This is a genomic window from Thalassotalea atypica (assembly GCF_030295975.1).
GTDB lineage: Bacteria > Pseudomonadota > Gammaproteobacteria > Enterobacterales > Alteromonadaceae > Thalassotalea_F > Thalassotalea_F atypica.
In genome coordinates this window covers 3,690,973-3,748,643 of record NZ_AP027364.1, presented here as the reverse complement: position 1 = coordinate 3,748,643, position 57,671 = coordinate 3,690,973, and the positions used below count along the sequence as shown (strand labels likewise).

The 57,671-nt window shown below is 40.3% G+C and carries 41 protein-coding genes and 1 other RNA gene (2 of these 42 only partly in view); 30 read left to right on the top strand and 12 right to left on the bottom strand.

The window, feature by feature from the left end; genetic code table 11:
• A protein-coding gene (pxpB, locus tag QUE03_RS17020; protein ID WP_286263154.1) for a 5-oxoprolinase subunit PxpB crosses the window boundary here: on the top strand, positions 1 to 697 show its 3' portion. Its footprint begins 89 nt before the window's first position; 697 of the gene's 786 nt are visible here — the last part of the coding sequence; its start codon lies off the left edge, out of view; the stop codon is at positions 695 to 697.
• The gene (locus tag QUE03_RS17015) at positions 697 to 1,680 is read left to right on the top strand and encodes a 5-oxoprolinase subunit C family protein (protein WP_286263153.1); all 984 of its coding nucleotides are present in this window, start codon (positions 697 to 699) and stop codon (positions 1,678 to 1,680) included. The genes pxpB and QUE03_RS17015 overlap by 1 nt, the downstream gene beginning before the upstream one ends.
• 12 nt (positions 1,681 to 1,692) lie before the next feature.
• Here the strand turns inward: QUE03_RS17015 and QUE03_RS17010 are convergent, their stop codons facing one another.
• Entirely contained in the window at positions 1,693 to 2,394 is a 702-nt protein-coding gene (locus QUE03_RS17010; protein ID WP_286263152.1) for a M15 family metallopeptidase, read from the bottom strand.
• Between the two features lie 97 nt (positions 2,395 to 2,491).
• Between QUE03_RS17010 and QUE03_RS17005 the strand changes: the two genes are divergently transcribed.
• Positions 2,492 to 3,919, top strand: coding sequence for a C40 family peptidase (locus QUE03_RS17005; RefSeq protein ID WP_286263151.1), 1,428 nt, complete (start codon positions 2,492 to 2,494; stop codon positions 3,917 to 3,919).
• A complete protein-coding gene (locus QUE03_RS17000) occupies positions 3,916 to 4,689 on the top strand; it encodes a L,D-transpeptidase family protein (protein WP_286263150.1) in 774 nt (257 codons plus the stop codon). Before QUE03_RS17005 ends, QUE03_RS17000 begins: the two co-directional genes overlap by 4 nt.
• A 16-nt stretch (positions 4,690 to 4,705) precedes the next feature.
• Here the strand turns inward: QUE03_RS17000 and QUE03_RS16995 are convergent, their stop codons facing one another.
• Positions 4,706 to 5,140, bottom strand: coding sequence for a hypothetical protein (locus QUE03_RS16995; protein WP_286263149.1), 435 nt, complete (start codon positions 5,138 to 5,140; stop codon positions 4,706 to 4,708).
• A 2-nt stretch (positions 5,141 to 5,142) separates the two neighbouring features.
• Entirely contained in the window at positions 5,143 to 7,707 is a 2,565-nt protein-coding gene (gene mutS / locus QUE03_RS16990) for a DNA mismatch repair protein MutS (protein ID WP_286263148.1), read from the bottom strand.
• A 337-nt stretch (positions 7,708 to 8,044) separates the two neighbouring features.
• Between mutS and recA the strand changes: the two genes are divergently transcribed.
• Entirely contained in the window at positions 8,045 to 9,067 is a 1,023-nt protein-coding gene (gene recA / locus QUE03_RS16985; RefSeq protein ID WP_286263147.1) for a recombinase RecA, read from the top strand.
• 123 nt (positions 9,068 to 9,190) lie between these two features.
• On the opposite strand, the gene QUE03_RS16980 is transcribed toward recA, so the two are convergent.
• Entirely contained in the window at positions 9,191 to 10,729 is a 1,539-nt protein-coding gene (locus tag QUE03_RS16980) for a methyl-accepting chemotaxis protein (RefSeq protein WP_286263146.1), read from the bottom strand.
• Positions 10,730 to 11,304: 575 nt separating this feature from the next.
• Between QUE03_RS16980 and QUE03_RS16975 the strand changes: the two genes are divergently transcribed.
• Complete coding sequence (locus QUE03_RS16975) at positions 11,305 to 12,384, top strand: hypothetical protein (protein WP_286263145.1); 1,080 nt, start codon at positions 11,305 to 11,307, stop codon at positions 12,382 to 12,384.
• A 75-nt stretch (positions 12,385 to 12,459) separates the two neighbouring features.
• Here the strand turns inward: QUE03_RS16975 and dolP are convergent, their stop codons facing one another.
• Genes dolP through QUE03_RS16955 form a run of 4 tightly spaced genes read right to left on the bottom strand, consistent with a single transcriptional unit; the run spans position 12,460 to position 15,803 of the window.
• The gene (gene dolP, locus QUE03_RS16970; RefSeq protein ID WP_286263144.1) at positions 12,460 to 13,032 is read right to left on the bottom strand and encodes a division/outer membrane stress-associated lipid-binding lipoprotein; all 573 of its coding nucleotides are present in this window, start codon (positions 13,030 to 13,032) and stop codon (positions 12,460 to 12,462) included.
• 2 nt (positions 13,033 to 13,034) lie between these two features.
• Positions 13,035 to 13,625 (bottom strand): phosphoheptose isomerase, encoded by a 591-nt coding sequence (locus tag QUE03_RS16965; RefSeq protein ID WP_286263143.1) that lies wholly within the window; start codon positions 13,623 to 13,625, stop codon positions 13,035 to 13,037.
• 17 nt (positions 13,626 to 13,642) lie between these two features.
• Complete coding sequence (locus QUE03_RS16960) at positions 13,643 to 14,017, bottom strand: YraN family protein (RefSeq protein WP_286263142.1); 375 nt, start codon at positions 14,015 to 14,017, stop codon at positions 13,643 to 13,645.
• Positions 14,001 to 15,803, bottom strand: coding sequence for a penicillin-binding protein activator (locus QUE03_RS16955; protein WP_286263141.1), 1,803 nt, complete (start codon positions 15,801 to 15,803; stop codon positions 14,001 to 14,003). Before QUE03_RS16955 ends, QUE03_RS16960 begins: the two co-directional genes overlap by 17 nt.
• Before the next feature lie 143 nt (positions 15,804 to 15,946).
• On the opposite strand from QUE03_RS16955, the gene rsmI reads away from it, so the two are divergent.
• The 5 genes from rsmI to rnpB all read left to right on the top strand — a co-directional run bounded on the left by rsmI (position 15,947) and on the right by rnpB (position 21,161).
• Positions 15,947 to 16,783 carry a 16S rRNA (cytidine(1402)-2'-O)-methyltransferase gene (rsmI, locus tag QUE03_RS16950; RefSeq protein WP_286267897.1) on the top strand — a complete coding sequence of 279 codons (837 nt, stop codon included), beginning with the start codon at positions 15,947 to 15,949 and terminating at the stop codon, positions 16,781 to 16,783.
• A gap of 18 nt (positions 16,784 to 16,801) precedes the next feature.
• Entirely contained in the window at positions 16,802 to 17,185 is a 384-nt protein-coding gene (locus QUE03_RS16945) for a hypothetical protein (RefSeq protein ID WP_286263140.1), read from the top strand.
• Between the two features lie 142 nt (positions 17,186 to 17,327).
• Positions 17,328 to 19,346 (top strand): amidohydrolase family protein, encoded by a 2,019-nt coding sequence (locus tag QUE03_RS16940; RefSeq protein WP_286263139.1) that lies wholly within the window; start codon positions 17,328 to 17,330, stop codon positions 19,344 to 19,346.
• Positions 19,347 to 19,544: 198 nt separating this feature from the next.
• Complete coding sequence (locus tag QUE03_RS16935; protein WP_286263137.1) at positions 19,545 to 20,747, top strand: serine hydrolase domain-containing protein; 1,203 nt, start codon at positions 19,545 to 19,547, stop codon at positions 20,745 to 20,747.
• 51 nt (positions 20,748 to 20,798) lie between these two features.
• An RNA gene (gene rnpB, locus QUE03_RS16930) (RNase P RNA component class A) lies at positions 20,799 to 21,161 on the top strand.
• A gap of 315 nt (positions 21,162 to 21,476) precedes the next feature.
• Here rnpB and QUE03_RS16925 read toward each other — a convergent pair.
• The 4 genes from QUE03_RS16925 to QUE03_RS16910 all read right to left on the bottom strand — a co-directional run bounded on the left by QUE03_RS16925 (position 21,477) and on the right by QUE03_RS16910 (position 29,042).
• Positions 21,477 to 22,982, bottom strand: a complete 1,506-nt coding sequence (locus QUE03_RS16925) for a tryptophan halogenase family protein (RefSeq protein ID WP_286263136.1) — start codon at positions 22,980 to 22,982, stop codon at positions 21,477 to 21,479.
• Positions 22,983 to 23,035: 53 nt separating this feature from the next.
• A complete protein-coding gene (locus QUE03_RS16920; RefSeq protein ID WP_286263135.1) occupies positions 23,036 to 24,052 on the bottom strand; it encodes a cupin-like domain-containing protein in 1,017 nt (338 codons plus the stop codon).
• Between the two features lie 59 nt (positions 24,053 to 24,111).
• Positions 24,112 to 25,629 (bottom strand): tryptophan halogenase family protein, encoded by a 1,518-nt coding sequence (locus tag QUE03_RS16915; protein WP_286263134.1) that lies wholly within the window; start codon positions 25,627 to 25,629, stop codon positions 24,112 to 24,114.
• A gap of 128 nt (positions 25,630 to 25,757) precedes the next feature.
• Entirely contained in the window at positions 25,758 to 29,042 is a 3,285-nt protein-coding gene (locus QUE03_RS16910; protein WP_286263133.1) for a TonB-dependent receptor, read from the bottom strand.
• Positions 29,043 to 29,653: 611 nt separating this feature from the next.
• On the opposite strand from QUE03_RS16910, the gene QUE03_RS16905 reads away from it, so the two are divergent.
• The 19 genes from QUE03_RS16905 to QUE03_RS16815 all read left to right on the top strand — a co-directional run.
• Entirely contained in the window at positions 29,654 to 30,856 is a 1,203-nt protein-coding gene (locus QUE03_RS16905; protein ID WP_286263132.1) for an amino acid deaminase, read from the top strand.
• Between the two features lie 55 nt (positions 30,857 to 30,911).
• A complete protein-coding gene (locus QUE03_RS16900) occupies positions 30,912 to 31,793 on the top strand; it encodes a MurR/RpiR family transcriptional regulator (RefSeq protein WP_286263131.1) in 882 nt (293 codons plus the stop codon).
• A gap of 4 nt (positions 31,794 to 31,797) precedes the next feature.
• The gene (locus tag QUE03_RS16895) at positions 31,798 to 33,303 is read left to right on the top strand and encodes an N-acyl-D-amino-acid deacylase family protein (protein ID WP_286263130.1); all 1,506 of its coding nucleotides are present in this window, start codon (positions 31,798 to 31,800) and stop codon (positions 33,301 to 33,303) included.
• A gap of 29 nt (positions 33,304 to 33,332) precedes the next feature.
• A complete protein-coding gene (locus tag QUE03_RS16890) occupies positions 33,333 to 33,719 on the top strand; it encodes a RidA family protein (protein ID WP_286263129.1) in 387 nt (128 codons plus the stop codon).
• Positions 33,720 to 34,075: 356 nt separating this feature from the next.
• Positions 34,076 to 35,521: a sodium:solute symporter family protein gene (locus QUE03_RS16885; protein WP_286263128.1), complete on the top strand. Its 1,446-nt coding sequence runs from the start codon at positions 34,076 to 34,078 to the stop codon at positions 35,519 to 35,521.
• A complete protein-coding gene (locus QUE03_RS16880) occupies positions 35,518 to 36,486 on the top strand; it encodes a sugar kinase (RefSeq protein ID WP_286263127.1) in 969 nt (322 codons plus the stop codon). Before QUE03_RS16885 ends, QUE03_RS16880 begins: the two co-directional genes overlap by 4 nt.
• Positions 36,487 to 36,565: 79 nt before the next feature.
• Positions 36,566 to 39,073 carry a family 20 glycosylhydrolase gene (locus tag QUE03_RS16875; RefSeq protein ID WP_286263126.1) on the top strand — a complete coding sequence of 836 codons (2,508 nt, stop codon included), beginning with the start codon at positions 36,566 to 36,568 and terminating at the stop codon, positions 39,071 to 39,073.
• A gap of 69 nt (positions 39,074 to 39,142) precedes the next feature.
• On the top strand, positions 39,143 to 40,042 hold the full coding sequence (locus QUE03_RS16870; RefSeq protein ID WP_286267895.1) for an SMP-30/gluconolactonase/LRE family protein: 900 nt from the start codon (positions 39,143 to 39,145) through the stop codon (positions 40,040 to 40,042).
• 134 nt (positions 40,043 to 40,176) lie between these two features.
• Positions 40,177 to 41,268, top strand: a complete 1,092-nt coding sequence (locus tag QUE03_RS16865; protein WP_286263125.1) for a family 20 glycosylhydrolase — start codon at positions 40,177 to 40,179, stop codon at positions 41,266 to 41,268.
• A gap of 323 nt (positions 41,269 to 41,591) precedes the next feature.
• Positions 41,592 to 42,866 (top strand): hypothetical protein, encoded by a 1,275-nt coding sequence (locus QUE03_RS16860; RefSeq protein ID WP_286263124.1) that lies wholly within the window; start codon positions 41,592 to 41,594, stop codon positions 42,864 to 42,866.
• Positions 42,863 to 43,294 (top strand): hypothetical protein, encoded by a 432-nt coding sequence (locus tag QUE03_RS16855; protein WP_286263123.1) that lies wholly within the window; start codon positions 42,863 to 42,865, stop codon positions 43,292 to 43,294. Before QUE03_RS16860 ends, QUE03_RS16855 begins: the two co-directional genes overlap by 4 nt.
• Positions 43,287 to 44,858 (top strand): GGDEF domain-containing protein, encoded by a 1,572-nt coding sequence (locus QUE03_RS16850; protein WP_286263122.1) that lies wholly within the window; start codon positions 43,287 to 43,289, stop codon positions 44,856 to 44,858. Before QUE03_RS16855 ends, QUE03_RS16850 begins: the two co-directional genes overlap by 8 nt.
• Positions 44,855 to 46,717: a putative bifunctional diguanylate cyclase/phosphodiesterase gene (locus tag QUE03_RS16845; RefSeq protein WP_286263121.1), complete on the top strand. Its 1,863-nt coding sequence runs from the start codon at positions 44,855 to 44,857 to the stop codon at positions 46,715 to 46,717. Before QUE03_RS16850 ends, QUE03_RS16845 begins: the two co-directional genes overlap by 4 nt.
• A 543-nt stretch (positions 46,718 to 47,260) precedes the next feature.
• Entirely contained in the window at positions 47,261 to 48,382 is a 1,122-nt protein-coding gene (locus tag QUE03_RS16840) for a sensor histidine kinase (protein WP_286263120.1), read from the top strand.
• Positions 48,369 to 49,202, top strand: a complete 834-nt coding sequence (locus QUE03_RS16835) for a LytR/AlgR family response regulator transcription factor (RefSeq protein WP_286263119.1) — start codon at positions 48,369 to 48,371, stop codon at positions 49,200 to 49,202. Before QUE03_RS16840 ends, QUE03_RS16835 begins: the two co-directional genes overlap by 14 nt.
• Positions 49,203 to 49,511: 309 nt before the next feature.
• The gene (locus tag QUE03_RS16830) at positions 49,512 to 52,688 is read left to right on the top strand and encodes a family 16 glycosylhydrolase (RefSeq protein ID WP_434019791.1); all 3,177 of its coding nucleotides are present in this window, start codon (positions 49,512 to 49,514) and stop codon (positions 52,686 to 52,688) included.
• Positions 52,689 to 52,770: 82 nt separating this feature from the next.
• A complete protein-coding gene (locus QUE03_RS16825) occupies positions 52,771 to 55,740 on the top strand; it encodes a TonB-dependent receptor (RefSeq protein WP_286263118.1) in 2,970 nt (989 codons plus the stop codon).
• 117 nt (positions 55,741 to 55,857) lie between these two features.
• Positions 55,858 to 57,123, top strand: coding sequence for a sugar MFS transporter (locus QUE03_RS16820; RefSeq protein ID WP_286263117.1), 1,266 nt, complete (start codon positions 55,858 to 55,860; stop codon positions 57,121 to 57,123).
• Positions 57,120 to 57,671, top strand: the beginning of a protein-coding gene (locus QUE03_RS16815; protein WP_286263116.1) for a glycoside hydrolase family 3 protein. 2,001 nt of this gene lie beyond the right edge of the window; 552 of the gene's 2,553 nt are visible here — the first part of the coding sequence; its start codon is at positions 57,120 to 57,122; the stop codon falls past the right edge of the window. Before QUE03_RS16820 ends, QUE03_RS16815 begins: the two co-directional genes overlap by 4 nt.

Here is a 57,671-nt window from a genome sequence, read left to right as displayed (position 1 = left end):
AATTGCTGGAGAAAGTGCGCTTATCCTCTATTTGACCATGGCAGAATATGAAGGTGGAAATACTAGTGAACTTATTGCAGCACTCGCTAAAAAACTCGCTGCACACCTTTCATCAGTGATAACAGAAGTTGTACCGTCCTATCAGTCAATGTTGATCAGCTTTGATTTGTTTAAAGTTGATCATTTGTCATTGTCGCGGCGAATTCATGCTCTTGCAGCAGAGGTGACATTATTTGATGTTGATAGTGCTAAGGAAGTGACGCTACCTGTTTACTATCATTCAAGTGTTGGGGCAGATTTATCGCGCATTGCACAACAGGCAAAGATATCGATCGAGGATGTCATTAAAATACACCAAAGACCAACTTACACCGTACAAGCAATTGGTTTTGCGCCAGGGTTTTCATATTTAGGTGATGTTGACCCAAAAATCATCACGCCAAGACTTAACACCCCGCGCACAAAAGTGCCAAAAGGCGCTGTCGCTATCGCAAATAATCAGACCGCAATTTATCCACAAGTCTCTCCAGGCGGGTGGAACATTATCGGCTTATGTCCAACAACGCTTTTTGATCCCAATACTGAGCAGCCCTCATTACTTTCTGTGGGGGATAAAGTGAAATTTTTAGCCATTGATAAACAGCAGTTTATAGAGTTGGGTGGTAAGCTTGATGAATACATGGTGGAAGACAATTAATGCAGTCGAAATTCAAGGTTGTCCATCCGGGAGTACATAGCCTTATTCAAGATAATGGCCGAGTGGGGTTCGCGCATTTAGGTGTCACTACCGGGGGCGTTGCGGATAAGCAAGCCTACTATTGGTTAAACCGAATGCTGCAAAATGAACAAAATGCTGCGTGTATTGAAATTACCTTTGGCGGACTAAAATTGCACAGTCTATGTGAGCAGGTAATTTGTCTTACTGGGGCAGATATGCCGTTAACTATCAATGGCCAATTACAGCGGAATTGGTGTTCTCATCAGGTGAAATCTGGCGACGTTATAGCAGTGGGCTATGCTAAATCGGGTCTTAGATCCTATTTTGGTGTTCACAGAGGGTTTAAGTTTGAGCCTCAATTTGGTAGTTGTTCAACCGTGGTAAGAGAGCAATTGGGGGGACTAAACGGGCAAGCATTGAAAGTAGGCGACGAACTCGGTTGTGATCTTTTATCAACAATAACAAATGGTGAAAAGAAAACTACTCATGTTAAATGCTTTGCATTAGGCGTGATGGATATCCCTCGTTATCACCAAACGGTGACTATTCGGGTTGTTTTAGGTTATCAATATCAAGCGTTTGAAAAAAATGAACGTGACGTGTTTTTCAACAATGAATACCTAGTGTCAAAGCAATTTGATCGTATGGGTTATCGATTACACGGAGTTCAAATTCACTCAAACGTACAGGCGTTGAAATCTGAAGGCATTTGCTATGGTGCTATTCAAATTCCGCCAGATGGCCAACCGATTATTTTACTCAATGATCGCCAAACGTTAGGGGGCTACCCTAAACTTGGTAGCATTTTCTCATTGGATGGAGACAAATTGGCGCAATGTGGTCAGGGAGCGAAAATTAATTTTGTAGAAATAACCGCTGAGCATGCAAAGCAACTGCTGATAGAGGCTCAAAGTCAACGCCAATCAATACAGTTAAAACGTTTTCAACCTTCTAGTGGCTAACGCCTTTCCTGTTTATTTCACCACAAAGTCATAAGCTTCGCTTGCTTGTGATTTTGGCACTTTATTATAGGTATAGTGCCACCATTCCAACGAATAGTTCTTAAAACCGTGCTGTGCTAAATGATCTCTTAAAAAGAGTCGGCTTTGCTGTTGTTGCTTGCTAATTAAGGGGGATAGGGTGTGAGATTTTTCATCAAATAGATCAAAAGCGCTGCCCATATCGACCTCTGTCCACTTACCGTTTTGTAATTTTTCAATGGTTAAGTCGACGGTAAAGCCTTTAGAATGGCCTGACCTTTCCGCAATGTAAGGGCCAACTAACGTGTCTTTATCAATGTTGGGATAGTATTGCGTCTTGGTTTTTTGGTCCGTGAGATCTTTGGCCCAATGCATAAAATGTGCAACGGCGCGTTCAGGACGATAACAGTCGAAAAACTTAAAACGAAAACCCTGCTGATTCAAAGCGTCGGATGCTTTTTTTAAATCGGCGATAGCACGCTTATCAATAAAACATTTTTCCGCTTGATACCCGTTAATGCGTGTACCAACAAAATTGTCATTACTGTAGTATTTAATGTCGTATTTCAGTGTGGAAAGTACTGTTTGTATGTCGATAAATTGATCTTTATCTTCATGCTGCGCTAATGCTATTTTGGGGAGCATTAGCATTGTCGCTGCCGCAAATAAAATTAACGGTATTGAATTATTCGTCATATCATCCTAAATATTTAAGTTATCCATTGATTTTACATTACGCTAATTTTTATGGATGATGAAGCTAATATCGTTCTCCCCATAATTATTAAAAACAATGCACTCATTTACTGTTAAGTTTATTAGCCTATTTGCAAGCGCACTACTGTTGTCCAATACAGCTCTTGCCAACACAGCGCCTTCTTTGTTCACCAACGTGCCACAGGTTACGCAGCAAAAACTAACACCGGAATATTGGCTGACTCAAAAGAATCAGGCATCTTCGACTAAAAATACCTCTGTTGATGACTTAATGTTATCGCGTGAACAAATCAACAGATATAATCAAAAACAGTATGACTCACAGCGCTATTTAAAGAATCCACTGACGTATTCTGAGCAAATACAAGGAAGCAAAATTAAAGCGATGATTAATCGCATCAGTAAGCCAGCAAGCGCGCCTCGTTATTATCAAAATAAACAACAGCTCAGCGCCAAAGATTATCAGCATTATATCGACAAAATGGCATTAACCGATATTGGCAAACAACAAACCATAGCGTTTGGTTTAGTCACTAAAAGGGCCAGCCTACGTACATTTCCAACGACAGACAGAGTATTTAAAAAAGACATCAATACGGATCTGGACCGTTTTCAAGAAACAGCGGTATTTCCAGGAGAAGCAGTAGCAGTGCTGCATTACAGCAAAGACAAAAAATGGGCATTTGTACAAAACTACCATTACCGTGCGTGGCTGGAAACCTCTGCGATAGCGATAGGTAGCAAAGCACAAGTCGATGAATATATATCGCAAAAATCTAGGCTCATTGTTACGGGAGCTAAAGTATTCACCAACTACAACCCTAGTCATCAACAAGTTTCTGAACTTCAATTAGACATGGGGGTTAGTTTGCCACTGCTTTCCCATGAGGAATTTGCGCAATACCAACTATCGGGTCAGAACCCTTATGCTAGTCATGTTGTTATACTGCCATCTCGTTTGCCAACCGGCAAGCTAGCCATAGTACCTGCACTCATTGCAAAATCGGCTGACGTGAACTTAGGTTATTTACCTTTTAGTCATTCTAATGTGATCAAACAAAGTTTCAAATTCTTAGGTGAACGCTATGGTTGGGGGCATGATTTTAATGGCCGTGACTGTAGCGGCTTTATCGGTGAAATTTTTAAAACCTTTGGTTTGCACATGCCGAGAAATACTAGCCAGCAAGGCTATGGCGAGATTGGCATCAATACGCGATTTACAAAACAAGATTCGATAGAAGTTAAGCAAAATGCATTAGCTCAATTAGAAGTGGGGGACTTAATTTATTTGTCAGGCCATGTCGCTATGGTCATAGGTTATGATGAGGCGAAACAGCCTTTTATTATTCATGATGTGTACGGCTTACAGTATCAAACGGATAACGTAGCTAAAGAAAGCGCTACTCAAGTTAAAGGTGTGCTCAATGGTGTATCTGTTACGCCAATCTTACCGTTTACACATTATATTTCTACTATGTATAACATTCAGAGGTTGGGTAAATGAGCAATTGCAAAGGAGTGTTGTTGGGGGTGGCTTTTTTATTATTGTTTGCTCATATTGGGCTGAATGCTAAAGAAAATCGTTATTCCATTTTGAATGAAAAAACTCAACAACTGGTGGTCGTTATTACTGAAAATGAACAAGCTACACAAGGAAAGCTATCCACCTTTACACTAGCGGCTAACAATCAGTGGCAAGCACAGGGCATCAAAACGGGTATTGTTGTTGGCCGCACGGGTATTGCGTGGGGACAAGGATTGCATCCTGAACAATCGGGTAATCAGAAAGTTGAAGGTGATGGCAAAGCGCCGGCAGGGGTTTTTCGTTTAGGCGATGCTTTTGGCTATCTTAGTGGCTTAAATACACAACTTAAATACACTCCAATGACAGCAAATGACTATTGTATGGATGTTGTTGCTTCTCCTTTATACAACCAAATAGTCTCTACTGATGACGTAGGTAAGTCAGCGGTAAAAGGCAGCTCTGAGCCTATGCGCCGTGATATCCATAGCAATGATCATTTGTATAAAAAGGGCATTGTTGTGCACCACAACCCCAATAATATTGCACCGAACGGCAGTTGTATTTTTATGCATATTTGGCGGGCTTCACACAAACCAACAGCAGGTTGTACAGCCATGCCTGAAAAGCAAATGGATCGTTTACTCGCATGGTTAGATGCCAGCAAACAGCCAGTATTGGTGACCTTAACTAAAAGGCAGTACCAGAAATTTCAGTCGATATGGGATTTGCCCAAACTTGAATTGTTCTAGGTCTGTTGGTCGTTGTCTAGTCAATGACAGGATCAAGGCCGAGAGATTGTGCAAGTTCATTCAAAAACAATTGCAGTTGATGCTGTAGTTGTCCTTGGATGTTTGACTCAACCCATTTAGCACTATTAGCCGTGGCACTGATGTCTAACAGCGCCATAAATACGCTATGTTTTTTTTGACTGGCTGAGCTAGATAAAGCGGTATTACTTTGAGTATTAAGTTGCCACTTATCATTTGTTTTCAATTGGAAATGTTGCTCAAAAAACGCTTGGCTGACCAACGTAACTTTAATTGAGATAGTTTTGCTGTCATCGCCATACCAATTGGCTTTTAACGTTGAAAAGTTTGCCCATGCTTCAAGTTTTTCAAGCAATCCACCTGATAATCCTAACGACTGAATCAATGCTTGATCAGCATTGATGGTTATAGGTAAATCACTTGAAATAGGCATTGTTATAACTCTTTTTTAAGTTTGTACAGTAAATCAAGTGCTTGGCGTGGCGATAAGTCATCAACATCGATATGTTTAAGCTGTTCAACCACTGGATGCTCAACATCCATTAAGGCCAGTTGTTCAAAAGCTTTTGGCTCGCTAGCAATCGTTGGCGGCGCTTGTGTTTCTAGTTCGGCTAAGCGTTGTTTTGCTCGCGTGATTACAGGTTTTGGAATGCCGGCTAATTGCGCCACTTGCAACCCGAAACTCTTGCTAGCTGCACCTTCTTGCACTGTATGCATAAAGATAATGTTGTCGTCATGTTCTATCGCATCTAAATGCACATTCGCTAAGGTGTCAATTTGCTCTGCAAGTAAGGTCAATTCAAAATAATGGCTGGCAAATAGGGTGAATGCTTTGGTGTTTAACGCCAGCATTTCAGCACAAGACCACGCTAAAGAAAGACCATCGTATGTACTGGTACCACGGCCAATCTCATCGAGCAACACTAGGCTGCGCTCAGTGGCATTATGGAGAATGTTGGCTGTTTCGGTCATCTCTACCATAAAGGTTGAGCGGCCACTAGCTAAATCATCAGAAGCACCAATTCTTGTGAATATGCGATCAACTAAACCGATTTTCGCTGCATTTGCCGGCACGTAGGCACCAATGTGTGCCATTAATACGATCAAGGCGTTTTGGCGCATGTAGGTCGATTTACCACCCATGTTTGGCCCAGTGATAATGAGCATTTCTCTGTTCTTATCAAGTACAACAGGGTTGGCGATAAACGCTTCATCGGTCATGTGCTCAACCACTGGATGGCGACCACTTTCAATGTTAATGCCTTTTTCATCAACAATTATCGGCTTAACATAACTCAGTGTTTCTGCGCGCTCAGCCAAGTTGTTTAGTACATCCAGTTCAGCAATGGCGTCTGCAAGTTGCTGAAGATCTACTAAGTGCGGTAATACTTGATCAAATAGCTGTTCATATAAACGCTTTTCAAGGGCTAAGAACTTGCTTTGTGCGCTTAATACAGTTTCTTCGTGTGCTTTTAGCTCTTCGGTGATAAAGCGCTCGTTGTTCTTTAGTGTTTGACGACGTATATACTCGTTAGGTACTTGTCCTGCTTGTGCCTTGCTCACTTCAATAAAGAACCCGTGTACTTTGTTATAGCCCACTTTTAAGGTAGGAATGCCGGTACGCTCTTTTTCTTTTTGTTCAATTTGCTCTAAAAAGTTAGTGGCGCCTTGGCTTAAATCTCTTAGAACATCTAATTCTTCATGGTAGCCCGGTGCGATTACCCCGCCATCACGGATCAATACAGGTGGATTATCAATAATCGCTGATTCTAGCAACTGTTGAACATCTGTCATTGGCAAGGTGTGCTGAGCAATTTCCGTCAAGTGCTCGCCTTGAGCTTGTGTCAATAATTCTTGCAGGTGCGGTAGTTGCTGTAAGGCGTTACGTAATCGGGCGAAATCTCTAGGACGAGCAGAGCGCAAGGCAATACGTGCCACGATGCGTTCAATATCACCAATGCCTTTAAGGCAACTGTGTAATTCAAACGATAGCTCATCTTGAATGACAGACGAAATCGCATTTTGGCGTTGGTGCAGCACATTGATATCGCGCAGAGGAAAATGCAGCCAGCGTTTTAACAAACGAGAACCCATGGCTGTCGCTGTTTTATCTAACACGGAGGCTAGTGTGTTTTCGAAGCCACCTTGCAGGTTTTGAGTAAGCTCTAGGTTACGACGTGTTGCAGCATCTAAAATCACGCCACGCTGAGAAGATTCGCAAATTATTGAGCGAATATGCGGTAAGGCGCTTCGTTGACTGTCTTGCACATATTGAAATAAGCAACCAGCAGCAGAAATACCACGTACTTTATCAGCGACACCAAACCCAGCTAATTCTTTTGTGCCAAATTGCTTGTTGAGTAATTTTGTCGCGGTATCGAACTCAAATTCCCACTCAGGACGACGACGTAAACCTTTGTAGTTATCCAATAGTTGTGGACAGGACAAATTTTCAGGGTATAGAAGTTCCGCTGGCGACAGTCGTTGCAATTCTGCTTGTAGTTGTTCTTGTGATTGTGGCTCTGTAATCACAAAGCGGCCACTGGTCATGTCTAAATACGATAAGCCAAATCCCTGCTTGGTTTCGCAAATAGCTACAATTAAGTTGTCTTGCCTATCGTTTAGCAACGCTTCATCGCTGACAGTCCCCGGCGTTACTATACGTACAACTTTACGTTCTACCGGCCCTTTACTTGTCGCTGGATCGCCGACTTGTTCACATATGGCAACCGACTCGCCAAGTTGAACTAACTTAGCCAAGTAAGTTTCCACCGCGTGATAGGGTACGCCGGCCATAGGAATGGCATTGCCACCACTTTTTCCTCTAGCAGTAAGGGAAATATCCATTAAATCTGATGCTTTTTTTGCATCATCAAAAAACAACTCGTAAAAATCACCCATGCGATAGAACACCAAGATATTGGGAAATTCTGCCTTTATGGTGAGGTATTGACGCATCATTGGGGTGTGAGCTGATAAATCTGGAGTTGCTTTAGTCATCGATTATTTTAGCGCTGTGAATGAGGGATAAATTAATGCGTTGATTATGCCATAAGGGAATGACAGGTACTCAATTATTTTTATCAAAATACGCTAGAAAAAAACTACTGTACAAATTGTGCTATTGACGTCTTCTTTCCAAAGTATAACTTTTTGATGTGATTTTTGAAAAAGTTATCGAGTCCAATTTTTCCCTTTTATATCAATGGCTAAAAAGTATCGTCAATTGAAAAAACTCTGTGGAATAAAAAAAATTATAAAAAAACTTGATACTGTACGGTCATACAGTATACTTGCAATCATTGAAACGAAGTTAACAAATTATCCGGAGCGATAAATGGACGATAATAAAGAAAAAGCACTCTCTGCTGCCCTTAGTCAAATTGAACGTCAATTTGGTAAAGGCTCAATCATGAAATTAGGTGAAAACCGCAGCATGGATGTTGAAACGATTTCGACAGGTTCATTAGGACTAGACATTGCACTAGGTGCTGGCGGTTTACCAATGGGGCGTGTTGTTGAAATTTACGGTCCAGAATCCAGTGGTAAAACAACGCTAACGTTAGAAGTTATCGCTGAAGCGCAACGTAACGGTAAAGTCTGTGCATTCGTTGATGCTGAGCATGCCTTAGACCCAATCTATGCCGAAAAACTTGGTGTAAACATCAATGAGCTTTTGGTTTCTCAACCGGATACTGGTGAGCAAGCGCTAGAGATTTGTGACATGTTAACTCGCTCAGGCGCGGTTGATGTGATTGTTGTTGACTCGGTTGCGGCATTAACACCAAAAGCAGAAATCGAAGGTGATATGGGTGATTCACATATGGGTCTTCAAGCACGTATGTTGTCACAAGCAATGCGTAAGCTAACGGGTAACTTGAAACAATCGAATACTATGATGATTTTCATCAACCAAATACGTATGAAAATTGGTGTGATGTTTGGTAACCCAGAAACAACTACTGGTGGTAATGCATTAAAATTCTATGCTTCTGTTCGTCTAGATATCCGACGTATTGGCGCGGTTAAACAGGGCGATGAAATTGTCGGCAATGAAACTCGTGTTAAAGTGGTTAAAAATAAAATTGCTCCTCCTTTTAAACAGGTTGAGTTCCAAATCTTGTATGGTGAAGGCATTAACAGCTTAGGTGAATTAATTGACCTAGGCGTACAAAACAAAATGGTTGAGAAGGCCGGCGCTTGGTATAGCTACAATGGCGACAGAATTGGCCAAGGCAAAGCCAATGCTACTAAGTACTTGAAAGAACACCCGGAAATGGCGAAAGAAATTGATGACCGCTTACGTGAAATATTTTTAAATAAAGCATCAAGTAATCAAGCTGAAGCGGTTACTGAATAAGCGCTCTTAAAAGAAGAATTCTAATATTAAAACACCGACGAAATGTCGGTGTTTTTGTTTAGCCATTCAACAAGATTCAGGGATAGATCATGTGGCGACAATCTTCCTTCAGTCATTTCAATCTTAAAACTGTGATACTAACCCTTTTTGCTCATGAAGGCGTTTAAGTAAATTGTCACTTAGACTAACTGCTTCACGGCCATGCTCTTCACTTTTTGCTGACATGTCACTCACAGTAACGATATTTTGATTGACCTGTTCAGCAACAACCGACTGTTCCTCAACAGCGGTCGCTATTTGTATGTTAATGTTTGCAATTTCATTCACTTCGTTATTGATTTTTGACAGTGAATTCCCTGTTTCTTCAGCAAGCCCTACACACACTTTTGACAGCTCATTACCGCGAGTCATTGCGCTCGTGGCAAGCTCTGACTCATTTCTTAATTGAGTGAGTAATTTGCTGATTTCCTCTGTCGATTGTTGAGTACGCATTGCAAGCGCTCTTACTTCTTCAGCAACAACCGCAAATCCTCGTCCTTGTTCGCCGGCTCGCGCTGCTTCAATCGCTGCATTTAGTGCTAATAAGTTGGTTTGATCAGCAATACTGCTGATTTCACTTAAAACAGTTTCGATTGCTTGGCTACCGTTAGTTAAGTGATTTATTGCCGCGTCTACTTCTGTTAGTTGACTGGAAAGCTCATTAATTGAATCTACAGTTTTTGCAACAACAGACTGCCCGCTTTGGCTAATGTCTAGCCCTTGCTGAGACGATTGAGAGGCCAGTGTGACCACTTGAGCTATTTCTTGTATGGTTGAAGACATTTGGCTAATAGCTGTGGCAATTTGCTCGGTTTGTGCGCGTTGTTCGCCTAAAATATTTGCGACATCGCTACCGCGGTTTGCAGACTGGCTTGCGGTATCAACTATGGACTCAGAATCATCACTGACTCTGCCTACGATAGCTTTAATTTCTGCATTTTTCTTTTGAAGTGCGAGATTTATAGCGCCGATGTCGTCATTGTTGTCTGAATATAGGTAACTCATTAATGGGTTATCAAAGATCTTTTTTGCATTACTGACGACGACTTTATACTTCATGCGCCATTGATAAAAAAACAGACTACTCACTAATGACACGGAACATAAAGGGATACTTGCTAAAAGGTTACTCCCCATAAAAATAAGCATGCCTGATAACACTACCATTAGTAGTAACGCTATTTGGAGCCATGCAGTAATATCCGTTTGAAATTTCAGTTGTAGAGGTGGCTTATTTTGATTCAGTTGCGCATAGAGTTTTTCGGCACGTGATATTAACTCTCGGTCCGGTAGCGTACGAACGGACTGATATTCGTGTATTTGACCAGACTCGTCTTTTATCGGGGTAACAAACGCATTAACCCAATAATAATTCCCGTTTTTACATCGGTTTTTGACGGGACCCATCCAAGATTCGCCTGCTCTAATTGTTTCCCACATATTTTTAAAGGCAGCCTTAGGCATTTCGGGATGGCGTACCATATTGTGTGGGTTGCCCTTCATTTCTTCTAAAGAAAACCCTGCAATATTGCAAAAACTTTTGTTTGCGTACTTTATATTACTGTCTAAATCTGTCGTTGATAGTAATATTTCATGATCTGAAAATAGTTCTTCTTTGCTCATCTAAAACCTCTCAATATACCTCCATGTAATACCCCTTAACTTACATCTATTGATCGAGCAATAATCCTTTCAAATTAATCAATAGCACTAATAATATATTGTTTTAAATCATTAATATGAGAGTCGTTTTATAGCTGTCAGTACATAGTATAGGACACCATATTCAATCTCGTTAGGTTGATACAGACTTGTTACTCTTAAATGGTATAAACCAATCCATTAAACGCGTATTTCTGAACATTGGTATTTTACATAGCGATTGTCAGTCCATATACCGCGTAAATGTATGCGTTGACATTTTTAATAGCTATTAGTTACTAACTTCAAAGTGTAGCGAACTTAATTCTTTGATTTATAAAAGTAAGGTTAAATTTAAGAACCGTACGCAACAAATCTTTCATTAGTTGGGGAGAGAACAAAGGGATTGAAACAGAGATAGCTTTTTAGAGTGTCAATAACAATGGACAAGGGCTATATGTAAGGTAAAAACAAAAATAATAAAAAACTACTTATTTGTTATTATTTTACTTATGATTGCGCAGCTTTTTGTGACATACCTAACTAAAAAGAGTCCAATGAAGAACGTTCTAATTCTATTTTTATCGATTATTGCTTTATCCGGTTGCGATGCAATTCAAACACCAATAGCAGAGAGTAATTACCAATCGGCGCTGTCTTCAGGAAATTTAACTGAACAACTGCGTTTTATTGATGAGCTTTCAAGTTTAGATATCGAGACCTATGGTGACCTTGCTGCACAAAAAGAAAAATTATTACCTTTTCTTTTACAGATAATGGATAAACCGAAAAACCTTACGGGTATAAGTGATGATACTCTAAAGGAGATTATCAAATTCTCACCGAATAATTCATCCTTTAGTTTTATTCGTAAATATATATCAGATAAAGAAAAGCTGGCTAGTGTGATAAAGGAAAATTTAGCTGCCCTTGCGCAAGAAAAGCAATTTTTAGTCGATAAAATGAAAACGACACCCAGCCACGTTAACACTTACGAAACTAATATGAAGCTTGAACATATTAAGCCTTATTTATTGCTCTCTCAGTACATCCGATCCTTCAATAGTGTCCATGGTGATAAAAGTTTAAATGGTTTTCAAATCGAAGCCATAGCGAAAAACTTTGCTACGCAATTTCAGCTAAATGAACAAGTTATTACGTCAATCGTCGCATTAAATGCCATTACGACAAATGACAATGTTATCGATAAAAAAGCATATTCTGAGGAAAATAAGGATATTGCTCAAGTACTGCTATGGCTTTACAAAAAGCAACTCATTGCCGCGTTTCAGCATATGAGTGAACAAAATAAGTACTTATTGTCATTGTTAAGTAATCAATTAGGACGACAAAGTTTAGATGAGGTCTGGTCAAAGAAAGTTGAGCCGGTAGCAAAAAAAATAGTGATGCAAAGTAAAGAAAGTCATTTAAATGTTATGAACATGATGTCTGCTCACCTAGCGAAGATGTCAAAGGAATATCCTCGCTTTAGTCATATATATCTGGAAAATGACCGGCTTGAAAAATTGATGTTGTCGCTAGTATGGCCTTCCGATGGCTTAGCAAACTTTGAACAGACATCAAAAGCCAATATCAAAGCTTTATGGCTAGCGATAGATAAAAAACAACAGTTATAAATTTGTCGCTTTATGCTCATTTGTAGATATAAAAAAGGCCTCTTTTGAGGCCTTTTTTATATCTACAAATGAGCATTATTTTACATACTCAAAAGCTTTAATGACACGGTTTACACCACTGATATTGCGAGCAACATTAACTGCTTCTGTTGCTTCCTGTTCGGTGACTAATCCCATTAAGAATACTTCTGCATTTTCAGTGACAACTTTAATGTTAGTAGCATCAAGGTTGTCGTTGCCAAACAAGGCCGTTTTTACTTTTGAGGTGAGCCATAAGTCATTACTTTTAGTGGTGACTGAGATTTCATTACCAATTCGTACTTGGTTATGAATCTGCTCCACACCGTTGACAGCTTTAAGGATCTTGATTGCTTCATCACGTAAGTAGGTATTCGGGGTTTGGCCGACGAGTAAAATTGAGCCATTAACTGCCGTGATCTGCAAGTTCGCGTTTTCTTTTAACCCTTGGTGCTCCGCTAAACGGGCATAACCTACGATTTCAATTTGTTGATCATCAATTTGAGTGCCTACGGTACGATTATCTGAGGCAACAGATGCGCCGCCAACAACCCCGACAACAGCGGCAGCAACACAACCTTGAAGTAGTGAGATAATAGCTAGCGAAGCGGCAAGCTTAGTGAACTTCATTGTTAGCAGTCTCCTTCAGGGAATAATGTTGTATCAATGATTTCACACAAACAATGAATAGCAAGTAAGTGCACTTCCTGAATACGAGCCGTTCTTGCATGTGGGACTCTAATTTCAACGTCGTTCTCACCTAATAAGCCAGCAATATCACCACCATCTCGACCTGTCAGGGCAATGATCGGCATATCACGTGCCACGGCTGCTTCAATAGCTTTGATGACATTTTTTGAATTACCACTAGTAGAAATGGCAAGTAACACATCGCCAGCGTTACCTAAGGCACGAATTTGCTTCGAAAACACTTCATCATAGCTGTAGTCATTAGCGATAGATGTAATTGTTGAGCTGTCTGTAGTCAGTGCAATTGCTGGTAAGCTTGGGCGTTCTGTTTCATATCGGTTGAGCAATTCTGCTGAAAAGTGCTGCGCGTCACCGGCAGAGCCACCATTACCACAGGATAGTATTTTTTTCTCACCTAATAAGGCTTGCACCATAACCATGCCTGCTTGTTCGATAGGGACAGCTAAAGCTTCACTCGCGGCGATTTTTGTTTGAATGCTTTCGGTAAAATTGCTTTTGATCCGATCTAACATAAACGATAAGACTCCATTTAGAAGGCGTTTTTCAGCCAGGTTATTTGAGGTTGTGTTAAATCACCTTGTAAGGCGACTACATCAAAACGACATGCGGTATTATATTCATTTAATTGTGACTGTTGGAAATAAAAACCAGCACAAAGTTTCAATTTTTGCTGTTTTTTTGCGGACACTGCAGAAATAGCCCCGCCATAGCCAGCAGATTTACGATATTTAACTTCAACAAACACTATGATGTCATTTTCTTGCATGATGAGATCAATCTCCCCATGACGAGAATGAAAGTTTTTGGAGAGTATGCTGAGTCCTTGTTGTTGGAGATAGGTTGCCGCCATGTGCTCGGTCATATCTCCTTTCGCTTTAGTGGTAAATTTATCTATCCATGACAATTTCTTGTACTCGCGACTTTTGGTAACGTCCCCACAATATACTGCGAGTAAGAACATTATTCGACTCTAGTTTCAAAATTCCCGTTTGGCCGTAGTGCCGAACGTATTTGCGTTGTTGCATATGCGGTATGATGTCAATCAAAGCAACGCTGTCATAACCCATGGCAAATATACCCTGAAGGCTATCACTGCGATTCGGAAACAGTGAGTTGGTTAAGTTAAACAAGGCACGGTTTTGTTGTTTACTGGGTAACATCCAAGGCATTTCGGTGAATGTGAGACCTGTTAAATCTCGTGTTTCACTTTCATCTGTTCTCGCACTATGACTGCGAGAGCTAGCATAGATAGGAATCGCATCGGCGAATGGACTGATACTGACATCAATGTATGGTTTTAGTAGACGAGTTTGCACAGGAGAACCGATGATGTATATCATATCGACGTCTCGTCTATTTCTTGCCTCTGCTTTAATCGTTTGTTTAATGCGTGAGTCAATGCCATTGATCCTGTCTTGGCTCTTATCGACATCTAAACTCGATTTCAAATTTTCTTGCATCTTTTTGCCTTGAGCAAAAGAGATGTTTTCAATGTTCTTGCCCGATAACCGATACCATTCTTTAGAAAAAGCCTGAGCGATACGTTGGCTGACTTTATCTTCATGTACCATTAACAACGGGTGTAGATAATTCTTTTTGGCCAAACTCGCTGCGGCTTGTATTGCTTCATCTTCTGGTCGCATCGATATCGCGCTTTGATGAGCTTTCAGTTCAATGTTAGTTGGTAGGTTTAACAGCAATGAGGGTATTTCAATAGTCTCAATAGATAAAAAACGGTTAACATGCTGACGAAGCAATGGCCCAATAATGAACTCAATGTCTTTTTCATTTAGCGTTTGTTCAAGCGTCTCCCAATCGAGCGAATTAGCGTCGATAAAATGGAACTGTTTGCTTTTGTCTTGTTGATAGGCCGCCAATATGCCTTGCTGTGCCGCTTCGCCCGCGCTCATCTGTTTACCGGATAGCGGCAATATTACAGCAATACGCAATGCACTAGTTATATCAAGATGACCTTCGTTTAAAATCTGCTGAACAACAGTCTGTGCAGGATGTACCGGGAATTGTTTTTGCCATTGCGCTAAATAGCGCTCAAACTGCGCCTCTTTAGCGCCAAAGCGCCTAGCGTATGATGAAAGTCTTGCCCAGCCATTCATTAGTGGTGGATTAGTTCGTATCAATTGTTGGAGCTGCCAATGTGCCAGTTGATTGATTTGCAACCAAATAACTTGGCTGTCTTGTTCACTCGCATCAGGGTTCATTGCAAAAGCATGTAATTTGGCAGACAAAGCTTCTACGGGATGAGCCAGTGCAGATTGAACTGACTCTAACAATTGATAATAACGGAGCTGATGTGTAAGTTCATTCGCTTGTACAAGCTCTGCTGCGCTAGTCAGTTGATTAAGGGACATACTAAGCTGTGTCATTTCAAACAAAGCTTGTGCTTTAACGAGCCTTGCTCGATAACTTAATTCTGGATTTTCAAGCAAGGGTTGAATTTGATTGGCTAACCACAAGGCTTTTTGATTGTCACCTTCAACGATAAATTGCTCACTACCTTGCAATAATAGGGGCAAGGCTTGCTCGCTGGATAACAGCTTTGCTTGTTCAACATAAGATTGTGCGGAAGGGGCATCATCTTGCGTTGGAATATCAGGAGAACCTTTGACTATCTCTGCAGGTATAGTGGTCACCGGTTTTTGGCCTGCACAATTTATTAGCAAAAAGGACATGATTGTCACAAAAAAGGCTTTTTTTAGTGATTTTAGGTTAAATTGTTGCTTCACCAGCGATAAATCCGTGCGTTGATTAGGTTGTTTATAATAAACTTCATCTACTCGAGTCTCAACATACAGAACGCATAATGTCATCACAAGTGATTGAAGCAGGTACTTTATATATTGTCGCCACACCAATTGGAAATTTGGGCGATATTACGCAACGAGCCTTAGACATACTGGCGGGCGTGGATGTAATAGCCTGTGAAGATACCCGTCATACGCAAAAACTACTGTCTCACTTCACGATCAAAAATAACACCATGTCACTGCACGATCACAACGAGCGACAACGACAAGATCAAATAGCCTCTATGTTGACTGAAGGAAAAAGCATTGCACTCGTGTCTGATGCAGGTACGCCACTGATCAGCGATCCTGGATTTCATATTGTGAAGCATTTACGTCAACAAGAATTAAATGTTGTACCTATTCCAGGGGCGTGTGCTGCAATCGCCGCTTTGTCAGTGTCAGGACTACCGACTGATCGTTTTACCTTTGAAGGTTTTTTACCTTCGAAGTCAGGTGCTAGGAAAACCGTATTGAGCGCGCTGGAAAATGAAACACGAACCATGGTGTTTTATGATGCGCCAAGGCGCGCTTTAGATACCGTTGAAGATATTGTTTCGGTGTTAGGTGGAGACAGACATGTAGCCATCGCGCGAGAACTCACTAAAACATTTGAGACAGTACATTCTGATAGCGCTGAAAATTTAAAAACTTGGCTAGCTCAAGATCCAAATCAGTTAAAAGGTGAAATGGTTTTAATGATTGAAGGGGCAAAAAAAGACACTGAGTCGATTTCACCTGAAGCACAAGCAACATTGAAATTGCTTGTTGCTGAACTACCTCCTAAAAAAGCTTGCGCAATCACTGCAGAAATATATAGTTTAAAGAAGAAAGCCTTATATGACTTAGCGTTATCTTTAAAGTAGCTGTAATAAGGATACAAGATGTTAGAGCATGGTGAATCTTTCGTTGCCTTAGCCGACGATGTCATAATCAGTCGGTTAAAGGGCAGTTTCAATGAAGTAGGCTGCAAAGCCTACACTCGAAAGGTTAGAGAAATAGTCATAGAGTTAGATCAAGCGCCGTTCGCCATGCTTATTGATGATCTAGAGCTAGAAGGAGGGACTCCTGAAGCCTATGCTGCACTGGATGAACACAATGTTTGGATTAATACTCAACATATAGTTGCAAAAGCACTTTTGGTTCACTCTAATCTTCAAAAAGAACTGACATTAAAACATTCTCCCGCCTTATTGACTCAAAATATTGAGTTTTTCATGGACAGGCAACAGGCTTTGGATTGGCTAAAGCAAGAGTTAGCGAAATAGCCTCATTTGCTATAGTGAACAGCGCTTGTAAGTAACGTGCAGCTGCATGGTTCTTATAAGATTTCTCACATTCGCGTTTCGCTTATTGTTGGCTACACTGTAACCCTAATGAATTAATAATAATTACATTAGGTTAACTCGCATGAAATTCGGACATACTTTACTTCTTGTCATTCCATTATTACTTATCGCGCCACTCGTTATCGCTGCAGAGCAGTCAGTTACGAATATTATCTACACCGAAAAAGGCTTGGCTGGTAAGCAAGTCATGAAAAAATTGTCGAATACTGAATACGAAGCCAATATCGATGTACGATGGAATAATCGTATTTATCAGGTCGATGAGAAAGTAACACTCAATCAACAGGGCGAATTGATCAAATACAAATCAACAGGACTTTCCCCATTTGGTGCGCCTATCAATGAGAAATATCATTGGGAAGATGGCTATGGCACATGGTCGAGTAACAAAGAAGATGGCCGGCTAAAAACTGATAGTTCACTGTTTTACCTCCCTGCGAATAGTGCGGGAACTGTAGATAATTTAACGGTACAAGCAATGCTTAAGTCAATGTCTAATTCTGTTGATTTAATTCCATCGGGGACGGCAAGGTTAACCAAACTCAAAACCTTTGTTATCGACAATGGCGAGCACAAAGAATCTGTTTCACTTTACGCCATTGGCGGGCTTGGCTTTACGCCTGATTTTAGTTGGTACGATAGTGAAGGCAATTTTTTTGCAAAAGACATCTCCGGTTTCCTGCGCATCATCAGAGACGGCTATTCAATTGAAAAATTTAATGAACTTCGCGATATTCAAAACGATGCTGAGCAGGAATATTTAGAAAATATTGCGGATAAACTTAGCCACTCATACTCCAGTTTGTTAATTCAAAATGCACAGGTGATTGACGTTATCAACGCCAAAAAGCTACCGAAAACGGATGTACTGTTAAGAAATGGCAAGATCGCTAAAGTTGGCGTTAACTTGTCGGTAAGTAAGGACACGCCTGTTATTGATGGTAAGGGGAAAACCTTGTTGCCTGGTTTGTGGGATATGCATGGTCATTTAAGTAAAAATGATGGACTGCTCAATATTGCTGCTGGCGTGACAAATGTTCGTGATATTGGCAATAGTCACGACAACATCATGGAAGTAGAGCAATTGTTTAACAGCAACACCGTAATAGGTAATCGCGTGTTTCGCGCCGGATTTTTCGACCAAATGAGTGAATTCTCGGCGGGGTTATCGGTAAAGTCTCTTGAAGAAGCGCATGAGAAAATAGACTGGTTTGCCGATAATGGTTATTTACAGATTAAACTGTATAGCTCTATTGATCCTAAATGGGTTGAATCTATCGCCGAACATGCTCATCGAAGGGGGATGAGGCTAAGTGGTCATATTCCTGCCTTTATGACAGCAGAGCAGGCGGTTAAAGCCGGTTATGATGAAATCCAACATATCAATATGCTGTTTTTAAATTTTCTCGCAGGAACGACTGTTGATACTCGTCAACAATTACGTTTCTCACTCATTGGCGAAAAAGCCGGAGAATTGGATTTAGACAGCAAGGAGTTTAATGATTTCATTAAACTCCTTGCCGATAAGCAAATTGTGATTGACCCAACTGTTTCGACATTCAGAAGTTTATTACTAAAAGAGAACAAGAAAGTTGATCCAGAATTTAGTGCCATCGCTAAGCACTTACCGCCAAATGTGTTAAGGCAGTTGAAAGGCGCTGAAATGAATGTTGCCCCAGAGTTATTAGACAACTACCAAGCGGGCGCCGAAGCAATGAATAAACTGCTGAAAAAGCTCTACGATAGCGGTGTACCTATTGTGCCCGGCACAGATAATATTGCAGGCTTCACTCTACATCGTGAGTTAGAGCTCTATGCAGAGGCGGGTATTCCGACCATGGAAGTATTCAAAATTGCCAGTATCAATTCGGCGAAACTAGTTGGCGCAGCGCATTACTTAGGTTCGATTACTGAAGGAAAACACGCCGATGTGGTATTAATTGATGGCGACCCAACACAAGACATGTCTACCATTAGAAATGTTTCTTTGGTGGTTAAAGGAGGCTATTTTTATAAGCCCGATGAGCTGTACCAAGTCTTAGGGGTAAAACCTTTTACCACGTCTAGTCAACTGCGTTAATACAGCTCTGCTAAAACCGATTAGACTCTGCTTTGTAACCCGAGTCTAATCAGTGTTGCTTTCTCTCCTAACATTCAATTATTTCATATTAGTTTTTCATATTTTCTTACAACTATTAACAGGTATTTTTCGTGGCAGACTGTCGCAATGCAGCATGGCAGATTAAGCTAAAAATATTGTAAATTTGCGGAGCATTACATGAACATCGCATATTCAAATCGGCAACTTAGAAAATTATTCATCTGTGCCTGTTTTGCGTTGCAGTTACTTGGTTTATCAGCGTGTGGCTCAGACAGTGGTAACAGCAAGCCCTCGGTCAAAGAAACTTTACAAACATACAGTTATCAAGTGCCCAAAGCTAAGAACGATGGCTGGCAAGTAGCTCACGCCAATGAATTCTCGATGGACATTACCAAACTCGAAGCATTGGTGAGAAAAATAGCGAGTGAACAAAACGGTTATCGTCATATAGACTCGATCACCATCATCAAAAACAAAAAGATAGTGCTTGATGAAATGTTTCGAGATGAACTCGATTTAGCTGATGGTTGGGCTAACAATAAAGACATCAACCGACACATTCTCAATTCAGTGACCAAAAGTTTTACTTCTTCATTAATTGGTATTGCGCTAGATAAAGGCTATATCGACAGTGTCGAGGTTAAAGTTCATGACTATTTTGCACATAAGTCACCTGTGTCAAATTGGAGCGAAACCAAAGCGAATATTACACTGAAAAATTGGCTGACCATGCGCCACGGCTACAGTTGGGATGAATGGAATGTCTCTTATCTTGATAGTCGAAACCTTAATAGCCAAATGAACAACAGCAAAGACCCAATTAATTTCTTGCTTTCTCGACCACTAACCACAACGCCGGGAACTACCTTTGCCTATTCAACTGGCGTGTCGTTTGGTTTAGGTCGTTTGTTAGAGCATGCCACGGGACAAAGTGTGACTAGCTTTATGGAACAACAATTATTCTTGCCACTCGGGATTACTAATTACACCTATTGGGCGCTAGATAACCAAATACATACAGGGAGTGCGCTTTATTTAACACAGCGTGATATGGCCAAATTTGGACAGTTATACTTAAACAACGGATTGTGGAACGGTGAGAGAGTGATCAGTGAGTCTTGGATAGAAGAGTCAACTAAGCGATATCATGACGAAGGCTCATGGGGATACGGTTACCAGTGGTGGAGTACAGATTTCAATGCGGCAGGGGAAAGTATTGCAAGCTTTTATGCAGACGGATTTGGTGGGCAATATATTTTTGTATTACCTACTCTGGATGCTGTTGTCGTGTTCACGGGTAACGGCTACCAAGAAGGTGATATGGAAGAATATCGTGTGCGTACGATCATGGAAACCGACATTTTATCAGAGCTTTTATAGTCATCAGTAAATTCGTTAGCGAATGTTTATAGAATGGGGTAGAATGCGCACCGAGTTGACCAGACAATCGCTGGCTAGTTTGCGTAAGTATTTCTAGCGGGAGGAAAGTCCGGGCTCCAATGAGCAGGGTGCCAGGTAATGCCTGGGCGGCGTAAGCCGACGACAAGTGCAGCAGAGAGAAGACCGCCGATGGCTAGCAATAGCACAGGTAAGGCTGAAAGGGTGCGGTAAGAGCGCACCGGATTGCTGGTAACAGTAATTGCAGGGTAAACTCCACCCGGAGCAAGACCAAATAGGGTTTCATATGGCGTGGCTCGCGTTGAAACCGGGTAGGTTGCTTGAGCCTTAGAGCGATTTAAGGCCTAGACGAATGATTGTCCACGACAAAACCCGGCTTATCGGTTGACTCGCTAAATTTATACAGAAAGCCTCAGCAGTAATGTTGAGGCTTTTTTTCTGAAATAATGATCTCCCACTCCGCTTATTCCCGAAGGAAAGCGGCTTATCGGTGGAATCATCATTTTTAGCTTAAACGCATAAAGAGACCACCATCCACATTAACGTTTAATCTATATAGTTGTTTAGATATTTTTTCTATGTGGTTTTTAAAATATATCAACAGGTTGATGTCTTATATCATTCAAGTATATTTTAAGCAGAAGTTAGGTTGGATTTTCCTCATTCAATGGGGTCTTGAGCAATAACAACTTCTGTTCCTATTTTGAGTAATCAAAGGGTGAGAAGTTCGTTGTGGTTTTTAAAGTTTAAACCACAACGCCTAATAAAATCGTTTAAACCGTCAATTTCCAGCTGATGGGCAGAATAATCAATAGACGAGTCCTGATTTAGTTGCGGAAAAGTACCATAACCCGCAAGCAAACAGGCCCATGATTTCGCTTGATAACTCGCGGTTAATTTGTATTTGTGCATTTCGCCGGCGAAGTCCTGACTATTATGCCAAAGCGTTAAAATTTTCTTTAAGGTTTCTGAAAGATTGTTATTGGCGGCATTATCTCGCCAATAGGCGCTGTCGGTGCGTTGATTCACTTTGTAATGACAAACAATATAATCTCGGACACCGTCAAATCTTGAGTTAATATCTTTATTAAAGGCATCTTCATATAGATTTGTCCCTTTACCTTCCTGAAAACACTGCATAAATTGCGTAATAGTATTGAATGAAAGTGCCAGTGCCGTTGCCTCTAAAGGCTCTATGAAACCTTGAGATAGTCCTACGGCAAGACAGTTTTTGTGCCAGTGCTTTTCAACCCGTCCAACTTTCATTTTTAAATGTCTAGCTTCAACACTAGGGTCCAATAAACCTAAATGTTGTCTAAGTTCCGTTTCCGCTTGATGTGAATCGATGTAATCACTGCTATAAACATAACCATTACCAAAACGGTTTCTGAGGGGAATTTGCCAAGCCCAGCCGTTAGATAGTGCCGTTGCTTTAGTTTCTGGCGGCAGATTTTTCGATATTTCACTGGCCATGACCACAGCGGCATCGTTGACTAAGTTGTCTTTAAAACTTATATAGCTAACTTTCAAGGTTTTTTGCATCAGTAAGGCGTTAAACCCCGAGCAATCAACAAAAAAGTCTGCCTCTAGCTGGCTGTCATCGCTGAGTTTTACCGCGCTTAGGTTGCCATCATTTGTCACTAAAACGTCAGCGACATTTCCATAAATTCTTTTTATTCCAAGATTTTGTGCTTTTTCTGCTAAAAACTGTCCTAAAAGTGCTGAATCAAAGTGGTAGCCGTATGCAATGCCAAAAGGAAAAGACTCCGCAGGCAACGGGCCCAAATTGTTGCTTGATAAATAAGTCTCTAAAAAATATCGGTCAGGATGTGCGTTAACACTATAGCCTTGCATTCGAGCTTGAATATTCTTATAAAAAAGAGGTACGGTGAATATATCGTCTGTTTGTGCGGCGAAAGGATGAAAGTAGGATTCAAACCCCGGTTTAGTTGACCATTTATCAAAGGTAATGCCATTTTTATAGGTGGCATTGCAACGGGGCATCCACTCTGAGTCGGCGACACCAATAGCATCGAAAAATAACTTTAAGTGCGGCGTACTGCCCTCGCCAACACCAATAATGCCAATTTCTTTAGATTCAACTAGACAAATTTCAGTGTCTTGCCATTTACACGCCAATAAGTTTGCCGCCATCCATCCCGCTGTGCCACCACCAACAATCAGTACTTTTGTCGGTGTTCCGTCGTTATTTAACATTGCTATCTGCTCATAATTGATAATATTAAAGGCTACTATTTTGCTAATTTTGCCTATTTTCGTAATTTCTCAGCAAAAAAGTCTTTGATCATTCTAACGTCTTCAACCGATAAGTCGCCAAGTATATGTTGCGGGTGATCTGGAATATAAGACCTTGGATCTATTTCTTGATGAAACAGGTAATGATCGAACATACAGCGCCAGGCATCACGTTGTTTTTTCGTTAAATTTCGCATCGCTAACATTGCTATGTTCAAACTATCAATTGCGCTGGGTGACACTGAATTTGGCTCAGAAGAGCCATTCCACCAATAATTCATTAATGCGTTCACTTTTGCTAACGATTCAACGTTATGCCACCAAAGCATAGGAATAAAAATGGCGTCTCCAGGTTCAAGTTCAGCACTATAGGCTTCGCTCTGTGCAAGTTTGAACAGTGGATAACGCTCAAAGTCAGGCTTATTGATATTGACTAAACTAGTGGGAGCACCTGCTGGCGTAAAATTTAGCGAGCCAGGGTATAAGTGGCATGTTTGCTCTGGTGGAAAAAGTGTAAAGCGCCGGTGACCAGCGACAACACAAGCGAGGTTATCTGAGCCATCATAATGGGTATTAACTATCCCTTCATTACCAATCCATATGCGCGGCTCTATTTCGGGAAAAAAATCGGAACAATTTTCAGCAACTAAACCCGGTAAAATTTCGTTAATAGGTGTGCCTTGCATCGAAATAGCAGGGTAAACATCTCTATCAATCAGCTCGATAAGACGCCCTAAAAATAGGTCTAAGCGTTCTTCACCGCTTAAATAATTTATGTCGGTGATAGCTTCATTGTAATAGAAACGTTTATTGGCAGACGGAGGAGCAACCATCATAGTGGTTTTTTTTCCGTTATAAAACTGATTGAGATAGGCGACGAAGTCATTTGATGACTGTTTGGCTGAGGCAACGAATGGCCAGCTTTTAGCAAATCCCCGTAGCACTATTGGTTTTTGACTTGGCACAACTTCGTTAAAAAATTGCTCCGCACTTAGCGTCGAATATTCTGGAATAACTTTATATGCTGTCATGATTTTTTGCACTCATTTATAACACCACACTCATGTGAATCAACGAATTCATCGTCTTGCTAGCTGTTTTTCTTAATATACGCTGGGCAATTTGCTTGAAGATATTCATAGTGATTAGGAATTTTTAGTACCGTATCTCGAATATTTTTAATATTTTCATTTAGTGTATTGGCTAAGTTTTGGCTGTGAAAGCCATTCACCAAAGGGTGGTGCTTTTGTGGGCGTATTTTCATTCCCTCTAAAATAGAGCACCAGCTGTCATGAGTAAAAAATTGCCCTTGGTGATCTTCTAATTGCCCTCTATTGCGAAATATGCGTATTTTTTCTTGCAATGATGTTGGCACTGGCATCGTTTGGCACCACTGCCAAAATTCCGTATCATCTCGATCTGACGTGCAATAATGTAAAATAATAAAATCGCGAATTTCTTGGTAATCAGCATCAATTTTCTGATTAAATGCTTGTTCGTTATCAGCATCAAAATCGCCATCAGGAAAATGCTTTATAAAATGCACTAAGGTTTTATAGACCAAGTGAATGGCGGTAGACTCTAAAGGTTCTAAAAAACCGCTGGCAAGCCCTAGTGCTAAACAGTTGTTGTGCCAAAGCTTTTTACGTTTACCAGTAACAAATGGGATAATTCTTGGTTCATTAAGCACTTTGCCATTAATACTGCTCAGCAAAGTCTCAATCGCTTTTTCGTCGCTGCAAAATTGATGTGAAAAAACATAGCCATTGCCGGTTCTGTGTTGCAAAGGAATTTGCCATGACCAGCCAGCTGCTTGAGCGGTTGCTATGGTATAGGGCACAGGTTTATCTACTTGTTCGGTTTGTACTGCCACTGCTCGATTACAAGGTAAATAATGCGACCAATCTTCGAAACCAACCTTGAGTGATTTATCGATTAAAAGTCCGTTGAAGCCAGTACAGTCGATAAAAAAGTCACTACTGACAGTCGTGTCGTTGTCTAACGTCAGGCTGCGTATAAACCCTTTGTTATCAAGATTAACCTTTTTTACTGTTGCTTCTATTCTGTTGACTCCACGCTGCTGACAAATGTCGCGTAAATATCGGGCAACTTGCACGGCATCAAAATGAAGAGCGTGAGCATAGTTCGATAATACCCAGTTTTCAGACTGAATAGGTCGCAGCATAAAGCGTTCATTTTCCGCCATAATGGCACTTGGTGAATAATCAAGCCAACGTGTTTTTTGCCCATCTGCAAGAGACTTTAACCAGGCCTGATAGAAATCAAAGCCATTAATATCTTTACCTACTTTGCCAAAGGGATGAAAGAAATTTTCCCCTGGATTTAGCCAGTCATCGAAGCGAATGCCTAATTTAAAACTGGCAGACGTCGCTTGTATAAACTCTTTGAGGTTGATCTGACAAGCTTGGATGAAGTCCATTATTGACGGTACAGTAGACTCTCCAACGCCAATGGTGCCAATATCGGCCGATTCAATTACAGTAATTTTAATATTACTGCCTCTTAAGGCGCTTGAAAGCAATATTGCCGCCATCCAGCCAGCCGTGCCACCACCTGTAATGCAGATAGATTTCAAGGAGTTACTCATAACAAAATTATATTCCCCAGTAATCATTCGCTATTGCTAGACTAAATGTGCTTTATTCTTATCAAAATAATATAAACTACGCCCAGTTGCCTGTACGCAGTTTATATTACATTTTTTCGTATTTGCTATTAGAAAACCGCACTAAGCGTTAACGAATAACGACGGTCTGATGTGAAAGAAAACGCATCAGTTAATGTTCCTTGTTGATTCTGTTGATATTGAGTTTCTGTATCAGTCCCTAAGACGTTATTGACTTGTAAACTGACTTTAAAGTTGTCGTTAATTCTATAGTTGAAGCTTGCATCCATTATGCCTTGATCTTTTGAATAAGCCGGAACAAACTCTTCAGACTCACGTAAAGTTAGCAGGTATGCTGAACGCCACGTATAAGCTAAACGGAAAGAGATATCGTCTTTCTCATACATGCCGACAATATTGAAATTCTGATCTGAATAACCTTGCAACGGTAAGCCGGTAAATTGGCGAAAAGAATTACGGTTGTCTGTAATTGGCACACCGGCACCTGTGGTTGAAAGCGTGCGGGTTGGGTTGGTATTTGGGTCTTCCAAATCATTTTGATCAATATAGGTATAGTTCAGTTGCAAACCTAAACCACTCCAAATCCCAGGTAACATATCGTAAAACTGCGAGTATGCTAATTCAACACCACGAATAGTGCCCGAGCCTGTATTAGCCGGACCATAAGCTGATATAGGGTAAACGTTACCGTCGACTTCAACCTCAGTCGAACGTGTTTCATTTCGAATGATATTGGACAGTTTTTTGTGGAATAAGCCAACCGTTACCGCACCAGCATCGGCAAAATACCATTCGGTTGTTAAATCTAAATTAACCGACTCTTCAGGCTCTAAGAAAGCGTTACGTGCGTTAGCACTGATTTCAATATTTCGCAGGTCGACAACAGGATTAGTCTCTTCATCTTTACCTTCAGAAGGATTCAGAAGAACTTCTTCGTAATCCAGACTAATGTTCATTTTATTAGCTGAATCAATAAGGCTTGGATAATAAAGACCTTTAGATGCGCCAAACCTAACAATGACATCATCAGTAACAGCTAAATTAAGGTTTAAGCTTGGTAGTACAGTGGTATAATCTGCTCCATCTATTGTGCTGCTAAAGCTTTCACCTGAAGCTAAGGCAAAAATACTTGGATAGTCATTTTGCATTACTTGGTATAGTGAAGATGATGGATCGGTACCGCGCCTAGCGGTTGCAGGGGTATTGATACCCCCCGTTGATTGCAGCTGATAATTAACATAACGTAAACCAATATTACCTCTGAGTATCATATCTGAATTATCAATATCAAAGTCGAAATCACCACGAAGATAAAATTCAGTGCGCTCTGTTTTACTTGAGCTAATATGGCGAGGGGCAAAATGGCTATGAACACGGTCGCTTAAGTCTTCATATGGCACTGCACAGCCGCCGCTGCCATCCATTGCATTGCCTACCGCACTCCAGGTGCCACATCCCTCACGTAGTGTTTGTGCGTAATTTTCTGCTAAATCCATACGAGGGAATAAAAAGCTGTTATTAGCGCCAATTAACGTATTGCCATTATAATGGTCTGCAAAGCTAATGCGATCGTATAATTCAGGTACCACTTGCGGCGAAGCGTTGTAAGAGGCTTGTGCGTTCCAAGGCGTACCTAAAGCTTGCCAACCTTCATAATCGGTATCGCGAACCGTTAGTTCTTTTTCAGAATAATAAACACCTGCTTTTATAGCAGTAAAAATACCGTCTAATTTGTACTCTACATCAATTTTAAAGCTGTCAGAGTCTGCTTCATTGTGCTCTTCTTGTTGCATGCCACTGGCTAATCGTAAAATTGGATTGGTGTCTGGGTCTACATTTGGTGGGTTAGACGTATTGGCATTTAAGTATTCGATAGTCGGGGTATCACCTCTTAAATCTAAGAAAAATGGCGCATGCTCTGCAGTTTGATTGCCATTAATGCGTGAGGTTAGCGAATTGTTATGAACTATTTGCTCAGAATCAATATGCTGATAGTCGACAGCAATGGTTAACAAGTCTGTCGGTTTAAACACAATATTTAACGAGGTATCGTCAACAGTACTTTCATTGAAATTATAACGTGAGCGGAACTGTAACGGTAGCTCCGGGTGATTTGAAATACCGACACCGGAAGTGAGGTAGCCATTACTATCGACAGTCAAAGGGTAGTCTTGCTCATTTCCATCGTAGCCATTAAACCACTGAATAGCATTAGGTGCATATGGTAAAAAGCCACGATCACCGGAAGCAATAACATGTTCCCGCCACTCTAAAGACGCTTTGGAATTGATATGTTCTAATGTAGCGGTAATTCTTTCATCTTTACTTTGCCATTGTAAACTTGCCGTGAGACCTTGGCGCTTACGGTCATTTTCTGCACTTGTCATGGTATAACTTGCGGGGGCATACCATGTGACGCCTTCAGGTTGTCCATCAAGTTCTTCTGCTTCATACGGTGCAGTATAATTTGCAGCGTCGTCTGCTGAATATTGCACAGTATCACTTTGGCTATCGCCACAAGCACGCCAATCTGTCGCGCCAGGAATACAAGGATTGGAGTACTGACCAGCGATAACTCCAGGACTTGGTGTGCCCCATTGATCGTATGAAAAAGTATCTGCAGGGCCACGGCTATGAAAGTTACCTAAACCGAAACCATCACCACGGGTCTTAAATTCAGATTGAGATGCCGCCACAAGAACACCGAATTTACCTGCGTCTGTATCCCAATTATCAGAAAAAAGTGCACTAAATGAAGGAGTTGTTTCTTCTCTATAATCACCATGACTTGCTTTTGCACTAATCGTGAACATTTGCTCGTCAGAATCAAAAGCTTTACGAGTGACTAAGTTCACTGTGCCAGCGATACCGCCAGAAATTCGATCTGCGGTTTGGTTTTTATAAACTTCTACGGCACTTAATAATTCGGATGGGAAATCTTCATAGCTCAGCCCGCCATGCGGATTGGCACTGAAGGAGTCTCGACCATTAATTTCGCTGCGCACACGATCTAAACCGCGCACAAGTACACCGGTACCTTCATCGGCAAAATGTTTAGGGTCACTCGATGACGCGAAGCGCTCTATGGTTACACCAGGTAAACGTTGCACGGCTTCGGTAACTGATGCATCAGGCAATGCGCCAATATCTGAGGCGGTAATTGCATCCATTACTGTATCGGCATGACGCTTTAAACTTTGGGCACTCTCAATACTACTGCGCATGCCGAGAACTTCAATAACTTCAAAATTTTCTTCTTCAGCTTTCTTCTTTTCAATTTCGGCTTCTTCGGCAATTACTAAAGATGAAAGTGAGCAAGTAATAGCTGCAGATATTGCTATCACAAGACGTTTTTTTTCAAATGTTTTAGACATTTTATCCCCTCTCCATTTTTATATCTTAATATTCAATTATTCATGGCTTATTTTTATTTTTATGCTAGGACAGCGCTGTCATTTGTTGGTTATAAAATACACTCTCAAAAAATAAAAGCTACATATCGTTTATAAAATATACAATTTGTATTCGGTACTAGTTTATAAATAATTACGTTTTATGAAGAAGGCGACCTGCTAATAAAATAAAAATAGTTTGAATAATAAGCTTTGTGTAAGGGAAGCTTAAACAATTAAACAGCAATCATTTTATTCCGTGTAACATTAATAGTGTCATCTGGTTAATGTTATAGCTATTTTGAAGTTACTTCATAAGCAAGTCGCCACTTCTAGTCCAAGCATGTTGTGTTAATTACTATCTGTTGAGTTATAAAGTAACTAAAAATACATCTTGAACTCGTTACTTTTTAACATTAGTATGTATGAGAAATCAACAGTTATTTGAATGTTTTTTGTTCTATTTTTTAATGTTAATAGTAAAAGTTAAAATAAAACAACTAGTTATGATGTGGGAGAGAATGTTGAACAAGAATTTAAAATGTCAATATAGTCAACATCAGCCAACTGTGTTTGAAAAAGGTAGTGGCTGCATGAGCTCACTGGCAGACAAAGGGTGGAGTATTTTAGCGGAGGAAGTGAGCCTTCCTATTGCCGTGATTAATGAAAATAGACTATTGAATAATGCCATATGGATGCAAAAATTTAGTGATGAAGCTGAGGTGAAGTTAGCCCCCCATGGCAAAACATCGATGGCACCAGAATTATTTAAAGTGCAGTTAGACCAGGGGTGTTGGGGAATAAGCTTAGCAACAATAGCACAAGTGATAAATGCTGCCCAACATGGTATTCAACGTATCATTTTAGCCAACCAATTAGTTGGTAAGCTTCACATGCAATTGCTTGCTGACTTGCTATCAACTTCAGATTTAGAGTTTTACTGTTTTGTTGATTCAAAAGAAAATGCCTTGGCTTTAGGAAAATATTTTTCCGTAAGAAATATTTCTTTAAATATTTTGATCGAAGTTGGTGTTGCACAAGGACGGTGCGGCTGGCGTGACCCTGATAATATCGAGCCATTATTAGAGATTATAAAGCAGTTTCCTCATTTAAAATTATGTGGCGTGAGTTTCTATGAGGGTGTCATTCATGGTAATGAAGCAGAAACAGAAATTAAAAGGTTTATTGCAAGCATTAGCCGATTAGTGAGTAAGTTATACAAAAGAGATTTATTCGATTTAGATCAGATAATTATTACTGGTGCAGGCTCTGCTTGGTATGACATTGTCGCTCAAGAGTTGATGTCTAGCCAGAGTATGCGGAATATTAATTACACTGCCATTATTCGACCAGGCTGTTATTTAATACACGATACCGGAATTTATCAGAGTGCGCAGGATGAAATTGTGCAACGCAGTCAATTGGCTTGTGACGTATCTGGTGAATTAATCTCAAGCTTGCATTTGTGGGCCTATGTGCATTCCGTACCAGAGTCAGGGCTGGCAGTGATAGGACTAGGTAAGAGGGATGTTGCCTTTGATGCCGGTTTACCTACGCCGGAATATTTTTATCGGCCAGGGACAGAAAAGCCGATAAGCGTTGATAAAGCATGGCAGGTGATCAGTATTATGGATCAACATTGTTTGATGAAAACTACTGACAATGCATTACTGCGTCCTGGAGATATCATTTGTTTTTCCAGCTCTCACCCTTGCTTAACCATGGATAAATGGCGTCATATCGGGCTTATTGACGATAATTTTGTTGTTAATAAAACCATCGAAACCTTTTTTTAACCCGGAATTTTTAAATGCTATAAGAGCTTGTGCTTATAGCCAAAGAGTAAATTGAATGGATATTGTTAATAGTATTAAAGAAGGCTTAGGGCATTTTAGTCCAGCCGAAGAAAAAGTGGCACGCTTTATTTTGGCTGATTTAAATTATGCTGCCAATGCGCCAATTAATGAGTTAGCTGAAAAAGCGCAGGTAAGTCATGCCAGCATTACGCGTTTAGCCAAAACCTTAAAGTGTGCGAATGTACGGGAATTTAAGCTAAAAATAGCCCAGTCAGCAGCGGTTGGAGAAAGGTTTACCAATGAAAAGTCGGTTGCTAAGCAAGATATTTCACATGTTTATCAATCGATTCATGACATTTTGTCGCTCAATGTTGGCTTAATTAAAGATGAAATTGTTCATGCCGCCAGTCAAAGCATTTGTGCCGCTAAGCATTGTTTAATTTTTGGTGTTGGTGGCGGTAGTAGTATGATGGCAAAAGAGTGTCAAAATAGATTCTTTCGCTTAGGTATTCCGAGTAATTCGCATTCGGATCCTATGATGATGCGAATGACAGCATCTACTGTTGATAAAAATGATGTTGTGCTTTGCTTGTCATTAGGTGGTATCAGCCCTGATGTATATAGTTCAGCCGTTATAGCGAAAGAATACGGCGCGACTGTCGTTGCTATTTGTCCTGACGGAAAGTTGGCGGCATTTGCAGATTATCATTTGCCGATAAAAACCCAAGAAAGTGACTACATCTTCAAACCTAGTGCCTCCCGATATGTGATGTTAGCAGCAATTGATATATTGTCGAGCGAGCTGGCAATGAAAAATCAAAGAAAATCGCGCGAAAAGCTACGACGTTTAAAGATCCAACTTGATAGCCATCGAGAAGAAAGCAGCGATAGCACTAGCTGTGATAGTTGTTCTAATCGCTTGCCATTAGGAGATTAACTGCGTGATTAATGATGTTAATTCCTCTAGTTCTAAGGTGAACCTATGTGATTATTTAATTATCAATAGCGACATTTATGATGGCAGTGGTACGGCGGTGATTAAGCAAGATATTGCTATTACCGGCGATAAAATTGTTGCAATAGGGGATTTAAAGGACTTAACCGCTAAAAAAGTAATTGATGGCAAAGGCTTAGCGTTAGCACCTGGTTTTATTGATGTTCATACTCATGATGATTTAGAGGTGATACGTAATCCAAGTATGCCAAACAAAATTAGCCAAGGAGTGACGAGCGTCGTTATTGGTAACTGTGGTATTAGTGCGAGCCCGTATCAATCGGCAAACCCGCCCATTGATCCTGTTAACTTACTGGGTCACGCAAGTGAATTTATCTTTCCGTCCTTGCAAGATTTTGTTAAGCAGTATAATCAGGTTCAACCGAGTATTAATGTCGCTGCATTAGTCGGTCATACGAGCTTACGTGCACAGGTGATGGATGATTTAAATCGACCGGCAACAGCAAAAGAAATAATGACCATGATGGAATTATTTAAGCAGGCGTTAGCACATGGCGCAAAAGGTTTAAGTACTGGGCTTGCTTATGAAAATGCGCAGGCGGCTTCGAGTGCTGAAATTTCAGCTCTAGTAGAGCAAATTAAGGAGTTTGGTGGCATTTATTGTACTCACATCAGAACGGAATTTGACGGAATTATAGATGCCTTAGATGAGGCATTTTTTACCGCCAAGCAAGCAGAAGTTCCAGTGGTAATCTCTCATTTAAAATGCGCAGGTAAAAATAATTGGGGTCGAGCTGATGAGGTCATCGCTCACATAGAGAAGCATCAAAAAGCACAAAAAATTGGCTGTGATTGTTACCCGTATCATGCCAGTTCTAGCACGTTAGACTTACAACAAGTGACAGAAGACTTTGATATTTTGATCACTTGGTCTGATCCTCATCCTGAAAAAGCTAAACAAACATTGGCTGCAATCGCTAAACAGTGGCAAGTTTCTTTGCAAGATGCAGCTCTGCGCTTGCAGCCAGCCGGTGCGGTTTACCATGGTATGAATGAAGATGATGTCCGTAAGTTTATTACATTTCCTCATAGTATGATTGGCTCTGATGGCCTGCCTTGTGATCCGCATCCTCACCCAAGATTATGGGGAACATTTCCCCGCGTGTTGGGTCGCTATTGTCGAGATGAAAAATTATTAAGCTTATCTAAAGCTATTCACAAAATGACGGGATTGTCTGCGCGTGAATTTAAATTAAAGCAAAGAGGCTTTATTCGCGTCGGACATTACGCCGATATTGTGCTTTTTAATGCTGATACTATTGCTGACCTAGCAGATTTTTCTCATCCAGTAACACTATCTAAGGGCATAGAATATGTTTGGGTTAATGGGCAATTAAGCTATCAAGCGGGACGTAGCGACAAACAAATGTTCGGAAAAAATAAAGGTGCAGGACGCTTTTTGAAACACGAAGTGGTTTCACCTAACGATTAACAAAAACACTCTTAGTTAAGGAATATGAAATGACAATTAAGCGCTATGGCATTGAAGGTGGGCAAGGTACTGGTGGGCAACATTTACCCTTTTCACGAGCAGTTGAAGCGGGTGGTTGGCTTAGAGTCTCAGGTCAAACTCCCATGCGTAATGGTGAAGTTATTGAAGGCGGTATTATTGAACAATCACGTATTGCAATTGAAAACTGCATTGAAATTATGACTGAAGCAAATTATCGCCTTGAGCATGTTACCCATGTGTCAGTGGTGTTAACTGATGCCCGCTACTTTCAGTCTTTTAATAAGGTATTTAAAGAGTTTTTTGGCGAACATCCACCAGCACGTATCTGTTTAGTGGCAGATTTAGTAGTTGACTGTAAAGTCGAAGTGGATGTGACTTGCTATAAAGCACCTTAACTATACCCAAACCGCTTGAAAATGCAGGGTTCAGCAAGTCGAAAAAGGGTTAGCACCAAGACATTGATTGAAAGGAATGGTTGTTCCATTGTGAAAATCAATAACGCCGGAGATGAGCCTTTATCGCCTTGCCCTGCGGGAGCTAAGCTAGAAAAACAGTGCAGCGTTGCAGTACTTGATAAGGTTCCCACAGGGATGTGGGGCATTAGGATAATGCAGGAGCTATTATCGAGAATAACCATTACCTGCGTGCTGCGCCTTGCTCTGATTTCCTAGCTTAACTCTGAAACTGCATTTTCAAGTGGCTTGGGTATAACTATCAGCGAAAGAGTGAACATTTTTTGAAAGGAGTCAGTGTGAGTATCGTATTTACCTTAGCTTTTATTGGCTACATGTTGTTAATGATAACGGTCGGTTGGTGGGTTTCTCGACAGCAGAAATCTGGCGATGACTTTCTCCTCGCCGGGCGAAATGTGCCTTTGTTACTGTCATTAGGAACCACCGTTGCTACTATGGTAGGCACAGGCTCTTCCATGGGTGCGGTTGGTTTTGCTTATCATAATGGCTGGGCTGGTGCTTTATATGGCTTAGGTGGCGCTTGCGGCATTTTACTATTAGCGTGGATTTTTGCACCTGTACGACGTTTGCAATTCACCACCATGAGTGAAGAGCTTAGCTATTATGTGGATAATAATGCTTATGTTAAAAACATTGTCGCTTTTATTATTTATGCGGCCAGTATCGGTTGGCTTGGCGCCCACATTATTGGTGGAGGTATGTATCTGTCTTGGTTGACTGGTATGGACCTTCAATGGGCTAAGTTACTCATTGCATTAAGTTTTGCCATTTACGTCATCATTGGTGGTTACACTGCTGTGATCTGGACTGACTCTATTCAAGCTTTAATACTCTTTATCGGCTTTATTGCGATGGCTTATTTCTCCGTTGAATATGTTGATGGTTGGCAAGCAATGATGTCAGCACAGCCTACCGAAAATACTAGTTTTTTGGCTTTTGAAAAAATGGGCCCCTTATCGGCATTTTCTTTGGCACTCGCTGTTTTAGTTGGTGTACTCGCAACTCCCTCATTTCGCCAACGGATATATTCTGGCAAAAACGTTAATACGATTCGCAAATCATTTATTTACTCTGGTGTACTTTATTTAGGCTTTTCAATTATCCCAGCTATTATCGGCATGAGCGCATATAGCATCAACAATGAATTAGATAATGCCGCGTTTGCTTTTCCCTATATCGCGTTAAATGTGATGCCGTTGGCGCTAGGGGTATTAATTATTATCGCTGGTATTTCGGCCACCTTATCGAGTGCTAGCTCTGATGCCATTGCGGGCGTAAGCGTATTGTTAACTGATATATATCGATTAGTAGTGGGTCAGCCACCAGAGCAAAATAAAATGATTTTATTTTCTCGCCTTGGACTGTTTTTTACCATTGGAACCGCCTTGTTACTGGCGATGAAGTCAAATGACATTATTACCTATATTACTAAAATGATTGCTATTTTAATGTCAGGCATGTGCGTCTGTGGTTTATTGGGGCGTTTATGGTCGCAATATAATTGGTATGGAGCGATAGCCACGTTATTTTTCGGCACGGTGACTGCCATTATTGTTAGCACCAATAAACCTTTACATGAATACTTTGGTAATCCGATATTGCCGGCTATTCTTTTTTCGGCGCTAGCCGGTATAACGGTAACGCTACTGACGTCTCGTTTACTGAAAAGCTATCAAGTGACAGATAGTCAAGCGAGTATTCCCAGCCAAAGAGCAGCGAAATGATAAATATCCTGTTTTTTGGCGAATGCATGATTGAAAATCATGCAAAGGGCATGTTTCGGTTTGGCGGAGATAGCTTAAACAGCGCCCTTTATCTTGCTCGGGTGACATCTCCAAAAAAAGTAATGGTGAGTTATGCGACCGCAATAGGTCAAGATAACGAAAGTTCACAACTGCTGGCAAAATGGCAGCAAGAAGGCATTGATACTGGCTTTGTCAGCCAGATAGAAGGAAAACCGCTCGGGCGATATTCAATAAGCAATAATGAACAAGGAGAACGCAGCTTTCGTTATGAGCGTGATGATAGTGCCGCTAAATATTACTTTTCTCATTCCCATAAGGCCTTTGAAGCCGCCTTGCTCAACAACAAGATAGATTACTTTTATTTTACCGGTATTAGTCTAGCGATTTTATCAGTTCAAGATTGCCAGTATCTGTTTCAACTGCTAACAACGTTTAAGCGTCAAGGTGGGCGAGTTATTTTTGATAACAACTACCGACCGATATTATGGCAAAGCCGTCAACCTTTACCGATTTATCATCAGGCAATGAACTTAGCTGATATCGCCTTTCTCACCGACGAGGATGAGTATGCTCTTTATGGTGGCGATACTATTGCATCGATACTGAGCCGTTATCCATTGTCCTCGCTCGGTGACGGAGTTGAACTAGTCATTAAACAAGGTGCAAAGCCTTGTTTAATTAGAGCGGCAGAAAAGGATGTTGCTCTGTTACAGATCTCTAGTCCTGAACTAGCTAAAGAAAAAATTATTGATACTTGCGCCGCCGGCGATGCTTTTGCCGCAGGCTACTTAGCAAGGCGCTTAAATGGCGAATCAATATCTTTATCAGCGCAATTTGCTCATGTACTTGCAGGTCGAGTTATCCAGTATTCCGGCGCCATTATTGCGCCTGAAGATATGAGTGACTTAATGCAGTTTAGCGCCCCCGAAAAAACTAGAGGTTGAACTAACTTTGAAAAAGCTAACAAAAATAATCATTAAAATAAGAAAGCTTGTATCGCTCCTGCAACTATTCGTTATCTCTTTGAGTTTAATACTTTGCTCTTTTAGTGGTATTGCGAGCGACTCGATACAACAAGACAATGTTAATAAGGCTAATGATAACTGCCTGACACTTATGCCATGCCCTAAGCAGCTGATAAAAGCTGACGGCAGTTTTATGTTAACGCAGGCACCTAAGTTGTTTGTTTCAGGTATGAGTGAAAAAAGACAACATGCTGCGCTCAAACGTTTTACTGAGCAAGTTAAAAGGGTACCGGGTTTTGCTTTTCAAGGCTTTATACCGGTTGAAGATAGTGACTTGGCTGATGTTAAATTAATTATTGAGAGCGGTAATAATGCAGAACAGGGCAATTATTTACCTCAGTTAGGTGATAACGAAAGCTATCAACTGACTATCACTAAAGCAGTTATTCATATTGAAGCGGTCAGTGATTTTGGCGCTTTGCATGCATTAACTAGCTTGTTACAAATTATATCTATACCTGAACTTTCAGCGACAGTGACGCAAAAAAAGTTCTTAACATTACCAGCGATACAAATTAATGATCAACCACGTTTTCAATGGCGAGGTTTACTTATTGACAGTGTTCGGCATTTCATACCGCTTAATGCCATTAAACGGCAACTTGATGGTATGGCGGCGGCTAAGCTCAATGTTTTTCATTGGCATTTAACCGATGATCAAGGCTGGCGTATTGAGTCTAAAACTTACCCTAAATTGCACCTGTTGGCCTCAGATGGCTTGTATTACACCCAACAAGAAATCAAAGAACTAGTGACTTATGCCAATAATTTAGGCATCAGGGTTGTACCTGAATTTGATTTGCCGGGTCATGCTTCAGCGATTGCGGTTGCTTACCCTGAGCTTATCGCTGAAAAAAACAACTACGTTGCGGAGCGTCAATGGGGAGTATTTGAGCCATTACTTGATATCACCAATCCTAAAACTTATCAATTTATTGAGGCTGTTATCACAGAGTTAACGGATTTGTTTCCTGATGAGTATCTACATATTGGTGGCGATGAAGTAAATCCAAAGCAATGGCTTGGTAGTAAAGATGTCAGAGCCTTAATGCTAAAGCACAATTTGAAAGACGCTGATGATGTGCAAAGTTTTTTCAACGTAAAGCTGCAAAAAATTCTTAGCAAACATAAACGAAAAATGATGGGCTGGGATGAAATTCATCACGAAGACTTGCCTCAAGATATTGTTGTGCAATCATGGCGAGGCTTAGAGTCATTAAATCGCATAGCGGGTAGTGGTTACCAAGCATTATTATCAGCAGGATTTTATATCGACCAACCGCAAGCGACAGCTTATCATTATCGTAACGACCCATTAGCCAATATTGCATTAGCGAGCCAAAAAGCCAATGAAATACTGCAGCTACAGATGCAAAACGCGGAGCAGTGGCGCACGTGGTCGTTTACTATGCCTAGGTTAAAGGGCAGTGCGGTGAAAGGCTCATTAACCTTAATCTCCAATGAAAAAAACAATAAGTTTATTGGCTATTTGAAGCTTAATGAACATCACCATAAAGAAGTAGCAATTCATTCTTCACTCCAAGAGTTACAAGATAATCAGGTTGTTTTTTCGCACGACAGTTGGATGGGGCCAATGCGTTTTGAATTATCACTGTCAGCAGCAGGAGCGCTTAGTGGCTTTACTTTGCTTGGAAATAGCTATTACCCGATAGAGCCGAATGGTCAAGCTATTCTAGGGGAAGTAAAAATTACCTTGCAGCCACTGCTTGCTATTGAACAGGCTAAAAATATATTAGGCGGCGAAGCGACATTATGGTCAGAGCTGGTTGATGAACAAAATATCGATTTACGCACTTGGCCACGCTTGTTTGCCATCGCCGAACGTTTTTGGTCACCCGAGTCGCTAAAAGACAGTGATGATATGTATCATAGGTTAATGATTATTGATGACTATGCTGCTGATATTATTGGTTTACAGCATCAAGAACAACTACTGGCAGGATTTACTAATTTAATTGCTAAGCCGTCTGAAAAGCATCAAGAACTTGCTGCGCTAGTTACTTTAGCTGAGGCATTAGAGCCTGCGCATTATTACACTCGCCATCATCTGAAATATCAAAAACATCAGTACCATCAAAATGCAGCTTTGAATAACTTTGTTGATTACCTGCCAGTTGAAAGCTATAGCCTGATCATGATGAGAGGCTATTTAAGGGAGTATAAGTTAGGGGATAAATCAGCATTACTAAAACTGGAGAAGAAGTTCTTGTCTTGGCAAGAAAACGCTAAAAAACTATCCATGTTAATAACTCAAAACGGTAAGTTATCTTCGTTGTCAGCAGTTGTTTCTGATCTGCAAAAATTTAATCGCCTAGCGTCAACAATAGTAGAGGGTTGTATGAGTGATAATTTCTACCACAAGAAGTCGCTAAGGAGATTGGATAACAAATTGCTTGCCTTACAACAAAAATCAAAAGAGATAGTGATAGCTGCAGTACCTCTGGCGCGCAGCTTATTAAAACATTGTCAAATGACGAGTGAATAAAGCTTATTCACACAATTTTAATGAGAAGAATTTATGTTAAAAACTTTATCACTGGCGTTTGCCATTTCCATGTTGGCTGTTTTGCAGGTAGCAAGTCATGAATTAAATAATAACTCAAATAAGTTATATAGCAGCGCTGATTGGATAACTGATGGTGTTTTTACTCATGGTGTTGAAGGCCCAGCAGTTGATGAAAATGGCGTGTTATATGCGGTAAATTACCAACAACAAGGCACTATCGGAAAAGTTATTGGCAGGAATAAGAGTGAAATACTGCTAAAGCTTAGCAACAATTCGGTTGGTAACGGTATTCGTTTTGACCGCAATGGCAATATGTATATTGCGGACTACGTTAATCATAATATTTTAAAAGTCAGTGCCTCAGGTATCAACTCCAGTAATAAGCAAGCACCGATAGCAGAAGTATACGCTCATTCCCCCTTAATGAATCAGCCAAATGATATTGCCATTATGTCAAATGGGATCTTGTTGGCGAGTGATCCTAACTGGACAAACAATACGGGGCAGTTATGGCGCATTAACCAAAACGGTGAAGTGGCTTTATTGGAAAAAGATATGGGCACGACCAACGGCATAGAAGTGAGCCCGGATAATAAAACGCTTTACGTTAATGAAAGTGTGCAAGGTAACGTTTGGCAATATCAGCTATCTGCCGACGGCAGCATTAGTAATAAAAAACTTTTGATTCACTTTGATACACATGGTTTAGATGGCATGAGAGCAGACACTCACGGCAACTTATATATCGCGCGTTATGGTAAAGGAGTTATCGCTATTGTTTCACCGCAAGGTGTGCTTTTACGTGAAGTAAAACTTAAAGGCCAATTTCCAACCAATGTCGCTTTTGGCGGCAGCGATGGTAAAACCGTATTTATTACCATGCAAAAACGTGGTGCGATAGAGGCATTTGTCAGTGAATTTTCAGGTCGTAGTTTTGTTGAAAAGTAGGCAGAAGGAACTAAAAAACTCCCTGACGCACGCTGTTATTGGCTATAGGCTTGGATAAGTGAGATTAAAAAATAAACTAGAGAAAAATAACTAAAAGCATTCTAACCCAGCAGAGATAAAATAAAGGCACTCTCATGAAAAGAAAGAGAAGATTTTTAAGCAAGCTGTTGATTAAAATTTTAATCATACTGCCTGTAACCGTATGGGCTTTTTCAGAAGCAGAAAAACTGCCTGTGCGTGGTTTTGCCATTGCTTCACCAGCGCCTGATAATTTTGAACAATTTATTGCTTTTGTTAACAATGATTTGTCAAAGACAGCGGTTAATCAGTTGTTTCTTAGAATTAACTACAATTATCAGTTTAAGTCTCATCCTGAGCTAGCAGAAAAAAATGCCTTATCTGAGCAGCAAGTAAAAACAATTGTTAAAACGGCGGCACAATATAATATCGAAATTATTCCAATTATTAATATGTTAGGACATCAATCTTGGAAGAAAGACAATATTCATTCATTGCTCAGGGTTTATCCTGAGTTCGAAGAAAATGCAGGTCTCAAAGTACTTGATAAAGATTTCTATACCCGCGCTTATTGTCCTAACCATCCTGATGTTCATGATGTGGTTTTGGCGGTGATCGACGAATTGGTTGAAGTGTTTGGCGCTAAAGGTATACATTTGGGGATGGATGAAGTGTTTATTTTGGGTGAAGACGGTTGTGAACGCTGTAGAGGACAAAATAAAGCTGAATTGTTTGCCAATGAAGTAAACCTTTTCCAAGCGCATTTGGCACGAAAAAATATTGCTATGTATATATGGGGCGACAGGTTACTAAACGGCCACACCACAGGTCTTGGCATGTGGGGCGCTTCAAAAAATGATACTGACAGTGCAATCGATTTGATATCTAAAAACGTTATTATTTGTGACTGGCAATATGAGTCTGCGCCACCAACACCGGGCTATTTTGCGGTAAAAGGCCTAAATGTTATTAGTGCATCATATCAAGTGCCCAGTGTTGCTGAATTTCAGGTAGCTAATATGATAGCTATGCGCGCAAGCAGCAACGACACTATTAAAAATCGCTTATTTGGAGTAATGCATACTTACTGGGGAAGTTTCGATAGTTTTTATCAGTGCTATCAAGGTAAGGCTTGCGATCACAAGGAACGCGCAAGTGCGGTGAAAACTTTTAGCATTATTTATCCTAAGATAAAAGCTAATAATTAGTGTTATTTTTGGTTCTAGGAAGGCTGAACGTTATTGTGCAGATAGTATTCTATCATGTAAGTATTGCTTGCTAATTTGATAATGTTTGGGCTGTGAAAGAACCGGGCTATTTTTAGCTTATTTAGTTAACTTATCGGCTAACTTATTCAATTTATTAGCCGCTTGTAGTTATGTCACAGGCAGTTTACTTAAAATTTATTTTTGTCGTTCTAATGATAAGGCTCTGACTTATGATAAAAATCAGTGTGCTTAATTCTTCTACAGTATAAAATTTTTATATCTATCGACATCTCGTACTGATGTTTCGTTAATGTTTCAATAAGTTGCAACATTATATATATGTTCTAATCTTAAAAGAAATAACAGGTCGAGTATTTATTGTGCTTCGAAAGCTTATCTTTTTTTTATCATTTTTTCTGCATAATCAAATAAATGCTAATGATGTTCAATGGAGTAGTTTTGGTACTTTAGCATTAACCTTGTCTGATTCTGAGCGTTATGGTTATAGACGTGATATTCGAAGTGATAATGGTGTTTATTCTGGCGATATTGATTTAGAAGAATTTAGCCTTATTGGGGGGCAGCTAGAAACTAATATCAACAATCACATTGATTTGGTAGGGCAAGTTGTATTTAGAGATATAGCCAAACCTGAATGGGATGATTACATCTCTATGGCGTTTATGCGATATACCCCTGACTCTAATTGGTCGTTTAGGCTTGGGCGACTATCGCCAAATTTATTTACCATAACCGAGTATAGGAACATAAATGTTGCGTACACGTGGGCAAATGTACCAACTGAGGTCTACGGCATTATTCCATACCTATATTACGATGGTGGTGATGTAACTTATTCGACGCGTATTAATGATGCCGTTTTAAAGACAAAATTCTATCTTGGTTGGAGTGATTCAACCATTACAGCTGATAGTCAGTCTGAAAATATTGCCCTTGAAAATATGGTTGGTACATCATTAATTTATGATAAAAATGATTGGAATTTACAAGCAAGGTATACGCAGGGAAAGCTGAGTGATGAGTCAAGTGCAATCAGTGAATTACATCGGCAAATTGCCCTTATACCTGAAGTTATCTGGCCAAATAAAGAAAGTTTTATTTCAGACTATTCTATTAAAAACAAGTTAGCGAAATATTTGTCATTTAGTGGGCAGAAATATCTAGGTGATTGGTTATTTGGTTTTGAATTAGCAAAAGTTAATTCTGAGAGTGAAGTGATCAGTGATCTAAAAAGTGGATATGTAAGTGCTGCCTATCACTATAATCAGCATACTTTTTATAGTTTATTTTCTAAAACCGATTCGAATTATTATTCTTTTGATGAACCAGAAGTGTATCAAGAGCCTATTGCTCCTCTAATCGAAGCTATTGAAACAGTCGGAAATTTTTACTCCTCAAATCAAACCTCAATGTCTATGGGCTGGCGTTGGGACATAACTCCAAGTCTTGCATCAAAACTGCAATACATTCGAACAAAAATAGAGGCAAATGGCGATACTTTATGGATTAATACCTCAGCGGGATCCCCTGAGGAAACGGTCAATACTTTTATGTTTACCTTGAGTTTTGCTTTATGAGTAAGCTAAAAACTACTCTCTTTACTTTTTTGTTCTCCTTTTCTTCGCAATTATCTGCGCAAGAAGAAATGCTTATTGTCATGCAAAAAGATACAGCAGTCGAGCAATTAAGTAAGTCTGAGGTTATTGACATTTTTATGGGGAAATATGCTGCATTTCCAAATGGAGAATTGGCTGTGCCCGTTGAGTTCATTGGGAGTCGTGAACTTAAGAAAATTTTCTATAAACAATTGATTAATCGCAACTTGGCTAGCGTAAATGCCTATTGGGCAAGGTTAAAATTTTCTGGTAGAAAAAGAACTGTTGTTGATAAAGAAACGATTAATGATGTTATTTCTTACTTAGAGAAAAACCCTTTAGCTATTGGGTATATTCCTGCTAGCGCAATGACCAGTGGCCTTAAAGTAGTTTACCGCTTAAATGAATAAAAGTGCATTAACGTTAAGATTAGCTATCGTGGTAATTTTTGCTGCTTTGTCGGTTGGCCTTATTGTATCTCAAATATTTCTTAAACTAACTTATGTAGATGAATATGAGTCAAGTAAAGTAAAAATTAGCCAATTATATAAAACAGTTTCATCAACCGTTTCAATCGCAACATATCTAAATGATCAAGAATTGATACGTGAAGTGATTGCTGGGTTAACTAGCAATGACATCGTACAAAGCGTTTCAATATCAACTGAAAAGGTTTATGAAGCTTCTGAGAATTATAAAGAAACTGAATTTAGCCAAACTTTTTTACTTTATTCCCCTTTTGAACAAGAGCGTGAAGTGGGTAAGTTAATTATTACGCCTAATATTGAATTTATTGAATTACGTGCATTGCATATTAGTCGTGATAACCAACTTGCCATCTTAATACAAGCCGCCATTATTACTCTAGCCGTTATCATTATTTCTATTGTCGTCGTTGCAAGGCCTATCACAACGATTGCACGCACATTACATGAGATCAAACCTGGAACTGACGCAAGAGTGCCATTGCCAGAATATCATCAAAAGAGCGAGGTTGGCTTGCTCGTAAAAGATATTAATGGATTACTTGAGCGTTCAAGTAAACAAATCGTCAAAGAACGAAGTCTGCGTAAGCAGGTAGAGCAATTATCTCATCATTTTAAATTGCTTTTTGAAAACGCCAACTCGCCGATAGTACTAACTGAACCTAACGGTAATATTGTGCTTTATAATAAAGCATTCATTGAATTACTTGAGCGAATAGATATTACTCTACAGCAGGGATTTGGCCCATATTTAAAAAATTTGTTCGAAGAACCACAGCAATTGGTTGCTTTGGTGGAGGAAGCGTTTGGTAATGAAGAGTTTGCAAGTGGAGAGTTTAAGTTAGGCGGCAATACAAAACACTCGCTTTGGGTGCAAGTTATAATGAATGTAGCAGTAACGGATGATTTTTATGAATATCATCAAATTACTTTGCATGATATATCACTTCGTCGTCAACAAGTTGAGCAACTTAATATTAAAGCCAATACCGATGCTTTAACCTTATTATTTAATCGACGAGGTTGTGAGAAGCAAATTGAAAAATTAATAGGGTTAAACGCTCCTTTTGCAATTCTATTGTTGGATTTGAATAAATTTAAACAAATCAATGATGTATATGGTCATGAGGCGGGTGATAAAGTACTTGTTTATGTTTCTTCACAATTAAAAAAATCATTACGTAAAAATGATATTTTGGCGCGTTGGGGGGGAGATGAATTTGTTGTTGTATTACCTAAAGTTAATGCTGATGAAACAATGGATATCTGTAACAAGATCATCGTAAAAATCACAAAGCCTTACTTCCTTTCTGATGAGAATATCAATGTAGCGGTTGGAACGAGTATTGGCATCAGCTTTTTTCCAGAAGATAAGACAACGTTATCTTCATTAGTGAAAGCGGCAGATAAAGCGATGTACACTATTAAAGAAAAGCAAAATGAAAATTTATCGATAGCGTTTTATCGAGACATTATTGAGTCATCATGATGCTAAGATATCTTGCCTCAAAAGAAGTTTATCGGGTTAGAAAAACTATCATCATAGCGGTTATTGCATTAAGCCTGTTGTTGGTTAATGAAATACTATTGACCCAATATGACAATGTAGAAACAGCTTTAATGGTAACAATGTTTGGCATGTTGTTGCTGTATTTATGGTCTAATTCAGATACTGTTCAAGTAATTAGTGGTTTAATCCTGTGGGGAATATCAACCTTAGTCTTTTATTTGTCTTGGTCCTACGACGGTATCTATAATTCGGCTTTATTTGCTTACCCTTGTATCATATTACTTGCTTATATCATGGGTTCTAGGTTGCTCGTTATTCCTATGTTTATCGCTATTTCTATTCAAATAATCATATTAGTTTATGCACATGAAGCCAACTTAGTTAATGTCGATCAAAATAGCCCCTACTTATATCGGAACAGAGCGGTCAACTTACTTGTTGTGTTAAGTTTATTCGGCTCTATAAGTTTTGTATTTATTCGTAATTTTAAACTGGCATTAAAAAAACGAGCAGAGAATATTACTTTTTTACAGCATCAATTAAATCAAGCTGATAAGTTACTGAAATACGATGAGTTAACGTCATTGGCAAATGAATCAGTTTTTGAGAAAGAGTGCGCGTCATTGTTAACACGTGCCAATAACTTGCAATTAGGCTTGTTTATTCTTGATGTTAGTAATTTAAGACAAATTAATAATACATTAGGTCATCATTTTGGCAGTATGGCCTTGGTTCAAGTTGCAAAGAGATTAAACCTTATTTTACAAGGAGAAGAGTTTGCTTATCGACTATCAGGTTATAGTTTTGCTCTGCTAAAACTCACGGGCAGTCCAAAAGAAATGGACTTTTTTAGAGAGAAAATTTTACAAGCAATGACAACAAAATTTGAAGTTGACGGTATTGAAATTTTCTTAACTTGTTCTATTGGGGTGACCGTTGCTCCATTTGATGGTCACAGTGTAGAAGAGTTACAGAAAAATGCTTATTTAGCCCAGCAATATGCAGATGAACATTCTGTTAACAACATCTGTTACTTTGAACCTTTTATGAAAACTAAAGAGGCCGATAAATACTTCTATATTCACGAATTAAAAAATGCGATGAAAACTGGCCAGTTAGTGTTATTTTATCAACCGAAAATTGATTTTAAAAATAACCAAATTGTAGGTGTGGAAGCATTAATCAGGTGGCAACACCCTACTCGTGGGCTTATCGCGCCAAATGAATTTATTCCTGTCGCAGAAGAGTCAGGGCAAATTGTCGATATCACTAAGTGGGCAATCAATCACGCCTGTAAGGATATCTCCAAGTGGCAAGCAGCTGGCCATGGCGATGTTTCGGTAGCTATTAACATTTCGATAGTTGACTTTAGAAGTGGAGTGCTTCCTCAGATCGTTTTTAAGGCCTTAAGTTCGCATAACATCAATCCTAATTTATTAGAATTAGAGATTACAGAATCAACAATCTTCGAAGATACAGATCATGTTCAAGAGCAAATAAATAAAATGAGTGCGAGAGGTATTTCTTTTGCAATTGATGATTTTGGTACAGGTTATTCAAACTTAGGTTATTTAAATCAGTTTAATGTAACAATACTGAAAATAGATCAGTCATTTATCAGAAATATTGTCGATAATTCCCATAATCAACATATAGTAAAAGCAATCATTAGTTTGAGTAAAAGTTTAGCGATTGAAAATGTAGCAGAGGGTGTCGAAGACCTTGAAACTGCAGATTGGTTGAAAATAAATGGTTGTGCATTAGGGCAAGGATATTACTGGGCTAAGCCACTTTCATTTGTTGATTTTTGTCAGTTATTAACAAAAGAGTACACATAGTAAGTTGCTCAAAATTAATGTTTGCTTCATTTTATTTATAGCTTAATTTTCTAAAATTAAACTTGTTTACGTTTTTATTATATAAAACAAATAACACTATTAGTGCACTAATAAAAAATAAACCAAACGTTGCATTGGCTTGCTTAACAGATTGTGTATGTAAGCTGCATTGTATGTCTGAAAATAAAAGTAGAGCAGCGGTAAATCATAGAATGTTTTTAGCGATTTTGTTCATTTTTTCTCACGTTTAATAATGAATTGGGCTATTTTCTATTGAAGTAAGTAAGTCATAGCTTGTTACTATTTGGCTTGAATTACATTACAGGTGCTCAATTAAAAAGCTACTCTTGCGTGATATTTATCGCCAAGTGACAGAAATTCGATCCCTTCATGAGAAATGTTTCCTAAGTTTGTCTGTGCACCTGTTGCCGCAAGCAAATAACGTGTTATCGAAAAATAGCTCCGTTGATAGGAATTCGTTTTGCGCTTCACCTTATTTATTGCTAATAATATTCAATTCAATCAAGACATATGGTTTGAATCATGAAGTTCAACAAGTCAAATGAACCTATCACCCTTGAAGGGCTTTCCCTGATCAGTCAACGAAAGCAGTTTTGGATGCTGCAATTTGGTGGCTGGTTGGCATACGCGCTTGTTGTTTTTCTTGCGATCGTTAGGCCACAACTAGATACACCTGGATTCAATTTTTCTGGACAAATTATTAACTTATTTGCAGAAACATTATGTGGATTCGCCTTGTCGTATTTTCAGTGGCGATTGATCAGCAAAATAGTGCATTTATCTAATCGAAATGCCTTAATACTCAGTTTTGTATCAGCTACCATCTTAGGGCTGATATATAACGTGTTTAAGTTGAGCTTTTACAAAGTTATTGTGTTTAACCAGCAGTGGAATGAAGCGTGGAACATGCTCGAATTTGGTGGCTGGTTTGTGTTCTCATTAACTACTATGTTTGTTTGGACTTCAATCTATTTCATCATGCTTTATAACCATAAGCTTCAAAAAGAGCATGAAATGTTACTTCGAGCACAAACAACAGCTAAAGAAGCGCAGCTACAAATGCTCAGATACCAACTTAATCCTCACTTTATGTTCAACACCATGAATGCCATCTCTACTTTAATTTACAAAAAGGACAACGATACGGCAGGCGAGATGCTAGATAAACTGTGCTCTTTCTTTCGTTACTCATTAATGCCAAACACCGCACAAAAAAGCAACTTAACCAAGGAAATAGAACTGCTAGAGTTGTACCTATCAATTGAGAAAGTTCGTTTTGGAGAGCGACTTAGTGTGTCGATTGACGTAGGAAATGACACTCTCTTTGCTCAAGTACCGCCGCTGTTTTTACAACCGATTGTCGAGAATGCGGTGAAATATGGGGTAGAGCCTAGAAAAGAACCAAGCAATATCAATATTTCTGCCAGTAAACATAATAACCGCTTAAAAGTCACTGTATTTAACGATGGTGTTGAAAACAAACAACAAGACTCTGGTTTTGGCATTGGCCTTAGTAATACACGAGATAGGTTAATGACCATGTATAATAATGATATTGAACTTATGGTGAGACAGGTTGACGGTGGAACCTGTGTCAGCATTGAAGTCCCATTTATAAAGGTAGAAAAGCTTGAGCGAAAGTAAGATAACAGCAGTCATTGTTGATGATGAACCTCTTGCGATTGAAGGCCTGAAGCTTCGCTTAGAAAATATCGAAGATGTGGTTATCATTGGTGAGGCAACCGATGGAGATCAAGCGATTAGACTATGCCAAGAGCTCCAGCCAGACGTGCTCTTTGTTGATTTGCAGCTTCCAGGGTTAAGTGGCTTAGAGGTTGTGCAGGTTTTACAGTCAGATATCATGCCGCTTGTGGTATTTGTCAGTGCCTACAGTGAATATGCTTTAGACGCATTTGAGCTCAATGCTATTGATTATATTCTTAAGCCCGCCAACTTAGGACGGTTGCAAAAAACCATGCAGCGCATACGTGAGCGTTTATCTCCTTTGCAACGTCAACAAGAAAAATATCGTTTGCTTAAAGCGCTGGGAGAGAGTTCTGGGCTCAATATTGCTGAATTGGAAGAATGGCTAGGTAACCCAGCGCAGCCACTACCTTCTCCTTATCGACAAGAACTCGTGATTAAAAACTCAAACAATGAAAAAGTTTTCGTGCCGGTAACCGATATTAGGTGGATTGATGCTGCAGGAGACTACATGTGTATTCATACACAAACAGATAATTTTATTGTTCGCATCACCATGAAGAAGCTTGAAGCTGACCTCGATGAAAATACATTTCAGCGCATTCACAAATCAACACTAGTCAATATTCATTGTGTTAAAGGCATAAAAACACTGAGAAATCATGAAAGTTTGCTAGACCTTGGCAACGAAGTAAAACTGAAAGTAAGCCGCAATTATAGTGAGGCAGTGCAAAAAATTATTCATGCGCGACACTCATAATTTTTGTCGCGTATTTCTTTCGCTTTGTCGTAGTTTTTCCATAAATCCATTTCATACCGCAAATAAAATTCCTAACACCGCATTTTGATTGTGGCTTGCACAACAGTGTAACAATATGTAACCGATTGGATATCTAATCGGTGCCTTGCGACTTGTAGCTAACTACAAGCAGATTGCCTAAAAAAATAGAAATAATATTGGCAAGAATAAGGTGGGGAGAGGTTCAACACTAGGCGAACAAATGAGAGATTTCATCTGCTAAACCTTGCCATGTTGGACTCATAGCTTGCTTAAACTGGAAACAATAAAATGATTAAAGCAACTAAAAGCATAACAAAGTTACTAACCTTAACTGCAGCAGCAACCTTAATTGGTTGTGGCGGTGGGGCTGAAACTAACACCAAATCTAATGCAGTTGATCCAGCAGTGCCAGTGACAGATTGGGCATTAGTTTGGAGTGATGAGTTCGATACATCATCGATTGATGAGCAAAAGTGGACTCGTGAAGTTAACTGTGCTGGCGGTGGTAACAATGAAAAACAATGTTATACCGACAGCGAAGAAAATGCGTACATTTCAGAAGGGCATTTGCACATCGTTGCATTACCCGCTGCTGACGGCGCAGAAAAACCTTATACATCAGCGCGCCTGAATACACGATATAAAGCCGACTTCAAATATGGACGCTTTGAAGTTCGTGCGAAACTACCCAGTGGTCAGGGAAGCTGGCCAGCATTTTGGATGTTACCAACTGATGAATTTTACGGTGGTTGGCCAAAATCCGGTGAAATCGATATATTAGAGGCCGTCAATTTAAAAGCAGCAGATGAAGCGGGTGCTGAAGAAAACCGTATATATGGTACGTTGCACTACGGAAAGGATTGGCCGGACAATGTGCACAGTGGTAAAGACTACGTGCTACCAGAGGGAGTTAATCCAGCGGATGATTTCCACACGTATGCTATTGAATGGCAGGAAGGTGAAATACGTTGGTATGTAGACGACTACCTCTACCAAACACAGAGACGTTCCCAAGTGCGTTACAACAGCAAAGATGAGCCTGTGGGCCTTTCACATCAAGGTTGGTTCGCTGAATATTTCGATCAAGGCTCTGGCGAGCTATCAACTCATTGGGATAACGCGCCATTTGATCAAGATTTTCATTTATTATTAAATTTGGCAGTCGGTGGTGATTGGCCTGAAAATGTAAATAACCTTGGTATAGATGCTAGCGCGTTTGCTGACGGCCAGCACTTTGAAGTTGACTATGTTCGTGTCTATCAGTGTCAGCAAAATCCCGACTCTGGCAAAGGATGTGAAACCGTTCGTGGCGGTTACGACAGTACAGATGATGCGCTAGTCGAAGGTAAAGCGCCTATCCCATCTCCTCCCTCAACAGGTATTCCTGCTAATTTGACTATTTTCGATGGTACGCCAAATGCCAATTGGCCAGCTTGGGACTGCTGTGGCGGTTCAACACCGGAAGTGGTGGTCGATGAACAACAAGGAAACAGTACGGAATTTGTTGTAGGTAGCTCGCCTACGGTTAATGGTTTTATCTCCCGCGATGAATTCATTACAGACTCTAATGGCAAAGCATCCCCATTTGACGCAAGCCCTATTATTGAAAATGGTAGCGTGACCTTCAGGATGAAAGCTGTTTCATTGCCGAATGATGCTACCGCACCGTGGTTACTTAAAATTGAAAGCCAAGGCGCAGGAACAGCCGTTGAAATCCCATTGAGCGATAGTCTTGAAGGACAAATACCAAGTGCTGGCGAATGGCAGACGTATACCTTCCCATTACAAATGTTAGCGGACTTAGGTTTAGACATCAGTGCGATTGATGTAGTCATGGTATTTCCTGCATGGGGATCTGGTGAGGGCGCTGTTTATAGAATTTCAACACTTGAAATAGCTGCAGATACAAACTCCCCTGAATTGGTTGTATTCGCTGATGCAGAAAATGGCAGCTGGCCAATGTGGGATTGTTGTGGCGGTTCTACGCCAACCGTCGAAACGGATGATGATAGCCATGGTGCTGTTGCAGAGTTTGCGATCGGAGCAAGTCCAACTGTTATGGGATTTATCTCACGCGCTGATTTTATTACCGAACCAAACTCAGAACCGATGCCCTTTGATGCAAGTGCGATTTTAGCCAATGGTGTTATTCAATTTGAAATGAAAGTGACTTCAGCACCTTTGAATGCAGATGCTGTGTGGAAATTCAAAGTCGAAAGCGATAATGCTATTTCAGCGATTGAAGTGGATTTAATTACCAGTGTTGAGGGCCTAGCCCCGGTTGAAGGTCAATGGCAAACTTACACGTTTAACTTGTCTGAACTTGCCGATGGTGGGCTGGACGTAAGTGCACTTGATGTCATTATGATATTCCCTGCTTGGGGCAGTGGTGAAGGCGCTATTTACCGCGTCGATAACGTCAAAATATATGATCCAAATGCCTCTGGCGGTTTCAATGGACACGTATTGTTTGCTGACCAAGCATTAGAGCAATGGTCAATTTGGGACTGTTGCGGCGGTTCAACACCTACTGTTGAAAATGATGATACAGACCACGGACTGACAGCAGAGTTTGCTATTGGTGCAAGCCCAACAGTGATGGGACTGCTGGCGGACGATGACGTTTATCTTGATGCATCAAACCTGCTGACAACGGGCGTTGTACAGTTTGAAATGAAAGTCACAAGTATGCCCAATGACACCAGTGCAGTTTGGAAGTTCAAAATCGAAGGAGGTGATGCCACTTCAGCGGTTGAGCTTGATTTAACTGCAAGTGATGAGGGAGCGGCACCTGTTCAAGATCAGTGGCAAACCTACACTTATTCACTTCAAGATCTTTTTGATGCTGGGTTGGACATTAGCCAGATCGATGTCTTGATGGTTTTCCCTGCCTGGGGAACTGGAGAAGGCGCGGTTTATCGATTGGATAATGTCATGATTTACGATCCTTCAAGTGTTCCACAAGCCATGGGACTAACACTTTATGAGAATGCACAACACAGCGAATGGCCTATTTGGGACTGTTGCGCAGGTTCTACTCCTACGGAAGAAGAGGATGATGCATCACATGGAATGGTTGCAGAGTTTTCGATTGGTGAATCACCTACTGTCATGGGCTTTTTAGCAAATGACGGTGTTTACTATGATGCAAGTGCTTTATTACAAGGTGGCGTGGTTCGCTTTGACATGAAAGTCGTAAGCGCACCAAACGATGCAAACTCAGTTTGGAAATTCAAAATTGAATCTGGTGATGCAACTTCAGCTGTTGAACTTGATTTGTCAGCGAGCTTGGAAGGTGTTGATCCTGTTGTTGGACAGTGGCAAACCTTTACATATTCACTATTGGATTTGTTTGATGCGGGTTTAGATATCAGTGCGATAGATGTCGTTATGGTATTCCCTGCTTGGGGGACGGGAAATGGGGCTGTATATCGTATAGATAATGCTGCGATAACGGTGCCATAGGCTCAAACCTCTTAATTAAAAATGACTGTGCGGTAGACGCCTATCGCCAATTTAACATCAAATTAAATTTAGTAGGGTTAATATGAAACACTTACAATTTACTAAAAAAAGATTAGCACTGGTTATTTCTGCACTTTTAGCGGGCAATATCAGTACAAGCCTATCTGCTCAAGAAAATGAATTAGGTGATACGACAGCAGACGAAGTAGAAGTTATTGAAGTACGCGGTATTCGTGGTAGCTTAATTCGTTCATTAAATGTAAAACGCGATATGTCAGGTGTTGTTGATGCTATATCTGCTGAAGAAATGGGTAAATTCCCCGATACTAACTTAGCTGAATCACTTCAACGTATTACTGGTGTATCAGTAAGCAGAAGTAATGGTGAAGGGAGTCAAATCACTGTACGTGGTTTTGGTCCAGAATTTAACTTAATTACGCTAAATGGTCGTCAAATGCCGGGCACCGGTAACACTCGTTCATATAGTTTAGAAAACTTATCTTCTGATGGCGTTTCTGCATTGGAGGTATACAAAACCGCACGCGCAGAAAATCCAAGTGGTGGCTTAGGTGCAACAGTTAACATTGTAACGCGTAAGCCTTTGGCCAATCCTGGTGAAAAATATACGTTTTCGGCAAAAGCTATTCATGACTCTTCCAATGAAGAGGGTGACGATGTAACACCAGAATTGTCTGCGCTGTATTCGAATACTTTTTTGGATGACACGTTCGGCCTTGCGTTCTCATTAACTCATCACGAAAGAGATTTTCAACAACAATCGGCGAATATACAAGGTTGGCAAGCTAATGTCGCTCTGCCGAGTAACTTAGATGCTGATAATGTTATAGACCCAAGAGCAATAGATGCCGAAGGTAACCGAGTTGGAAACCACTTTTTCCCACGCGATATGAACTATGGCATTAATAACCTAGAACGTGACCGCACTAATGGTCATATTGTCGCTCAATATGCACCAACAGACGATCTGATCCTGTCCGTCGATTACACTCGAACAGACGCAACCACAGGAGAGAACTCAATTGGCTGGGGGATGTGGAATGATTATGGCGGCAATATTAATGCCTATGAACTCGATCATAATGGCACGGCAGTATTCGCTGATATCAGTGGCAATGATGGTTCATTTACTGCGTCTCGTGGTACCACAGAGGTTAAAGAAGAGTCGGTTGGTTTTAACGTTGATTGGCAAGTGACAGATTCCTTAGGCTTGGTCTTTGATTACCATGATTCCTCGAGTGAAATCGATAATGGTAAAGACGAAGGCCTAGGAAGTTACGGATCATTAGTCTTGGGCTCAGATCAGCTCCGAACTAAGACATATGATTACCGAAACGGCGAAGTGCCACATGCACAAATCTATTGGAATAATGGCACGACAGAGTTAGCGGCGGGCGAGATGGACTCTCATTTTAGCCAATTTGTTCACTCGCCTGGCAAATCAGAGATTGAACAATTTCAACTACACGGAACATGGGAGAATGATGTCTTTGATATACCTTTGGTTGACGTGAAATTTGGCGCAGCTTATACCGATCAAACAATGAGTGGTTCAAATGCATGGAGTGGTTTAATTGGTGGCTTCTTGTTTAACCCCTCTTGGCCTGAAATATTTCCTGATGGCATGTTTGTGCGCCACGGCACAGGGGATTTTCTTGAGGAATTTGACGGCGGTGGTAGTGCCTTAAATCCCAATTATTACTATACCTTTGACTTTGATGAAGTGGTGGCTCGCTCTGAAGCGTTCTTAACCAATGAACTACTAGGTGGAAGTGACTACTTTGCGACCACGGCGTATCATGACATGGGCACTTTTTCTAAGGGATCTGTGCAAGAAGAAACAACAAGTTTTTATGTGCAAACTCAGTGGGAATTTGATGTTGCAGATTTTCCTGTACAGTTAAATGTTGGTGTTAGGTACGAAGAAACAGATGTTACAAGTAAGGTGTTACAGCCCGTTCCTACAGAAGTTTGGTGGAAAGGTGGTAGTGAGTGGCATACACAATATTTACCTGGTGAAAACAATAGTTTAGCGCTAACCGGTGAGCATGATGTTTTTCTACCTATGGTTGATCTTAGGGTAGATATCACCGAAGAGATTGTAGGACGCGTTTCTTGGGGTAAAACTATTACTCGCGCGCCATTAGGCGATTTAGCGGGCGGAAGAAATTTATCAGGAAGTCCCAAAATTGGTTCAAGAAATGGTAGCGAAGGTAATACTAACCTAGAGCCTTTCGAGTCAGAGAATTTTGACTTAAGCCTTGAATATTACTATGCCGAAGGTAGCTATGCGGCGGTCGGTTATTTCAGGAAAGATGTTGAAAACTTTATCGGCAGTAAAATTGACCCAACCACCATTGACGGCATGAATGATATCTACTTAGGGCCACGTTGGAATCAAGCGATTGCCAGCATTGAAGCCCGAGGGGAACAAGCAACCAATGATGCAATATTTGCCGAAATACAAGCAAATGGCTCGTCACTTAACAGCCAAGGGTATTTAGAGCCTAACTCAGATGACCCTTTGATTGAATGGGACATTCGCAAGCCATTTAACGCGCCAGACACTAAAACCGTTGATGGTTTTGAAGTGGCAGTTCAGCACTTGATCGGTGAAACGGGCTTTGGTGTAGGCGTTAATGCCACATTTGTAGATGGCGATGTTGAATTTGATGTTGATAGTCTAGCGCAGCAGACACCGTTGACAGGATTGAGTGATTCCGCCAACTTCCAAGGCTTTTATGAAAAGGATGGGCTATCAGTCAAAGTGACTTATGCGTGGCGTGATGAATACTTAATTGGTGTTGGTCAAGATCAAGGCTCGTCTGATAACCCGCCTCAGTTTGCAAAATCATACGCGCAATGGGACTTAAGTGTGAACTATGACATTGATGAAAACTTTACGGTGTTCTTCGATGGCATAAACCTTAATAACGAAACTGAACAAGGCTATGGTCGATATGAAGAGCAATTTCTATTCGCTCGAGAGTACGGTCCTCGATATATCTTAGGTGTGCGTTATAGCTTCCAATAAGTAACTAAAGCAACTGTTTTAGTTGCCTCTTCTTTTCTTTAATCATTGTGAAAACAATGTGGCTGCCGCCTGAGGTTTTGGGCGGCGTAAACTTCAAATTTTCATAGGAGCTTGCTTATGGCAGGGGCTTCAATTTCAACTGACTCGTCTGTTGAACACTCATCAGCTAACGAATCTAAAAATTATCGTTTTGCCTTAACATCACTGACATCACTGTTCTTTATGTGGGGCTTTATCACTTGCTTAAATGATATCTTAATCCCATACCTTAAAGGGGCATTCGATTTATCTTATACCCAAGCGATGTTGATCCAATTTTGCTTTTTTGGCGCTTATTTTATTGTTTCCATACCGGCGGGAAATTTGGTGGCCAAAATTGGATATCAACGCGGTATTGTCACGGGCTTGTCTGTGGCAGCAGTCGGGTGTTTGCTCTTTTATCCCGCCGCACTTGTTAAGTTGTATCCTTTGTTTCTTTTGGCGCTATTTGTTTTGGCGGCAGGGATAACAATATTGCAGGTCTCAGCAAACCCATATGTGAGTGTACTTGGCCCGTCGAAAACGGCGTCCTCTCGATTAACAATGACACAGGCGTTTAACTCATTAGGAACCACCATAGCCCCATTTTTCGGCGCTTATTTGATATTCTCAGGGGCAGACCACAGTGCAGTCGGTGATGGCGCAGCGGTTAAATTTCCTTACCTACTGTTAGCGGCAAGTCTACTTATTTTGGCACTGATATTTTCAAAACTGACCTTGCCTGATTTGGGTAAATCTACCAACAATAATGTTAGCTATCAATCGGCAATAAAACATCGTCACCTTAAGTTCGGTGCTGTTGCTATATTTGTTTACGTAGGCGCAGAAGTTGCGATTGGTAGTTTCCTAGTCAACTTCTTAAGTGAGCCTCATATTGCTGGGCTTTCTGAAGCTGAAGCATCAAAGTATATTGCCTATTATTGGGGCGGAGCCATGCTTGGCCGTTTCGTCGGTGCTGTTGTGATGCAGTACATATCAGCGGGTAAGGTCTTATGTTTTAATGCCCTGATGGCAATCATGTTATTGCTGTGTACCGTTATGCTTGATGGCCCAATTGCGATGTGGTCAATCTTGGCTGTTGGTTTATTTAATTCAATCATGTTTCCAACCATTTTCAGTTTGGCGATACGTGGATTAGGAGATGCTGCGAGCCGCGGTGCAGGTGTGCTGTGCTTGGCCATTGTCGGTGGCGCAATTTTGCCTCTTATTCAAGGGGTACTTGCAGACACTTTAGGGGTGCAGCTTGCCTTCTTGTTACCTACAGTCTGTTATTTCTATATCGCTTTTTATGGCATTAAAGGCTCAGTTCCGGTCGCAATAGAACTGCAAGGAAAAGAACTATGAGCTATCAAAAATATGTCAAAACATTATTATGCGTGATTGCTTCAAGTTCATTGTTGTTTGCTTGTAATGATGTTGAGCAAAAAATAGAGAATAATAATGTGAACCCACGTCATGCCTCAGGTATATGGCCTCGAATTGATTCCGCAGTAAAAGCCGAACCACAGATTGAACGCAAGGTGGCAAAGCTATTGGCATCGATGACCATTGAGCAAAAAGTAGCGCAAATGATCCAACCTGAAATCAGAGATATTACTGTGGAGGATATGCGACGCTATGGTTTTGGCTCTTATCTAAATGGCGGCGGCGCTTTTCCTAACAATAACAAAAGCTCTACACCAGCTGACTGGATCAACCTAGCAGAAGCCATGTATCAAGCGTCTATTGATGACTCGCTTGATGATATTAGTATTCCTACCATGTGGGGAACTGATGCTGTTCATGGTCACAATAATGTTATTGGTGCAACGTTGTTTCCGCACAACATTGGTTTGGGGGCGGCAAATAACCCTGAACTTATCGAAAAAATAGCCCAAATAACCGCCACTGAA

What these genes read in the sequence shown, in the direction of transcription:
- QUE03_RS17015 (WP_286263153.1), top strand. Translation starts at nt 697, where the DNA reads ATGCAGTCGAAATTCAAGGTTGTCCATCCGGGAGTACATAGCCTTATT.
- QUE03_RS17010 (WP_286263152.1), bottom strand. Translation starts at nt 2,394, where the DNA reads ATGACGAATAATTCAATACCGTTAATTTTATTTGCGGCAGCGACAATG.
- QUE03_RS17005 (WP_286263151.1), top strand. Translation starts at nt 2,492, where the DNA reads ATGCACTCATTTACTGTTAAGTTTATTAGCCTATTTGCAAGCGCACTA.
- QUE03_RS17000 (WP_286263150.1), top strand. Translation starts at nt 3,916, where the DNA reads ATGAGCAATTGCAAAGGAGTGTTGTTGGGGGTGGCTTTTTTATTATTG.
- QUE03_RS16995 (WP_286263149.1), bottom strand. Translation starts at nt 5,140, where the DNA reads ATGCCTATTTCAAGTGATTTACCTATAACCATCAATGCTGATCAAGCA.
- mutS (WP_286263148.1), bottom strand. Translation starts at nt 7,707, where the DNA reads ATGACTAAAGCAACTCCAGATTTATCAGCTCACACCCCAATGATGCGT.
- recA (WP_286263147.1), top strand. Translation starts at nt 8,045, where the DNA reads ATGGACGATAATAAAGAAAAAGCACTCTCTGCTGCCCTTAGTCAAATT.
- QUE03_RS16980 (WP_286263146.1), bottom strand. Translation starts at nt 10,729, where the DNA reads ATGAGCAAAGAAGAACTATTTTCAGATCATGAAATATTACTATCAACG.
- QUE03_RS16975 (WP_286263145.1), top strand. Translation starts at nt 11,305, where the DNA reads ATGAAGAACGTTCTAATTCTATTTTTATCGATTATTGCTTTATCCGGT.
- dolP (WP_286263144.1), bottom strand. Translation starts at nt 13,032, where the DNA reads ATGAAGTTCACTAAGCTTGCCGCTTCGCTAGCTATTATCTCACTACTT.
- QUE03_RS16965 (WP_286263143.1), bottom strand. Translation starts at nt 13,625, where the DNA reads ATGTTAGATCGGATCAAAAGCAATTTTACCGAAAGCATTCAAACAAAA.
- QUE03_RS16955 (WP_286263141.1), bottom strand. Translation starts at nt 15,803, where the DNA reads ATGTCCTTTTTGCTAATAAATTGTGCAGGCCAAAAACCGGTGACCACT.
- QUE03_RS16945 (WP_286263140.1), top strand. Translation starts at nt 16,802, where the DNA reads ATGTTAGAGCATGGTGAATCTTTCGTTGCCTTAGCCGACGATGTCATA.
- QUE03_RS16940 (WP_286263139.1), top strand. Translation starts at nt 17,328, where the DNA reads ATGAAATTCGGACATACTTTACTTCTTGTCATTCCATTATTACTTATC.
- QUE03_RS16935 (WP_286263137.1), top strand. Translation starts at nt 19,545, where the DNA reads ATGAACATCGCATATTCAAATCGGCAACTTAGAAAATTATTCATCTGT.
- QUE03_RS16925 (WP_286263136.1), bottom strand. Translation starts at nt 22,982, where the DNA reads ATGTTAAATAACGACGGAACACCGACAAAAGTACTGATTGTTGGTGGT.
- QUE03_RS16920 (WP_286263135.1), bottom strand. Translation starts at nt 24,052, where the DNA reads ATGACAGCATATAAAGTTATTCCAGAATATTCGACGCTAAGTGCGGAG.
- QUE03_RS16915 (WP_286263134.1), bottom strand. Translation starts at nt 25,629, where the DNA reads ATGAGTAACTCCTTGAAATCTATCTGCATTACAGGTGGTGGCACGGCT.
- QUE03_RS16910 (WP_286263133.1), bottom strand. Translation starts at nt 29,042, where the DNA reads ATGTCTAAAACATTTGAAAAAAAACGTCTTGTGATAGCAATATCTGCA.
- QUE03_RS16905 (WP_286263132.1), top strand. Translation starts at nt 29,654, where the DNA reads ATGAGCTCACTGGCAGACAAAGGGTGGAGTATTTTAGCGGAGGAAGTG.
- QUE03_RS16900 (WP_286263131.1), top strand. Translation starts at nt 30,912, where the DNA reads ATGGATATTGTTAATAGTATTAAAGAAGGCTTAGGGCATTTTAGTCCA.
- QUE03_RS16890 (WP_286263129.1), top strand. Translation starts at nt 33,333, where the DNA reads ATGACAATTAAGCGCTATGGCATTGAAGGTGGGCAAGGTACTGGTGGG.
- QUE03_RS16880 (WP_286263127.1), top strand. Translation starts at nt 35,518, where the DNA reads ATGATAAATATCCTGTTTTTTGGCGAATGCATGATTGAAAATCATGCA.
- QUE03_RS16870 (WP_286267895.1), top strand. Translation starts at nt 39,143, where the DNA reads ATGTTGGCTGTTTTGCAGGTAGCAAGTCATGAATTAAATAATAACTCA.
- QUE03_RS16865 (WP_286263125.1), top strand. Translation starts at nt 40,177, where the DNA reads ATGAAAAGAAAGAGAAGATTTTTAAGCAAGCTGTTGATTAAAATTTTA.
- QUE03_RS16855 (WP_286263123.1), top strand. Translation starts at nt 42,863, where the DNA reads ATGAGTAAGCTAAAAACTACTCTCTTTACTTTTTTGTTCTCCTTTTCT.
- QUE03_RS16850 (WP_286263122.1), top strand. Translation starts at nt 43,287, where the DNA reads ATGAATAAAAGTGCATTAACGTTAAGATTAGCTATCGTGGTAATTTTT.
- QUE03_RS16845 (WP_286263121.1), top strand. Translation starts at nt 44,855, where the DNA reads ATGATGCTAAGATATCTTGCCTCAAAAGAAGTTTATCGGGTTAGAAAA.
- QUE03_RS16840 (WP_286263120.1), top strand. Translation starts at nt 47,261, where the DNA reads ATGAAGTTCAACAAGTCAAATGAACCTATCACCCTTGAAGGGCTTTCC.
- QUE03_RS16830 (WP_434019791.1), top strand. Translation starts at nt 49,512, where the DNA reads ATGATTAAAGCAACTAAAAGCATAACAAAGTTACTAACCTTAACTGCA.
- QUE03_RS16825 (WP_286263118.1), top strand. Translation starts at nt 52,771, where the DNA reads ATGAAACACTTACAATTTACTAAAAAAAGATTAGCACTGGTTATTTCT.
- QUE03_RS16820 (WP_286263117.1), top strand. Translation starts at nt 55,858, where the DNA reads ATGGCAGGGGCTTCAATTTCAACTGACTCGTCTGTTGAACACTCATCA.